General features: G+C 64.2%; 52 protein-coding genes and 1 pseudogene (1 of these 53 running past the window's edge). 19 read left to right on the top strand and 34 right to left on the bottom strand.

The features are described 5' to 3' along the window. Window positions 1–261, bottom strand: the start of a protein-coding gene (locus tag AC0L3K_RS14615) for a cytochrome c biogenesis CcdA family protein (RefSeq protein ID WP_219682742.1). Its footprint begins 471 nt before the window's first position; the window shows 261 of its 732 coding nt (coding positions 1–261); the start codon lies at window positions 259–261; its stop codon lies off the left edge, out of view. Window positions 262–467: 206 nt separating this feature from the next. After that, entirely contained in the window at window positions 468–734 is a 267-nt protein-coding gene (locus AC0L3K_RS14610; protein WP_007593979.1) for a hypothetical protein, read from the bottom strand. 490 nt (window positions 735–1,224) lie between these two features. Here AC0L3K_RS14610 and AC0L3K_RS14605 point away from each other — a divergent pair, with 490 nt between their 5' ends. The 5 genes from AC0L3K_RS14605 to AC0L3K_RS14585 all read left to right on the top strand — a co-directional run bounded on the left by AC0L3K_RS14605 (window position 1,225) and on the right by AC0L3K_RS14585 (window position 5,799). After that, a complete protein-coding gene (locus AC0L3K_RS14605) occupies window positions 1,225–2,271 on the top strand; it encodes a LysR family transcriptional regulator (RefSeq protein ID WP_007593980.1) in 1,047 nt (348 codons plus the stop codon). 29 nt (window positions 2,272–2,300) lie between these two features. Further along, window positions 2,301–2,672 (top strand): helix-turn-helix domain-containing protein, encoded by a 372-nt coding sequence (locus AC0L3K_RS14600; RefSeq protein WP_026233304.1) that lies wholly within the window; start codon window positions 2,301–2,303, stop codon window positions 2,670–2,672. A 374-nt stretch (window positions 2,673–3,046) separates the two neighbouring features. After that, complete coding sequence (locus tag AC0L3K_RS14595; RefSeq protein WP_219682744.1) at window positions 3,047–4,396, top strand: L,D-transpeptidase family protein; 1,350 nt, start codon at window positions 3,047–3,049, stop codon at window positions 4,394–4,396. Window positions 4,397–4,507: 111 nt separating this feature from the next. After that, window positions 4,508–5,329, top strand: coding sequence for an enoyl-CoA hydratase (locus tag AC0L3K_RS14590; protein WP_473366249.1), 822 nt, complete (start codon window positions 4,508–4,510; stop codon window positions 5,327–5,329). A gap of 188 nt (window positions 5,330–5,517) precedes the next feature. Further along, complete coding sequence (locus AC0L3K_RS14585; RefSeq protein ID WP_473366248.1) at window positions 5,518–5,799, top strand: hypothetical protein; 282 nt, start codon at window positions 5,518–5,520, stop codon at window positions 5,797–5,799. A 28-nt stretch (window positions 5,800–5,827) separates the two neighbouring features. Here the strand turns inward: AC0L3K_RS14585 and AC0L3K_RS14580 are convergent, their stop codons facing one another. From AC0L3K_RS14580 to AC0L3K_RS14570, 3 genes are all read right to left on the bottom strand, one after another. Continuing rightward, the gene (locus tag AC0L3K_RS14580; protein ID WP_007593989.1) at window positions 5,828–6,907 is read right to left on the bottom strand and encodes an isocitrate/isopropylmalate dehydrogenase family protein; all 1,080 of its coding nucleotides are present in this window, start codon (window positions 6,905–6,907) and stop codon (window positions 5,828–5,830) included. A 130-nt stretch (window positions 6,908–7,037) separates the two neighbouring features. Then, window positions 7,038–8,105, bottom strand: coding sequence for an alcohol dehydrogenase (locus AC0L3K_RS14575; RefSeq protein ID WP_473366247.1), 1,068 nt, complete (start codon window positions 8,103–8,105; stop codon window positions 7,038–7,040). Window positions 8,106–8,262: 157 nt separating this feature from the next. Continuing rightward, the gene (locus tag AC0L3K_RS14570; RefSeq protein WP_473366246.1) at window positions 8,263–9,459 is read right to left on the bottom strand and encodes a CaiB/BaiF CoA transferase family protein; all 1,197 of its coding nucleotides are present in this window, start codon (window positions 9,457–9,459) and stop codon (window positions 8,263–8,265) included. Between the two features lie 195 nt (window positions 9,460–9,654). Between AC0L3K_RS14570 and glgA the strand changes: the two genes are divergently transcribed. Next, window positions 9,655–11,070, top strand: a complete 1,416-nt coding sequence (gene glgA, locus AC0L3K_RS14565) for a glycogen synthase GlgA (protein ID WP_219682748.1) — start codon at window positions 9,655–9,657, stop codon at window positions 11,068–11,070. 143 nt (window positions 11,071–11,213) lie between these two features. Here glgA and AC0L3K_RS14560 read toward each other — a convergent pair whose 3' ends face one another. The 3 genes from AC0L3K_RS14560 to AC0L3K_RS14550 form a co-directional block, all read right to left on the bottom strand. Continuing rightward, window positions 11,214–12,164 (bottom strand): oxygenase MpaB family protein, encoded by a 951-nt coding sequence (locus AC0L3K_RS14560; protein WP_473366245.1) that lies wholly within the window; start codon window positions 12,162–12,164, stop codon window positions 11,214–11,216. A gap of 94 nt (window positions 12,165–12,258) precedes the next feature. Further along, complete coding sequence (locus AC0L3K_RS14555) at window positions 12,259–13,404, bottom strand: patatin-like phospholipase family protein (RefSeq protein ID WP_219682750.1); 1,146 nt, start codon at window positions 13,402–13,404, stop codon at window positions 12,259–12,261. A 69-nt stretch (window positions 13,405–13,473) separates the two neighbouring features. Next, a complete protein-coding gene (locus AC0L3K_RS14550) occupies window positions 13,474–14,289 on the bottom strand; it encodes a 3-hydroxybutyrate dehydrogenase (protein ID WP_354163356.1) in 816 nt (271 codons plus the stop codon). A gap of 177 nt (window positions 14,290–14,466) precedes the next feature. Here AC0L3K_RS14550 and AC0L3K_RS14545 point away from each other — a divergent pair, with 177 nt between their 5' ends. After that, window positions 14,467–15,354 (top strand): LysR family transcriptional regulator, encoded by an 888-nt coding sequence (locus AC0L3K_RS14545; RefSeq protein WP_007594001.1) that lies wholly within the window; start codon window positions 14,467–14,469, stop codon window positions 15,352–15,354. A 24-nt stretch (window positions 15,355–15,378) separates the two neighbouring features. Here AC0L3K_RS14545 and AC0L3K_RS14540 read toward each other — a convergent pair whose 3' ends face one another. Together AC0L3K_RS14540 and AC0L3K_RS14535 are read right to left on the bottom strand one after the other, a co-directional pair. Continuing rightward, window positions 15,379–16,095 carry a peroxiredoxin-like family protein gene (locus AC0L3K_RS14540; protein ID WP_354127769.1) on the bottom strand — a complete coding sequence of 239 codons (717 nt, stop codon included), beginning with the start codon at window positions 16,093–16,095 and terminating at the stop codon, window positions 15,379–15,381. An 80-nt stretch (window positions 16,096–16,175) separates the two neighbouring features. Next, window positions 16,176–16,460 (bottom strand): hypothetical protein, encoded by a 285-nt coding sequence (locus AC0L3K_RS14535; RefSeq protein ID WP_007594003.1) that lies wholly within the window; start codon window positions 16,458–16,460, stop codon window positions 16,176–16,178. 242 nt (window positions 16,461–16,702) lie between these two features. Between AC0L3K_RS14535 and AC0L3K_RS14530 the strand changes: the two genes are divergently transcribed. Together AC0L3K_RS14530 and AC0L3K_RS14525 are read left to right on the top strand one after the other, a co-directional pair. Beyond that, on the top strand, window positions 16,703–17,185 hold the full coding sequence (locus AC0L3K_RS14530) for a cupin domain-containing protein (protein ID WP_473255065.1): 483 nt from the start codon (window positions 16,703–16,705) through the stop codon (window positions 17,183–17,185). Window positions 17,186–17,285: 100 nt separating this feature from the next. Continuing rightward, window positions 17,286–18,488, top strand: coding sequence for an MFS transporter (locus AC0L3K_RS14525; protein ID WP_473255064.1), 1,203 nt, complete (start codon window positions 17,286–17,288; stop codon window positions 18,486–18,488). On the opposite strand, the gene ccoS is transcribed toward AC0L3K_RS14525, so the two are convergent. The 10 genes from ccoS to AC0L3K_RS14475 form a co-directional block, all read right to left on the bottom strand. Further along, on the bottom strand, window positions 18,485–18,652 hold the full coding sequence (gene ccoS, locus AC0L3K_RS14520) for a cbb3-type cytochrome oxidase assembly protein CcoS (protein ID WP_007594007.1): 168 nt from the start codon (window positions 18,650–18,652) through the stop codon (window positions 18,485–18,487). The genes AC0L3K_RS14525 and ccoS overlap by 4 nt on opposite strands. Next, window positions 18,652–20,844, bottom strand: coding sequence for a cation-translocating P-type ATPase (locus AC0L3K_RS14515; protein ID WP_473366244.1), 2,193 nt, complete (start codon window positions 20,842–20,844; stop codon window positions 18,652–18,654). Before AC0L3K_RS14515 ends, ccoS begins: the two co-directional genes overlap by 1 nt. Before the next feature lie 11 nt (window positions 20,845–20,855). Continuing rightward, window positions 20,856–21,341: a FixH family protein gene (locus AC0L3K_RS14510; RefSeq protein ID WP_219682755.1), complete on the bottom strand. Its 486-nt coding sequence runs from the start codon at window positions 21,339–21,341 to the stop codon at window positions 20,856–20,858. A 15-nt stretch (window positions 21,342–21,356) separates the two neighbouring features. Then, window positions 21,357–22,823, bottom strand: a complete 1,467-nt coding sequence (ccoG, locus tag AC0L3K_RS14505) for a cytochrome c oxidase accessory protein CcoG (protein WP_007594014.1) — start codon at window positions 22,821–22,823, stop codon at window positions 21,357–21,359. A 111-nt stretch (window positions 22,824–22,934) separates the two neighbouring features. Further along, window positions 22,935–23,810, bottom strand: coding sequence for a cytochrome-c oxidase, cbb3-type subunit III (ccoP, locus tag AC0L3K_RS14500; protein WP_473255061.1), 876 nt, complete (start codon window positions 23,808–23,810; stop codon window positions 22,935–22,937). Between the two features lie 6 nt (window positions 23,811–23,816). Beyond that, complete coding sequence (locus AC0L3K_RS14495) at window positions 23,817–23,981, bottom strand: CcoQ/FixQ family Cbb3-type cytochrome c oxidase assembly chaperone (RefSeq protein WP_007594016.1); 165 nt, start codon at window positions 23,979–23,981, stop codon at window positions 23,817–23,819. Window positions 23,982–23,993: 12 nt separating this feature from the next. After that, the gene (gene ccoO / locus AC0L3K_RS14490; RefSeq protein ID WP_007594017.1) at window positions 23,994–24,728 is read right to left on the bottom strand and encodes a cytochrome-c oxidase, cbb3-type subunit II; all 735 of its coding nucleotides are present in this window, start codon (window positions 24,726–24,728) and stop codon (window positions 23,994–23,996) included. 10 nt (window positions 24,729–24,738) lie between these two features. Next, window positions 24,739–26,388: a cytochrome-c oxidase, cbb3-type subunit I gene (gene ccoN / locus AC0L3K_RS14485; RefSeq protein ID WP_007594018.1), complete on the bottom strand. Its 1,650-nt coding sequence runs from the start codon at window positions 26,386–26,388 to the stop codon at window positions 24,739–24,741. Between the two features lie 344 nt (window positions 26,389–26,732). After that, complete coding sequence (locus AC0L3K_RS14480) at window positions 26,733–27,158, bottom strand: CBS domain-containing protein (RefSeq protein ID WP_007594019.1); 426 nt, start codon at window positions 27,156–27,158, stop codon at window positions 26,733–26,735. A 38-nt stretch (window positions 27,159–27,196) separates the two neighbouring features. After that, a complete protein-coding gene (locus tag AC0L3K_RS14475; protein WP_473255060.1) occupies window positions 27,197–28,030 on the bottom strand; it encodes a universal stress protein in 834 nt (277 codons plus the stop codon). Window positions 28,031–28,235: 205 nt separating this feature from the next. Between AC0L3K_RS14475 and fixL the strand changes: the two genes are divergently transcribed. The 4 genes from fixL to AC0L3K_RS14455 all read left to right on the top strand — a co-directional run bounded on the left by fixL (window position 28,236) and on the right by AC0L3K_RS14455 (window position 31,660). After that, a complete protein-coding gene (fixL, locus tag AC0L3K_RS14470; RefSeq protein ID WP_007594022.1) occupies window positions 28,236–29,753 on the top strand; it encodes a sensor protein FixL in 1,518 nt (505 codons plus the stop codon). A gap of 3 nt (window positions 29,754–29,756) precedes the next feature. Then, window positions 29,757–30,374, top strand: coding sequence for a response regulator FixJ (fixJ, locus tag AC0L3K_RS14465; RefSeq protein ID WP_007594024.1), 618 nt, complete (start codon window positions 29,757–29,759; stop codon window positions 30,372–30,374). Window positions 30,375–30,432: 58 nt separating this feature from the next. Further along, on the top strand, window positions 30,433–30,855 hold the full coding sequence (locus tag AC0L3K_RS14460) for a response regulator (RefSeq protein WP_035993149.1): 423 nt from the start codon (window positions 30,433–30,435) through the stop codon (window positions 30,853–30,855). 103 nt (window positions 30,856–30,958) lie between these two features. Beyond that, window positions 30,959–31,660, top strand: a complete 702-nt coding sequence (locus AC0L3K_RS14455) for a helix-turn-helix domain-containing protein (protein ID WP_473255059.1) — start codon at window positions 30,959–30,961, stop codon at window positions 31,658–31,660. Between the two features lie 39 nt (window positions 31,661–31,699). On the opposite strand, the gene AC0L3K_RS14450 is transcribed toward AC0L3K_RS14455, so the two are convergent. From AC0L3K_RS14450 to AC0L3K_RS14435, 4 genes are read right to left on the bottom strand one after another with little or no spacing between them, the layout of a single operon-like run. Continuing rightward, window positions 31,700–33,013, bottom strand: coding sequence for an MFS transporter (locus AC0L3K_RS14450; protein WP_219682760.1), 1,314 nt, complete (start codon window positions 33,011–33,013; stop codon window positions 31,700–31,702). A gap of 23 nt (window positions 33,014–33,036) precedes the next feature. Further along, window positions 33,037–33,558 (bottom strand): PRC-barrel domain-containing protein, encoded by a 522-nt coding sequence (locus tag AC0L3K_RS14445; protein ID WP_219682761.1) that lies wholly within the window; start codon window positions 33,556–33,558, stop codon window positions 33,037–33,039. Window positions 33,559–33,580: 22 nt separating this feature from the next. Continuing rightward, on the bottom strand, window positions 33,581–35,785 hold the full coding sequence (locus tag AC0L3K_RS14440; RefSeq protein WP_473255058.1) for an amylo-alpha-1,6-glucosidase: 2,205 nt from the start codon (window positions 35,783–35,785) through the stop codon (window positions 33,581–33,583). 56 nt (window positions 35,786–35,841) lie between these two features. Next, a complete protein-coding gene (locus AC0L3K_RS14435) occupies window positions 35,842–37,605 on the bottom strand; it encodes an ABC transporter ATP-binding protein (protein ID WP_473255057.1) in 1,764 nt (587 codons plus the stop codon). Here AC0L3K_RS14435 and AC0L3K_RS14430 point away from each other — a divergent pair. Together AC0L3K_RS14430 and AC0L3K_RS14425 are read left to right on the top strand one after the other, a co-directional pair. After that, entirely contained in the window at window positions 37,528–37,773 is a 246-nt protein-coding gene (locus AC0L3K_RS14430) for a hypothetical protein (protein WP_354127791.1), read from the top strand. The two genes, AC0L3K_RS14435 and AC0L3K_RS14430, sit on opposite strands and share 78 nt — an antisense overlap. Window positions 37,774–37,883: 110 nt before the next feature. After that, window positions 37,884–38,954: a glycosyltransferase family 4 protein gene (locus AC0L3K_RS14425; RefSeq protein ID WP_007594036.1), complete on the top strand. Its 1,071-nt coding sequence runs from the start codon at window positions 37,884–37,886 to the stop codon at window positions 38,952–38,954. Between the two features lie 133 nt (window positions 38,955–39,087). Here AC0L3K_RS14425 and AC0L3K_RS14420 read toward each other — a convergent pair whose 3' ends face one another. The 6 genes and pseudogenes from AC0L3K_RS14420 to AC0L3K_RS14395 all read right to left on the bottom strand — a co-directional run bounded on the left by AC0L3K_RS14420 (window position 39,088) and on the right by AC0L3K_RS14395 (window position 46,497). Further along, the gene (locus AC0L3K_RS14420) at window positions 39,088–41,022 is read right to left on the bottom strand and encodes an alkyl/aryl-sulfatase (protein ID WP_473255056.1); all 1,935 of its coding nucleotides are present in this window, start codon (window positions 41,020–41,022) and stop codon (window positions 39,088–39,090) included. Between the two features lie 66 nt (window positions 41,023–41,088). After that, window positions 41,089–42,255: a diguanylate cyclase domain-containing protein gene (locus tag AC0L3K_RS14415; protein WP_473255055.1), complete on the bottom strand. Its 1,167-nt coding sequence runs from the start codon at window positions 42,253–42,255 to the stop codon at window positions 41,089–41,091. Window positions 42,256–42,374: 119 nt separating this feature from the next. Continuing rightward, on the bottom strand, window positions 42,375–43,667 hold the full coding sequence (locus AC0L3K_RS14410; protein WP_311985860.1) for a TRAP transporter large permease: 1,293 nt from the start codon (window positions 43,665–43,667) through the stop codon (window positions 42,375–42,377). A 210-nt stretch (window positions 43,668–43,877) separates the two neighbouring features. Continuing rightward, window positions 43,878–44,351 (bottom strand): annotated as a pseudogene (locus tag AC0L3K_RS14405) (TRAP transporter small permease); the annotation flags it as partial. 151 nt (window positions 44,352–44,502) lie between these two features. Next, a complete protein-coding gene (locus AC0L3K_RS14400; RefSeq protein WP_473255054.1) occupies window positions 44,503–45,516 on the bottom strand; it encodes a DctP family TRAP transporter solute-binding subunit in 1,014 nt (337 codons plus the stop codon). 210 nt (window positions 45,517–45,726) lie between these two features. Beyond that, entirely contained in the window at window positions 45,727–46,497 is a 771-nt protein-coding gene (locus AC0L3K_RS14395) for a methyltransferase domain-containing protein (RefSeq protein WP_007594041.1), read from the bottom strand. A gap of 168 nt (window positions 46,498–46,665) precedes the next feature. Here AC0L3K_RS14395 and AC0L3K_RS14390 point away from each other — a divergent pair, with 168 nt between their 5' ends. Continuing rightward, window positions 46,666–47,409, top strand: a complete 744-nt coding sequence (locus AC0L3K_RS14390) for an SDR family NAD(P)-dependent oxidoreductase (RefSeq protein ID WP_473366243.1) — start codon at window positions 46,666–46,668, stop codon at window positions 47,407–47,409. Between the two features lie 40 nt (window positions 47,410–47,449). Here the strand turns inward: AC0L3K_RS14390 and AC0L3K_RS14385 are convergent, their stop codons facing one another. From AC0L3K_RS14385 to AC0L3K_RS14375, 3 genes are all read right to left on the bottom strand, one after another. Further along, window positions 47,450–48,421 (bottom strand): ABC transporter substrate-binding protein, encoded by a 972-nt coding sequence (locus AC0L3K_RS14385; protein ID WP_219682770.1) that lies wholly within the window; start codon window positions 48,419–48,421, stop codon window positions 47,450–47,452. A gap of 192 nt (window positions 48,422–48,613) precedes the next feature. After that, on the bottom strand, window positions 48,614–48,892 hold the full coding sequence (locus tag AC0L3K_RS14380) for a hypothetical protein (RefSeq protein ID WP_473366242.1): 279 nt from the start codon (window positions 48,890–48,892) through the stop codon (window positions 48,614–48,616). Window positions 48,893–49,259: 367 nt separating this feature from the next. Next, window positions 49,260–50,321: an isocitrate/isopropylmalate dehydrogenase family protein gene (locus tag AC0L3K_RS14375; RefSeq protein ID WP_473255051.1), complete on the bottom strand. Its 1,062-nt coding sequence runs from the start codon at window positions 50,319–50,321 to the stop codon at window positions 49,260–49,262. A gap of 169 nt (window positions 50,322–50,490) precedes the next feature. Between AC0L3K_RS14375 and AC0L3K_RS14370 the strand changes: the two genes are divergently transcribed. After that, on the top strand, window positions 50,491–51,879 hold the full coding sequence (locus AC0L3K_RS14370; RefSeq protein WP_473366241.1) for an MFS transporter: 1,389 nt from the start codon (window positions 50,491–50,493) through the stop codon (window positions 51,877–51,879). Window positions 51,880–51,883: 4 nt separating this feature from the next. On the opposite strand, the gene AC0L3K_RS14365 is transcribed toward AC0L3K_RS14370, so the two are convergent. Continuing rightward, entirely contained in the window at window positions 51,884–53,503 is a 1,620-nt protein-coding gene (locus AC0L3K_RS14365) for a B12-binding domain-containing radical SAM protein (RefSeq protein WP_219682773.1), read from the bottom strand. A 259-nt stretch (window positions 53,504–53,762) separates the two neighbouring features. On the opposite strand from AC0L3K_RS14365, the gene AC0L3K_RS14360 reads away from it, so the two are divergent. Further along, complete coding sequence (locus AC0L3K_RS14360; protein WP_007594050.1) at window positions 53,763–54,212, top strand: (2Fe-2S)-binding protein; 450 nt, start codon at window positions 53,763–53,765, stop codon at window positions 54,210–54,212. Between the two features lie 11 nt (window positions 54,213–54,223). Next, window positions 54,224–56,410: a xanthine dehydrogenase family protein molybdopterin-binding subunit gene (locus tag AC0L3K_RS14355; RefSeq protein ID WP_473255050.1), complete on the top strand. Its 2,187-nt coding sequence runs from the start codon at window positions 54,224–54,226 to the stop codon at window positions 56,408–56,410. The last annotated feature ends 145 nt before the right edge of the window (window positions 56,411–56,555 follow it).

The raw sequence follows: 56,555 nt of genomic DNA, 5'->3' as shown, positions 1-56,555 counted from the left end.
CGACCAGGCGCGGATCAGTCCGCCGATCAGAGAGGCGCTGGCGCCGAGCGCCACGAACACCGTGGAGAAGCCGAGCACGAACAGGAGCGCCGACATCATGATGGCGCGCTTGGAGGTCGAAGCGGGCTCGTTGCTTTCGACATGCTCGATCGTCGCGCCCGTCAGATAGATCAGGTAGGGCGGAACCAGCGGCAGGACGCAAGGGGAGAGGAAGCTGACGAGGCCGGCAATCAGCGCCGCCGGGATCGAAACATTTTGCATGATGCAGTCGGAGCCATCTCAGGCCCCGGTGCGGCGCGCGGGGAATGCGCGCGGCCCGGAGCCGAACCGGCTCTGGTGTAGCCGATGCCAGCGAATGCGCAACAGAGGCGCACAAAACCAGGGCTCCTCCCGATGCCGTCTGTGATCACAGATGCGGCATCGGGACACGCACAAATCTCGCCAAAAAGCGAAACTCGGCGGCGCGGCTACTTCACCACGCGGAGCAGCGGACGCCGGGGCTGGTCCTGCGTCTGCTTGGAGGGGGGCTGCGGTTCGTTCGTGGCCGTCCGCAGCATTTCGTCGCACAGTGCCTTGAGATCGGCACTGTCAATTCCTTTGAGTTTCATCCGCACGTCCAGGATGACAATGGACAGCAGCTCGGCCGACTCGCGGCTGTTGCTCTCGTTGAGCACCCTGCGGCACTCTTCGAGCGTTTCCAGCACCGACTGCAACTGTTCGTCTGAATGCGACACGGCGTTCTTTCCGCTAATTCGGCCTGTGAGACGTGGTTGTGACGACCCTTTTGGCCCCCATGGAGCGTTGAGGATAACACGAGGCCGCTGCGCCCCCGAACAGGATTTCAGTGTGTTTCTGCCTTGAAACCGCGGTTCCCGCGCGTATCGCGTCGCCCCGCCGACCGTCGTCGAAACGCTCAGTCGTAAAACGCCTGGCGTGCTGCAATTGATCCATCGCGGAACGCGGCGCCGGCTCTCGCCCATGGACGTTCATCGCGGACAGCGCCGACGATCCCGCAGCCATGTCACGGCTCACAACGGAACTCACGCCACACCCCTCATACGGGCGATGGTTTGCCCGATTCCCAGCCCTTGTTCCCAGCCCTGGCAGCACCGGAATACCACCTGCGGCGTAGTAAGGATGACGTTCAAAACTCGTCGTTCCCCAACCCGCAGTGGTTGTGGTTTGCGCCAGATTCTGCCAGTTTAGCGACCCGAAGGGACTTGTATGCACTCCTTGGCGGAAAGGGGCGTTCCACTGCAGGAACGCCCAAAGACAAACATCAGCGGCCTGTCGGACTGGGATGCGGCGCGCATTTTCCTGGAAGTCGTCCGATGCGGAAGTTTCCGTTCGGCGGCCGAGCGCCTGTCGCTGTCGATCAATGCCGTCCGCCGCCGGATCGATGATTTCGAACGCCAGACCGGCACCACCCTGTTCACCCGCGACGTCCACGGCACTCATCTGACCGACGAAGGCGCGCTGGTGGTCTCCGCCGTCGAGCAAATGGAGGCGGCCGCATTCGACGTGCTGCGCACCAGCGATTCGACGGCGAACGCCCTGTCCGGCGAGGTCCGCGTCGCCGTCACCGAGGGACTGGGCACATTCTGGCTCGCCCCGCGACTGGTCGAATTCCAGCAGGCCTTTCCGAAGATCCTGGTCGACCTGCACTGCGCGATGCGCTCGGCCGACGTCTCTCGCCATGAGGCCGATGTCGCCATTCACCTGTCGCGGCCCTCCGCGCTCGACGTCAAGCTGGTGCGCCTCGGCCGCATGCATCTGATGTTCTGGGCCTCCGAGAAATACATTTCAAAACATGGCGCGCCGCGTTCGGCGATGGAGTTGATCAAGCACCGCCTGGTGCTGCAGTTCGCCGACCAGCTCGACGCCAAGCAAACTTTCGAGAGCTTCTTCCCCGGCGTTCCGGAGCGTGACCTTCTGGTCATGAAGACCAACGTCTCGAGCGCCAATTACTGGGCAGTCGCGAATGGTGCCGGAATTGGCGTATTCCCGAGCTACGCCGTTGCGCTTGGCGGGAAGTTGATTCCACTGGAGGTCGAGCTGAACAGATCGCTGGATATCTGGTTGTCCTACCACCCTGGTAGCGGCCGGATTCCGCGAGTGCGGCACATGATTGACTGGCTGATCGAAGCCTTCAATCCGGCGCGTTTCCCGTGGTTTAAGGAAGAGTTCGTGCACCCGCATGAATTCAAGGACGAGTATATGGGCGAACCCCTGACCCACCTCTTCGGGGGGTTTTCAACCGAAGACCGATGAGAAAAAAGATGAAGACAGCGGCGAAGAGAATGAAGCAGCGCAGTGCCGGCAAGCCGGACATTGAGTTGGGCAAGCGAATCCGTCTGCGGCGCGTCGAGATGAAGGTCTCGCAGGCGGAGCTCGGCGAGAAGCTCGGCGTCAGTTTCCAGCAGGTCCAGAAGTACGAGAAGGGCGTCAATCGCGTCGGCGCGGCCCGGCTCCAGCAGATCGCCACCGCCCTCGATGTGCCGGTGACCTTCTTCTATGACGGCGACAACAAGGCGCGCGAAGTCGAGAGCCTGCTCTTCCTGGACTCGGCCTTCAGCCTCCGCCTGCTGCGCGCCTACAGCAAGATCAAGGACCAGACGGTGCAGCGTCAGCTCGTCTCTCTGATGGAATCGATCGCGGCGAACGAAGCCTGAGCCGATCGGCGTTCGCGCCTTTCCGCCCGATGTTCAATCCGCCGCGTCACGGGGACGCGGCTGGATTGGACGAGACCCGGACGAGATCTATCCGGCCCGCGCGCTCGCGCAGACTTCTCGGGGCGGCATCACCGCCCCTTTTTGTTGACCATTTTTCCCGCCGTCGCCCGCGGTTTTCGCGAACCGATTCCGGCCCTGTCGCGACCCAATCCAGAGACCGCCGTCCGACGTGCGGGGCTCGTGATGCGCCGTGCTTAAGGGAGCCGCAACCGGGAGGCGCTAGCCTCTCGCCGATTTCTCGAATCAGCACGACCACCGGAATTTCCGACGCGATCGCCCGTCCGGGCCTCGCTCTCATGGGGAATATGGGACACATGTCGAAACGCCATGCGATGATCATTGCCGTCGGCATGCTTGCGAGCGCCTCCGCGCTTGCGCAGACCGAGACCATTGGGCAGGCCGGGCCTAAGCCGGCGACTACGGCTGGCACCGTGCCGGCCGCCGCCAATCCGGCCCACGCAGCCGCCCCGAAAACCGCCGCGCCGGCATCCGCTTCGACGGCAGAAAGCCGCTCGGCCGCGGCGCTCGCGCTGACGCATGAGCCGACCTATGACGAAGGATCCGCCCAGCGCATCAAGGATGCGGCACTGAGCTATTCCGATCTGGCCGTGCGCGGCGGCTGGCCGGCCATCCCGGCAGACGCCAAATTCGCGCCCGGCGCCCAGGGCGCCAATGACGATCTCCTGCGCAAGCGGCTGATCGTCTCCGGCGATCTTGCCGCCGACAGGGCGAGCGGCGCCTTCGACCAGGATCTCGCCGACGCCGTGAAACGCTTCCAGGCCCGCCACGGCCTTGCACCAACCGGAACGATGACACCACGCACGATCGCGGCGATGAACGTGCCGGTGCAGACGCGCATCCGGCAGCTGGAGGCTTCGCTGCAGCGGCTCGAGAACATGAATTTCGGCTTCGGCCAGCGCTATGTCGTGGTCAACATCCCCGCCGCCTTCGCCGAAGCCATCGAGAACGACGTCGTGGTGAGGCGCTATCGCGTGATCGTCGGCAAGACCGAAAAGCCCTCGCCGACGCTGACGGCCCAGATCAGCAGCGTCGTCCTCAATCCGACCTGGACGGTGCCTTCCTCGATCGCCAAGACCGAGATCTCCGCGCATATGCGCAAGGATCCTACCTATCTGTCGCGCATGCACATGGAGGTGCTCGACGCCCACGACAATCCGATCGATCCGAATTCGGTTGACTGGTCGGGCACGCATACGCCGAATTTCACCGTGCGCCAGCACAACGGCACGTTCAACGCGCTCGGCGCGGTCAAGATCGACATGCCGAATTCCTATTCGGTCTACATGCACGACACCAACCAGCGCAATCTGTTCAGCGATGATTACCGCTTCGATTCCCATGGCTGCTCGCGCGTCGACAATGTGCGCGATCTCGCCGCGTGGCTGTTGAAGGACCAGCCGAAATGGAGCCGCGCCGCAATCGACGCGGAAATCGCCAGCGGCCAGCATCTCGACGTCGCCATGGTGAAGAAAGTGCCGGTGGCCTGGATCTATCTCACGGCGTGGATGACCAAGGACCAGACCGTCCAGTTCCGCAACGACGTCTATAGCCAGGACGAGCAGCTGCTGGAGGCGACCGCCGAAGAGGCGGCCTTCTTCAGCAATGCCGGCAGCCATCCGCTGACCGCGCATATGACGAGATAGATCGCGCCATGCAATCGCGGCACAGGCGGCTGCAAGGCCACCTCCGTTGCCGCGGTTGACCCTGGCCTCGCCCCGGCCGAACATTGCGCTTCGCCAACGAAAGCGAGCGCGATGTCCGACATGTCTAGCACGACCGAAATTCCTTACGCCGACGGCAAGATCCTCAAGCACATAGCCGGTGGCGTCGGCGTGATCACCTTCAACAATCCCGACAAGCGCAATGCGATGTCGCTGGAGATGTGGGAGAGATTTGGCGAGGCGCTGACAGCCTTACGCGATGACGCTGCCGTGCGCGTCGTGATCCTGCGCGGCGGCGGCGGCAAGGCGTTCGTGTCGGGCGCCGACATCAGCCAGTTCGAGAAGGCACGCCATAACGCCGCCGCTTCCGAGGAATATGGCAAACGCAGCGCCGCCCAGCGCGCGCTGCTCGCCGATTATCCCAAGCCGACCATTGCCTGCATCCAGGGCTTTTGTCTCGGCGGCGGCATGCAAGTGGCGATGCTCGCGGACATCCGCATTGCCTCCCATGGCAGCCAGTTCGGCATTCCCGCGGCGAAGCTCGGCATCGCCTATGGCTATGACGGCTTGAAGCACCTGGTGTCGCTGGTTGGCCCGTCCTGGGCCCGGCTCCTGATGTATACGGGCATGCGCATCGATGCGTCGGAAGCGCTGCGCATCGGGTTGGTCGAGCGCGTGGTTCCGGAGGATCAGCTCTGGGGCGAGACCATGGCCATCGCCGAGACGATCTCGCAAAATGCGCCGCTCGCGATCAAGGCTGCCAAGCTCACCATCGCGCAAGTGTTGAAGGACGAAAGCGGGCGCGACATGGACGCGATCAAGGCGGCCGGCACGGCCTGCATGGACAGCGCGGATTTTCGCGAGGGCCGGCAGGCCTTCATGGAGAAGCGCAAGCCGCAGTTCCAGGGACGGTGATTCCGTCGTCAGCGAGCAAAATGAAAACAATCCAGAGTGCCTCTGCCTCTTCGTCGCTTGGCTCTTCGCGATGACGGCCGCCAACGTGAACATGCATTCACGAAGATTAAATTCCCACGCCGCTGCAACACCATAGCAACCAGCTGATTTGCTGGAAGTTCTCTCGCCATCAAACGAGGGAGATTGCGATGAAACTGAGATTTGCTGTTGTTGGTCTGGCTGCCCTGGGCGGCGCAACGCTCGCATCAGGACAGGCGCTCGCAGCGATGCCGAACGGCATTCCGCAGGCCGACCGTATCGCGAGCGGCCCGGCAGCCGACGTCGATCAGGTGCGCTGGGTCTGCAACCCCTGGGGTCGCTGCTTCTGGCGTCCGAACTATTATGGCGCCTACGGCTTTTACGGCGGCCCGCGACGCTTCTACGGCGGCCGTCCGTGGGGCTGGGGCCATCGCCACTGGCGTCGCTGGTGAACTACAAGGGGCCGCGAGGCCTCTCTTCCTACAAAGCCGCGAGCACCGCCTTCGTGATGTCGGCGGTGCCGTTGCTGCCGCCGAATTCCATCGGCTTCAGGCCGCCGGCATAGACCTTGTCCACGGCGCGCTCAATTTGTTCGCCGGCCTCAGCCGCGCCCTCAACGCCGTGCTTGTCGGCGAGCCAGTCCAGCATCATCGCGGCCGACAGGATCATCCCGGTGGGATTGGCCTTGCCCTGCCCCATGATGTCGGGCGCGGTGCCGTGGCACGGCTGGAACACGGCGTATTTGTCGCCGATGTCTGCCGACGGCGCCATGCCGAGGCCGCCGATCAGGCTCGCGGTGATGTCGGAGACGATGTCGCCGAACATGTTCTCCATCACCATCACGTCGAAATCCCAGGGACGCTTCACCAGCATCGCCGAGCAGGCATCGACATAGAGCCGGTCGGTCTTCACCTCCGGATGACGCTTGGCGATGTCGTCGAAGATGCCGCGGAAGAACGCAAAGGCCTTGAACACGTTCGCCTTGTCGACGCAGGCGAGCGCGCCGGGCTTGCCGCGCGCCTTGCGCCGTTCGGCGAGGCGAAACGAGAACTCGAACAGGCGCTCGGACGTCTTGCGCGTGATCACCATGGTCTCGCGCGCCTCCTCATGGGTGACGACGCCCTTGCCCATCGAGGCGAACAGGCCTTCGGTGGACTCCCTGATCACGACGAGATCGATGCCGCGCTGGTCGGCGCCGACGATCGGGCTCGGTACGCCCGGAATGAGCCGCGCCGGGCGCACACCGGCATAGAGATCGAAGATGAAGCGCAGCTCGATCTGCGGCGCGATCTCGGTGTTGTCAGGGTAGCGCACCGACGGCAGACCGCAGGCGCCGAGCAGGATCGCGTCCGCCTCCTCGCACAGCTTGATGGTGGTATCGGGCATCGACTTGCCGGTGGCGAGATAATGATTGGCGCCGGCCGGCGCCTCGGTGAAGCGGAAGCTCAGGCCGGATTTCGTCTCGATCTTGCGCAGGACTTCGATGGCCGGCGCCATGACTTCGGGACCGATGCCGTCACCGGCGAGCACGGCAATGTGGAAGGCGTTATTTGCGGACATGGGGCTTCCGAATGAAGGAGAGAGAGACTCGTCATTGCGAGGAGCTCTTGCGACGAAGCAATCCAGACGGTTCAGCGGAGGGATTCTGGATTGCTTCGCTGCGCTCGCAATGACGGAGGATAGACCGAGGCTACGGCGTCAGCACCGTGCGGCCAACCACCGCGCCCTGCTGAAGCTGCACCAGCGCGTCGTTGGCCTTGGCGAGCGGCTGCCGCGTCACGGGGATCGGCGCTATGTTCTTCGCTCGCACGAGGTCGAGCAACTCCTGCGTCTCGCGCAAATTGCCGACATAGCTGCCCTGGATCGTCACCGCCTTGATCGGAATCAGCGGCAGCGCCCAGGTCGCGCCGCCGCCGAACAGGCCGACGAGCACGAGCTTGCCGCCCTTCGTCAGGCAGTCGAAGCCGAGTTGGGTGGTGGCGGCGTTGCCGACGAGATCGAGCACGGCGCGGATGGGACCACCGGCTTTCTTGGCAAGCTGCTCCAGCGCGTCGGGCGTCTTGGGATCGACGGTCGCGAGCGCGCCGGCTTGCTCCGCGCCTTCGCGCTTCTTCGCGTCGATGTCGACCATGATCGCGCCCTTGCCGCCCATCGCCTTCAGCAGCGACAGCGCCATCAAGCCAAGTCCGCCGGCACCGAACATCACGATCGGCGTGTCGAAGTGCTGCTCGAGCTTCTTCAGCGCGCTATAGGTCGTGACGCCCGAGCAGGCGTAGGGTGCGGCCGACGCGGGATCGAGGCCTCTCAGATTGAGCAAATAGCGCGGATGCGGCACCAGCATGTGGTCGGAATAGCCGCCGTCGCAATAGACGCCGAGCGAGCGCGGCGTCAGGCACATGTTCTCGTCACCGGCGAGACAGGTCGCGCATTTGCCGCAACCGATCCAGGGATAGACCAGCCCGACATCGCCGATCTTCACGTCGCCCTGGTCCGACGACTTCACGTTCGGGCCGAAGGCGAGGACCTCGCCGACCGTCTCGTGCCCCATGGTCAGCGGCAAATTGATGCCGCGGTCCTTCAGCGAGAGCGGCTTGCGGCCGTGGCCGAGATCGTAGCCGCCTTCCCAGATGTGAAGGTCGCTATGGCAGACGCCGGCGGCCTTTACCTTGATCAGCACCTGCGTGCCGGACGGCTGCGGCGTCGCCTCGTCGAACTCCTGCAGCGGCGCCTTGAAGTCGGCGACCTTGAAACTTTTCATCGGTGTCCTCCCGGATACTTTTCTTGTCGCCGCCACCATGGCATGGGCGGCAGGACGAGACAAACTCGACCTGTCTAGTGTGGGCTGGTGGATCATGGCAAGCCGGCCACGCGGAAAGCCGCATTGCTCGCTGCACGAAGCTGTCCGTCAGACTTCGTCAGCCTTGCGCGGCTGTTTTGCCTGACGGAATTGGTCCACCGTCGGTGAGCCCGATCTCCGCGCGCAGCCCGTCGGTGTGCTCGCCAAGAACGGCCATCGTCTTGCCCGGTGTCGTATCGGCACCGGTCATCCGGAACGGCAGATTGAGCACCTGGAACGAACCGCCTTCATCCTCCACAGACGAGAGCGCCTCACGGTGCGCGAGCTGCGGATCGGCCAGTGCTTCGGACACAGTGCGGTAGGCCGAGGCCGGCACGCCGGCCGCACCTAGCGCGACAAGACAGACATCGGTCGAGAGCTGCCGCGACCAGGCCTCGACACCGTCCATCAAGTCGGCCCAATGATCGCGGCGCGCCGCGTAGGCGGCGAAGCGCGGATCGGAAATCCAGTCGGGGCGGTCGATCACGCCCATCAGTCCCTGAAACGTCTTCTCGCTCGCGACCGTGATCATGACATAGCCATTGGCCGTCTCGGTCGGCCCGAACATCGGGCGCGGCGGCGGCTTCACCGCGAATTGCGAACTCTGCAACTCCGTCAGCGTCAGCGTCAGCATCGATTCCAGCATGGAAACGTCGATGTGCTGGCCGAGCCCAGTCAAGGTGCGCTGGTAGAGCGCCGACGCGATCGCGCCAAACCCGTAGGTGCCGGTGACGACGTCGGCATGGTAGATGCCGCAATAATCCGGGCGGCTGCGGCCGGGCTGGTAGGCGAGATGCGCCATGTCGTAACCGGAGGCTGCATGGATCACCGGCGCATAGGCCGGCAGCTCGGCCGACGGGCCGCTCTGGCCGTAGCCGGAGATCGAGCAGTAGATCAGCTTCGGATTGACGGTGCGTATTCTGTCATAGTCGAGCCGCAGCCGATGCATCACGCCGGGGCGAAAGTTCTCGACCAGGATGTCAGCAGTCGCGGCCAGCCGGCGGACCGCCTCCTTGCCGTCCTCGGACTTGAGGTCGAGCACGACGCTCTTCTTGCCGACGTTGAGCTGGCCGAACACGGTGCTGCAGCCCTTGCGCAGCGGCGGCCGGGTCCGCATCGTCTCGCCGCCGTCGGTCTCGATCTTGATGACCTCGGCGCCCATGTCGGCGAGCATCCGCGCACAATGGGGACCGGCGATGGTGGTCGAAAAATCCAGGACACGGAGGCCGGCGAAGGCCTTTGTCGTGGTCCCCTCATGCTTATCTGATAGCTGCATGCCTGCTTGCGTCCTTGAGTCACTTAGGAACTTATCGAAGTTCTCTGTTGTTGGTGCGCCGACCCTAGAGGGCGGCGGCTGAGTAGGAAAGTCTTTACCGAACAGACACGTCTCGCGGGCGGCTTTGGGAATTCCGGGGCAACTGGACCCGTTCTTGCATAGCAGCAATCGGGCTCCGGCAGAGGGCAGCAGTTCTTGAGGGTCTTGTTCGTTACGACAGAAATGGACGACTTTGTCCGCGTCGGCGGACTTGGAGCCGTTTCCGCTGCACTCCCCCGAGCCCTCCGTCCTTTCGCCGACATCCGGGTCATGTTGCCTGGCTATCGCGACATCATCGAACAACTCACGCATATTCAGATCGTTGGCCGCTGTCCGGCGTTCGCGGAGATGCCGGCCTGCTCGCTCGGCCGCGCCGCGACCAAGGACGGTCTGCCGGTCTATGTGTTGTTGTGTTCGCAACTCTACGACCGGCCCGGCAACCCCTATGGCGACGAGTCCGGGCGCGACTGGCCCGACAACGACATCCGTTTCGCTCGCTTTGCCTCGGCCGCCGCTGAGCTCGCGATGGGCACGCTGGACAAGGATTGGGCAGCAGACCTGATCCATGCCAATGACTGGCAGGCTTCGCTCGTGCCGGCCTACCTCGCTTGGCGCGGCTCCAAGCTGCCGTCGATCCTGACCATTCATAACCTCGCCTATCAGGGCCTCTTCCCGAAGGACTCGCTGCGGCGGATCGGCGCACCGGAGAGCTCCTTCCATATCGACGGCGTCGAGTTCTACGACCAGCTCTCCTTCCTCAAGGCCGGGCTGGTCTACGCCTCGCATCTCACGACAGTCAGCGGCACCTATGCGCGGGAGATCACCACGGATGAATTCGGCTGCGGTCTCGAAGGCCTGCTTCGAGTCCGCTCCGACGCGGCCGAGCTCACCGGCATCCTCAACGGCATCGACGAGAGCTGGGACCCGCGTTCCTGCGCCCAGCTTGCCCAGCAGTTCGGCGCCGGCGACTGGATAGGCAAGAAGGCCAATGCGGACTATGTGCGCAAGCAGTTCGGGCTTGCGGTGTCGCGCGGCCCGATGTTCGGCATCGTCGCCCGGCTGGTGCACCAGAAGGGCATCGATCTCGTGCTGGCGGCGGCCGACGAGATCGTCGATGCCGGCGGGCAGATCGTGGTCACCGGCTCCGGGGAGCCGGCGCTCGAGCAGGCGCTGATCGACGCGCATCGCCGGCGCCCTGACGCGATCGGGGTCGTGATCGGCTTCAACGAGGCCCAGGCGCGCCGCATCTTCGCCGGCAGCGATTTCACATTGATGCCGTCACGCTTCGAGCCCTGCGGGCTCAGCCAGATGTACGCCCAGCGCTTCGGCTCGCTGCCGATCGGCCACCAGACCGGCGGCCTCGCCGAGACCATTACCGACGGCGAAACCGGCTTCCTGTTCTCAAAACCCTCGCACGAGTCCTTCCTCGGCGGCGTCCGCCGGGCGTTCTCCGCCTTCGTGGCACAGGACCAGCTCGACACCATGCGTCGCAGCGCGATGGGACGGTCGTTCTCCTGGAGCATCCCGGCCGGCAGCTACAACGCGCTGTACCGGAAGCTGGCGGCGGTGTGAGCGCGCGGCGACGGCGTGTCCTTCGCGCTCCGTCCTTGCGAGCGTAGCGAAGCAATCCAGACTGTTTCCGTGGCAGCAGCCTGGATTGCTTCGTCGCAAGGCCTCCTCGCAATGACGGTGGTTTGTGGCAACGGCGGAGGACTTCACCCCTTCCGGCGCTGATCCATCTGCGACCGTCCGATCCAGGCACGGTTAAGGCACCGCGTCATCCAGTCCGGCTGCAGCTCGCCGCGCAGCCTCGCCTGCGCTTCCTGGTAGGGACCGACATAGCGCAAGCGATCCGGCAACTTCGGGTAGACGCGTCGGATCCATTGCAGCGCGTTGTCGGCTGACCTCTTCTCGCGCTCATCAAGCTCGAACCCAAATCCCACACCCAGGCGTTCCGGCAGCAGGCTTGCCGTGAGCGCGCGATACCAGCGCGGCGGACGCAACCACGGGCGCGCGCCACCAAAGATTTGCGCGGCGATCTCGCGCGCCGCCGGACTGACAGTCAGCGTATCCGAGTGCGTCATTGCCGCGGTGTAGGCCGCAAAGCCTGACCAGTCCGCGGGCAGATCGTGTGCCGTCAACCCGAACAGGGCACCGAACAACCGACTCTCGGCCCAGTAGCGTTCGCGTTCCTCCGCCGAAAGCGGCGGCAAAACCAGATCATGCGACATCAGCGCGGTCTCGACCAGCGTGGCATGAACCCAGCGCAGCGACGGGATGTCGTTGGCACAGTAGCGCGAGCCTGCCGCGAACGGACCGACGGTCTCCGGCATCTCGCCGACGATCATGCTGTGGCGCCGGTGCAGTTGCCGCGACGACAACAGCGCGCGGTCGAGCGAGCCGAACACCATGGCAAAGACGATGTCGAAGGTGCGATGAAATCGTCCGATCGGATCGGCCAAGGTCCGCGAGTGCTCGGCGATGGCGGCGGCGACCCAGGGATGCGCCAGCTGCAGCAACAGCGCACGACCGGCGCCGAGAAAGATCACGGCCTCGCGGTCGATCTGCCAGGTCATCGTGTCAGGGCCGAACACACCAGCAACCGGTCCCGCCATATCAGCACGAACCTGATCGAGGGCAGATTCCAGATCTCTCTCAGCGACCAATTGCAAGGCCTCGCGACGAAGACAGCGGGCGACAATAACCCGGACGGCCTTCCCGTGAAATCGTCACTGCGAGAAACAATGACGGACCAAGCCCTCACTCCGCCGCAATCGGCATGACGTCCACATGTTCGTGCAGCACCACGCCCGCAAGCGGGTCGAACTCGCCAACCCAGGGCCTTCGCTCCAGCACGGACTTTGTGTGCGAATAGCCGGCATCCCAGCGCCGCATGATGCCGGACGGACTGAAGTCGATATCCTTGGTGTGGTTCTCGCGATCGAGCTGCGGCGCAAGCAGGCGCACGACATGCATGCGTGTCGGGCAACCATAGCTCGCCAATTCACGAACCGCCGGATCGCTGCGCTCGCTCTCGGGCAGTCGCGCGGCGAGCTGGTTGATGACATGGCGCAGGCGATGGGCTTGCTGCTGGCGCGTGATCTGGCTCGCGATCCGGCTGGAATACTGCACGTCCTTGTGCCGGTTCAAGACCTCCGCCATCGTGGTTGGCTCGGCGCCGACAGGATTCCACAAATGCACGGCGAAGATCAGCGAATTTTTACGCGGATTATCATCAAAGACCGCCTCGGTCGGCGTGTTCGACAAAATACCGCCGTCCCAATAGAGCTCGCCATCGATCCGCACGGCCGGAAACGCCGGCGGCAGCGCGCCTGACGCCATGACATGCTTCACCGTCAGCTCACCGTCGCGGCTGTCGAAATAGCGCATCTGGCTGCTGCGGACGTGAGCGGCGCCGACCGTCAACCGTGGCGCACAGCGATTGATCCGGCCGAAATCGACGAGCTCGAGCAGCGTCCGCTCCAGCGGGGCCGTCGAATAGAAGCCGGCGTGATCGGCTCCCAGGGGATAGGAATCGCCCGCATGCGCCAATGGATTCGGACGGAAGAAGCCGGGAATGCCGTGGGTCACGGTCGACCAATAGGCGAGCTTTTCGTTGAAGTCGGGAAACGCGGTGCGCAGATTCCAGACCGGATTCTGCTCCATTCGTTTCCAGAACTCCTTCAGGCGCTGCAGCCGCTGGTCGGGCGCGTTGCCCGCAATGAGGCAGGCATTGATGGCGCCGATCGAGGTGCCGATGATCCAGTCCGGCTCGATGCCGGCCTCGTGCAGCGCCTGGTACACCCCGGCCTGATAGGACCCGAGCGCACCGCCGCCCTGAAGCACCAGCACCACCTGGCCGGGCAGATCCTTCGACACGCTGGTATCGCGCTTTACGCCGTTCATATCCTGCTCCCTGAGAGCCCGTATCCTTGCCATGTTCGTTCCTCGCGATGTTTTGTTACGCGCTCGCCTTCAATGCGCGGTCCAGCCTCCGTCGACGGGCAACGCAATCCCGGTGATCGTGGCCGCCGCGTCGGTCGACAGGAATACGCTGAGCGCACCGAGCTCCTCGACGGTCGAGAAGCGCTTGTTCGGCTGTTGCGCCAGCAGCACGTCGCGGATCACCTGGTCGCGCGAGATCCCGTGCGCCTTGGCCTGTCCGTCGATCTGCGCCTCGACCAGCGGCGTATAGACATACCCGGGACAGATCGCGTTGCAGGTGATGCCCTCTTCTGCCGTCTCCAGCGCAGTCACCTTGGTGAGCCCGACGATGCCGTGCTTGGCCGCGACATAGGCCGCCTTGAACGGTGAGCCGACCAGGCCGTGCGCGGAGGCGATGTTGATGATCCGCCCGAACCCGTTCTGTCGCATTGCGGGCAGCGCGAGCCGCGTGGTGTGGAAGGCCGACGACAGATTGATCGCGAGGATCTGGTCCCATTTCTCGACCGGAAACTGCTCCAGCGGCGCAACGTGCTGGATGCCGGCATTGTTGATCAGGATATCCAGCCGGCCGGCCTGCGCGACCGTCGCCGCGATCATCTCGGCGATCGAATTCGGCCTGGTCATGTCGGCCGGCGAAAAACTTGCCTTGACGCCGAACTCGGCCGCGATCTGCTCGCGCGTCCGATCGAGCTCGGCCGCCACACCAAGGCCGTTCAGCACGATGTCGGCGCCGGCCGCGGCAAGTGCCCGCGCGATACCGAGGCCAATGCCACTGGTTGAGCCCGTGACCAGGGCAACCTTGCCGGCGAGCGCCCGGGCGGCGGACGTCTGCGGCTTGACGGACATATTCACTAGCAAATCCTCCGACATGACGACTGGTGTTAAGCCGACTGTGAAGCATCGCCCGGTTAGACGGAAATGCCCGTTGGCTTCCGAAACCATGCCCGTGCGCTATTGCGGCCGGGATGTCATTCTCCGCCCCGATCGGCTAGCCTCCGCCCAGTCTTCCTGGAGAGCCGATCCATGGAAATGCACCAGGTCCGCTATTTCCTCGCGGTGGCGCAGCTCTTGAACTTCACGCGTGCCGCCGAGGACTGCAACGTGACGCAGCCTTCGCTGACGCGCGCGATCAAGCAGCTCGAGGCCGAACTCGGCGGCGATCTGTTTCGCCGCGAACGGCCTGCGGCACAATTGACCGAGCTCGGCCAGCGCATGCATCCGCTGCTGAAGCAGTGTTTTGATGCGGCCACCGGCGCACGCTCGCTGGCCTCCTCTTTCCGCAGCGGCGAGATCGGCGCGCTTCGCGTCGCGCTGACGCATTCGATCGATCTTTCGCTCCTCATCCCGCATCTCAACCAGATCAAACGGCAGTTCAACCGGCTCGAATTCCGCTTCCTGCGCGGCTCGAGTCGTGAAGTGGCCGACTTGCTGAAGAAGGGCGAGGCCGAGCTCGGGATTGCCGCCGACATCGACGAGGCCTGGGAGCGGCTCGATGTCTGGCCGCTGTTCACCGAGAGCTTCGAGCTCGTGGTCAGCGACGGACACCGGCTCGCAGGCCGCAGCAGCATCGAACTGGACGATTTGCGCGCGGAGCAGCTGCTGAGCCGGACGTTTTGCGAGCATTCCGCCCGTATCTCGGCGAGCCTGCGCGAGCACGGCATCGCGGTCGAACAGGGTCACGAAATCTCGAACGAGCGCGACCTGATCGAGCTGGTCGAGGCCGACATCGGCATCGCCATGGTGCCGCACACCTCGCCCGTTCCGGAGACGCTGACGCGCGCTGCGGTCGCCGGGCTGGACGCCCGTCGCACCGTCAGCCTCTACGGGGTGGCCGGCCGGCAGCGTACGGCGGTGGCCAACGCCGTGATGCGCATGCTGCGCGGTGCGGATTGGCGGGAGATTGCGGGTTAGCGGCGACGCTCGCTGCCGACCCTTTTAGGCTTCCCTGCTCGCGCCTTCCAACGCCTCAAGCAGATCATCGATCTCCATCCGCTTGCGGAAGTCCGGATCGACGAAGCGGGCTTTCACGAGACCGTCGCGACCAACGACAAACACGGCCGGGATCGGCAGCATCCAGCCATCATTGCCGTGGAATTTCGCCATGTCCTGGTAGGACAACAGGCTCTGGATCTCGGCACCTAGCCAGATCGCGAGATTGAGCGACAGCGCATAGCCGTTGTCGAGGTCGGTCAGGATCGGAAATGGCGCATCAGCTTCCGCTTTGAGCTGCTGGGTATATTCCTGCGTCTCCGGCATGACCGCGACGATTCGCGCACCCATGGACTCGATGCGATCAAGCGCCTGGACCACCGCGCGAACATTCAGCCGGCAATAGGGGCACCAATGGCCGCGGAAGAACATCACGGCGACCGGGCCGCTCTCCAGCAGCGAGGACAGCGCGACGAGACGCCCGCTTTCGTCCGGCAACATGAACGGCGGCATCGCCTCGCCCGGACGCGGCGCGGTGTCGCCGCCGCCGTTTCCATTCAACCTGGTCACCAGATGATCGACTGCCTCGCCATAGGCCGGGAACACGTCGCGGCTGGCGTCGGCATAGGCGCGGAGCTGCTCGTTCAGCGTGCCATCCATGTCACGGCAGCGCTGGAAGGCGAGTTTGAGCCGCTCGGCATCGGCCGGCGAGAGAGAGGTCATCTTGCGCTCCAGCGTTCAGGGGACGAATATTAGGTGCCCGATCCGGCCGCCCGCAAGGGGCGGCCGTCATGCGCACGCGATCAGTTCACGTAGAAATTGCCGGTCGGGTCCAGCCGCCCCGAGGTGGAATACAGCGATCCGTTGTCCATGAAGAAGACGGTGTTGTCAGGGACCTTCTTGGCGCTCTTCATCATGGCCTCGTGGTTCTTCTCCGCCGGGGCCATGGCCATCGCCGACATCTTGCCGGGACCGCCATACATGTAGGCCATGCCGGCCTTGAAGTCCCATGTGGCCTCCGAGAAGGCCGATGTGGCGATGACCGCGAACGCAGCCGTGGCAATCAAGGTCTTGGACAATGTCGTCATGAGATGCTCCTCCGGATTGACGTGAACGCCCGCCAATCGGGCGCCCTGCCATCGAACGCCAATCGCTGGGAAAGCGGAAATGCCGATCCCCAATCGGTTCGATAGCGAGCGCGTATCGGGCCCGATAGCGCCGGTCTATCGCAGCGAGAGCGAAAGAGCATTTCAGAACGAGCACTCTTTCGACGAAAGTCCGGACATAGCCGGCGACCATTGCGGTTGCGGCCAACACAGGAGACGTCCCGATGTTCAAGCATCACACCTTGTCGCGCGCGGTCTGGCCCGGCCTTGCCATCCTCGGCGTATTGACACTCTCTGCGCAGCCAGTCTCCGCCGGCGAATGCCCGGCCGACAAGATCAAGCCGAACGCGCAGCAGATGGTCGACTACAAGCCGGTCGGCGTCACCGACGTCACGCTCGGCGCCATCGACCTCGGCAAGCAGCCGGCACACATCGAGGGTCGCGAGCTGCGCTTCCGCAAGCTGACCATCGAGCCCGGCGGCATCGTGCCCTGGCACAGCCATGACGACCGCCCTGCCCTGATCTTCGTGCAGCAAGGCGAGATCGTCGAACACGCGTCCAACTGCGTCGATCCGATCGTGCACAAGGCCGGCGACATCCGCCCCGAGGTGTCCGGCACCTCGCACTGGTGGAAGAACCTCGGCAAGGAAACGGTCATCGTCTATGTCGGCGACGTCCGCAAGGACCCGCACGACCACAACATGTAACGGGTGCGCGACCCCAGCGCACGCGTGGCGGAATGTGGCGCCCGGGATCCCCATGCTGCCCCGCATGCGGGCGCCACATTCATCACAAGGAAGGCCTGCCATGACCGATCTTTCCGCGCCGATCAAACCGACCGCGATGACGATGGACGCGCATTCACCAGGTCTCGCGCTTCGCTCCCTCGTGATCGGCCTCACTGCCTTCCTCACCGTCGTCGACCTGTTCGCGACACAGGCAATCCTGCCTTCGCTGACACGTCACTACGGTGTCACACCAGCGGCGATGAGCTTGGCGGTCAACGCCAGCACGTTCGGCATGGCCGTCGCAGGCCTCGTCGTCGGCTTTCTCAGCCCGCACATCGACAGGCGGATCGGCATCCTGCTCAGCCTGACCCTGCTCGCGATTCCGACGAGCCTGCTGGCGACTGCGCCCAATCTTGCCGTCTTCACCGGCCTGCGGGTCGCGCAGGGCCTCTGCATGGCATCCGCCTTCGCATTGACATTGGCTCATCTCGGCGAGCAATGCAGCGCAATGGATTCCGGCGGCGCCTTTGCCGCCTACATCACGGGAAACGTCGCCAGCAATTTCGTTGGCCGGCTGGTCTCGGCCGCGATCGCCGATAGCCTTGGCCTGGCATGGAATTTCTATTTCTTCGCAGTCCTCAATCTCGCTGGCGCGGCACTGGTCTATTTCACCATTGCGCGCGTACAGCCGACGCGTGCAACGACGTCGACAGCATCGGCGTTTGCCGCGACGATCGCGCAGTGGCAGGACCCAGGGCTCCGTGCAGCCTACGGCATCGGCTTCTGCATCCTGTTCGCATTCATCGGCACCTTCACATTCGTCAATTTCGTTCTGGTTCGCTCACCGCTGTCGCTGGGCATGATGGACCTCGGCTTCGTTTACTTCGTCTTCCTGCCTTCGGTGGTCACGACGTTGCTGGCCGGCAAAGTGGCGTCGCGCCTCGGAACGCGTCCGACGATCTGGGGCTCGCTCGCGACCGCCGGGATCGGCTTGCCGCTGATGCTGGCCCCACACCTGGGCGCGGTCCTCGCCGGGATGGTTCTGGTCGGAATCGGCACCTTTTCCGCGCAAGCGGCTGCGACAGGATTCGTCGGACAGGCTGCGGCTGAAAACCGCGGCATCGCCAGCGGCACCTATCTCGCCTGCTATTTCTGCGGCGGGCTCATCGGCACCGCCGTCCTCGGCCGGCTGTTCGACGCGTATGGCTGGCATGCCTGCGTGGCCGGGGTGGGCCTGGCGCTCGCGGTCGCGGCCCTGCTGACGCTCGCCTTGAAGCGCTAGCGCTTGGCCGGCGCTTCCTGCGGCGGCTCGTCGTCGGCGATGGCGCGCCAGGCGGCGCCGTCGAGATCGTCGTACTGGCCGCTCCGGAGCGACCAGAGGAAGGCGGCGAGACCGGCGAGACCGAGCATCAGCGCCAGCGGCACCAGGATGACCAGGATTTCCATCACGCGATCTCCCGCGAGGCGCCGCGCGCGCGCAGCGAATTCACCATCACCAGGATCGACGATCCGCTCATGGCGGCAGCCGCGATCAGGGGCGTCACGACGCCGCTGATCGCCACCGGCACCGCGAGGACATTGTAGCCGATCGCAAGCCAGAGATTTTGCCGCATCAAGTGCAGCGCCTTGCGCGAAGCGTCGATGGCGGCGACGACCGGGGCCAGCGGCCGGCCGAGGAAGACGAGATCGGCGGTCGCCTGGCTCAAATGCGCGGCCGAGATCGGCGACATCGAGACGTGCGCTGCCGCCAGCGAGGGCGCATCGTTCATGCCGTCGCCGACCATCAGGACCTTCATGCCCCTCTGCTTCAAGACCTCGATCCGCGCGATCTTGTCGGCTGGGGTCACCCCGGCGCGCCATTCCGAGATGCCCAGCGCGTGGGCCGCCGCGATCACCGCCGGTTCACGGTCGCCGGAGAGAATCTCGATGCCGATATTGCGCGCCTTCAGCGCTGCGATCACAGCCTGCGCATCGGGACGGAGGCCCTGGCGCACAGAGAGGATGAATTTATCGCCGCCCTTGCTGAAAGCCACGACGGAGGCTTCGGGATCGAGATTTGTCACGACGGACACCAGCGTCTCGGCGCCGCAGAAGGACGGACGGCCAAGGCGAATCTCGATGCCATCGACCACAGCGCGCACGCCCTGGCCGGCTTCCTCTACCGCGCTGACGATCGGCGATCTGGCGTCGGAGGCCTGCGCGACGGCGGCGGCGACCGGATGATGGCTCGACAGCGCGAGCCGTCCGGCAAGCTCGAAGACATCAGCGGGGATATCGGCGGCGTTCATCACGTCGAGATCGGGCAGCGTCAACGTCCCGGTCTTGTCGAAGATGACGTGATCGGCTTCTGCGAGACGCTCGATGGCATCGCCCGAATTGAGCAGTACGCCCGATCTGAACATTGCGCCCGAGGCGATCGTCTGCACCGTCGGAATGGCGAGCCCGAGCGCGCAGGGACAGGTGATGATCAGCACCGCGACGCCGGTCACGATCGCATCATGCCAGCCGGCGCCCGCGATGACCCAGCCGAGGATGGTGACGAGCGCGGTGGCATGCACCACGGGCGCATAGAGTCGCGAGGCGCGGTCTGCGAGCCGCATGTAGCGCGAGCGCGCCTGCAGCGCGTTGTCGAGCAGCCGCGTGATCTCGGCGAGCAGCGTCGCCTCGGAGGCCGCCGAGACCCGCACCCGCAAGCTGCCCGAGATGTTCATCGATCCCGCATAGACCGGCGTGCCCTGGCCTGCCGTGACGTAGAGCGTCTCGCCGGTGATCAGGCTCTGGTCGATTTCGGAACGGCCCTCGATCACGGTGCCGTCGACCGCGCAGCGCTCGCCGGGTCGCAGCAGCACGATGTCGCCGGGATAGATCGCGGCCACCGGCACTTGAGATATCTCGCCAGGCCCGACGAACTTGGCCGCGGTCTCCGCCTTGAGCGCGGCGAGATTGCCCGCGACCGCGCGGGTCCGCCGCCGCACGTTCTGGTCGAGGAAGCGGCCGACCAGGAGGAAAGTGAGCAGCATGATCGCCGCGTCGAAATAGGCATGCTCGGCGTGATGGATGGTTTCGACCACGGACATGCCGAGCGCCAGCGTCACGCCGATCGAGATCGGGACGTCCATATTGGTGGTCTTGGCCGACAGCGCGCGCCAGGCCGAGCGGAAGAACGGCTGGCCGGCATAGGCCGCCGCCGGCAGTGCGATCAGCGCCGATAGCCAGTGGAAGAAATCGCGCTGCTCCGGCAGCATGTCCGAGACGTTGCCGGACCACACCGGGATCGATAGCATCATCACGTTCATGGTGGCGAACGCGGCGACGCCGAGGCAACGCAGCAGGAAGCGCGATTCGGCGACCTCGGTCGCCTCCGCGCTCTCGGTCTCGTAAGGATAGGCCTTGTAGCCGAGCTCTTCGAGGCGATCGATGAAGCGTGCCGGATCGAGCGTGCCCGCCTTCCATTCCAGCGCAACGCGCCGGTCGGTGAGGTTCACGCGCGCCAGCGTGACGTCGGGAATCGCGGACAGCCCGCGCTCGATCTTGGCCATGCATCCGGCGCAGTGAACGCCCTCGACCGCGAGATCGATGTGCTGGACGCCCTCGCCCGCAGTCCGGACGTAATGCGAAAAGTCGCGCGAGACGTGCATGGCAAAATCCTTCAGTTCAGGATCACGCGGTTGCGCGACATGAACACGCGCGCTCCCCGCGTCTCGCCCTCGATCACCAGGTCCCACTGGCCCGGTGCGACCGATGCGGCATTGCCGCGATAGAGCCCGATGCCGGCCTCCGAGAGCTCGATTGCGAGATCGGCGCGCTTGTCGGTCGGCCGCTCCAGGCGGCCGCCGAATTTCAGTCCGGCGATCGGCTGGCCGCTCGCGTCGCGCGCCTCGACCTGAAGCACGGCGCCACCATCGGCGCGGCGCTCGACATGGGCATTGACCTTCCATTTGCGCGCGGCCTGGTCCTGCGCCGCCGAAATTTCGCGATCATAGGTCAGGCCCGCGGCATAGGGACTGTCGACGTCCGTGCCTGGCAGCGTCGCGATCGCGAGCTTCATCATGGTCACGTTGACGCCGATCACGACGCCGAAGAAGGCGACCAGCATCAGAAACACCTTGGTTCCGGTCAGCGGCTTGGTTGCCATGGCGAACTCCTGATCCTAGGGCGCGACGAAATTGTCGGTGGCGCTGGCGACTTCGCCGAGACCGATATCGGTGACGTGAAAGCGAACCGGGATCGACTTTTCCGGATTGCCCTCGACCGGCGCGGTCACGAGCACCCGCAGCTCGCTGGTGGAGTCGCGCGGAACCACGATCATCGGCCGGTCCTGCGTCACGGAATCGATCCCGATGACATGGATCGTCGCATTAACCGGACCGCTCGCGTCGATCGCAATGACGCGGTCGTAGCCGCTCTTGTTGAGCAACCGCACCGTGTAGGCGTTGCGGACCGAGCCGTCGCTGAGCCTGACCGCGACCGGGTTGCGGTCGTGCAGCACGTTGACGTCGAGGAGGCTGCGGGTCGCCAGCGTATAGATCATGATGCCACCGACCGCCGCGATGATCGCGCTGTAGGCGACGGTGCGAGCCCGGACAATGCGGTAGACCGGCGCCTTGCCTTCCTGGCGGCGCTGGATGTTGACGTCGTTGTCGTAGCCGATCAGCCGCTTCGGCCGGCCGATCTTGGTCATCACGTTGTCGCAGGCGTCGATGCAGAGCCCGCACTGGATGCATTCGAGCTGCGGTCCATTACGGATGTCGATGCCGGTAGGACACACGGCGACGCATTGATAACAGTCGACGCAGTCGCCGACTTGCTCGCCGAGCGCGCGCAGCTCGGCCGCCTTCTTGACCGACGTACGCTTCTCGCCGCGATCGTAACGATAGGTCACGTTGAGCGCCCATTCGTCGGTGAGCGCGGCCTGGATCCGCGGCCACGGGCACATATAGGTGCAGACCTGCTCGCGCATGAAGCCGGCGAGCACGTAGGTCGTCGCGGTCAGGATGCCGATCCAGATATAGGCGATCATCGGCGCCTGGAAGGTGACGAGTTCCCTGACCAGCGTCGGTGCGTCGTTGAAATAGAGCACCCATGCGCCGCCGGTCCACCACCCGATCAAGAGCCAAATCGAATGCTTGAGCACGATCTCGGAGATGCGCTCCAGCTTCATCGGGTCGGACGATTTGTCCTTCTTCATCCGCTCGCGCCGGTCGCCCTCGATCAGACGCTCGACCGCATAGAACAGGTCCGTCCACACGGTCTGCGGACAGAGATAGCCGCACCAGATGCGGCCGCCGACCGAGTTCATCAGGAATAGCGCCACCGCGGCGACGATCAGCAGGCCGGTGAAGTAGTAGACCTCCTGCGGCCACAGCTCGATGAAGAAGAAATAGAAGCGGCTGTTGGGAAGATCGATCAGCACCGCTTGGCTCGGAGCACCGAGGCCGCGGTTCCAGCGCACGAACGGCAGGAAGTAGTAGACGCCGAGGCAGAACGCCATCAGGCCCCATTTGATCCGGCGGAAGGTGCCGGAGATGCTCTGGGGATAGACTTTCTTCTGGGCCACATAGAGCGGCCCGTTGTCATCGTCTAATGGGAGCTCTTTTGGGTTCACGGTCCTGTTCATCGCCTGCAGCTTTTCGGGAGGTGCGATAAAACCTAGACCCGACGCCGCCGCGTCAGTTGATCCAGCGCAAGCGGGAGCGTTTTTTGTTCGCCCCCGCTTGTTCCCAATTGGCTATTTTCCGCCGCCCAGCGAGTGGACGTAAACTGCCATCGCCTTGATGGTGGCGGGATCGAGCCGCCCTTCCCAGGCCGGCATCACGCCCGCGCGGCCCTGGCTGATGGTCTCGATCAGCGTCGCCTCGTCCGAACCATAGAGCCAGATCTTGTCGGTCAAATTGGGGGCGCCCATCTCCGGGTTGCCCTTGCCGCCGTCGCCATGGCAGGCGACGCAATTCTCCGCGAAGATCTTCTCGCCCTTGGCCGCGTCATAGCCCTTGCGGGTCGGAAGGCCCGACAGTGCCCGGACATAGTTGGCGGCCGTGACGATCTCCTCCGGCTTCAGCACGCCGTCCTTGCCGAATGCGAGCATCTGGCCTTCATGCGTCTTGGCGTGGCCGGAACGTGCGCCGAACTGGATGGTCTGCATGATCTGGTCGAGCGTGCCGCCCCACAGCCAGTCGTCGTCGTTCAGGTTCGGATAGCCCTTGGCACCCGCGCCGCCTGAGCCGTGACACGGCGCGCAATTGTCGCCGAACACGGTCTTGCCCTTGGCGCGGGCGAGCGCTAGCAGCGCCGGGTCCTTCTCGATCTCGACGAGCGAGGCCGCGCCCAAGGCAACCATCTTGGCTCCGCGGATCTTCTCGAGGTTGGCGAGCTCGACCGCGACGTCGGCGCGCGTCGAGTAGCCGAACAGGCCCGTGGTATTGCTCGAGATCAGCGGCCAGGCCGGATACACGATCCAGTAGCCGACCGCCCAGACGATGGTGAGGTAGAAGGTGATTACCCACCAGCGCGGCAGCGGCGTGTTGAGCTCCTTGATGCCGTCCCACTCATGTCCGGTCGTGGACCTGCCGGAGACGGGATCGATGTCGCTATGATGATCGGTCATGATCTCTTACTCCTCCCGCAACGGCAGGTGTGCCGCTTCGTCGAAAGCTGCCTTGTTACGGGGCCAGAATGCGTAGGCGATGATCGCGACAAAGATCGCGACGAACACCGGCGTCCAGATCGTGGTCACGAGACCGGACGCGAGATTGTCGAGGGTCAGGATGGCTTTCATCGTTGTGCCTTCTCAGCGAAGATTGGCTTTCTCGTTGTAGATCTTGAAGTCGACCAGCGTGCCGAGCATCTGGAGATAGGCGATCAGCGCGTCCATCTCGGTCGGCGTGCCGGCCTTGCCGTCGAAGTTGCGCACCACGGCCTTTGCGTAGCGCTTGGTGAAAGCGTCGGAGCCGGCATTGTCAGGATCGGCCTGGGCCTTCATGTCGGCGCCCGCATTGGCGATCTGGTCGTCGGTGTAGGGCGTGCCGACGGTCCGCAGCGTGCGCATGTGGTCGGCGATCGTGTCCGGATCGACCTCGGTCTGGCTCAGGAACGGATAGCCGGGCATCACCGACTGCGGCACGATTGCGCGCGGGTTGGTCAGGTGGGTGACGTGCCAGTCGTCGGAATATTTGGCGCCGACGCGGGCAAGATCGGGACCGGTGCGCTTCGAGCCCCACTGGAACGGATGGTCGTACATGCTCTCGGCGGCCAGCGAGAAATGGCCGTAGCGCTCGACCTCGTCGCGCAAGGGCCGGATCATCTGCGAATGGCAGAGATAGCAGCCTTCGCGGATGTAGACGTTGCGCCCGGCGAGCTCCAGCGGCGTATACGGCCTGATCCCGTCGACCGCCTCGATCGTGCTCTTGAGGTAGAACAGCGGGGTGATCTCGACGAGACCGCCGATCGCGATCACCAGCAGGATGCCGACGATCAGGATGATCGAGTTCTTTTCGAAGATTTGGTGGCGTGTCCAGAACGACATGGAAAACTCCTCATTCCGCCGGCTGAAGAGCGACGGGCATCTGGACTTCCTGTTCGCCGACGCGAACGGTCATCCAGAGATTGTAGGCCATGATCAACGCGCCGATCAGGAACAGCCCGCCGCCGGCAGCGCGGATGATGTAGAAGGGATGCATCGCTTCGACGGTCTCGATGAAGGAATATTCGAGGAAGCCGAGCGAGGTGTAGGCGCGCCACATCAGGCCCTGGAGGATGCCGGACACCCACATCGCCGAGATGTAGAGGACGATGCCAAGCGTCGCGATCCAGAAGTGCCAGTTGACGAGCTTAAGGCTGTAGAGGCCCTTGCGATTCCAGATCCAGGGCACCAGGCAGTAGAGCGCGCCGAAGGAGACGAAACCGACCCAGCCGAGCGCGCCGGAATGCACGTGGCCGATGGTCCAGTCGGTGTAGTGGCTGAGCGAGTTGACCACCTTGATCGACATCATCGGGCCTTCGAAGGTCGACATGCCGTAGAAGGCGACGGAGACCACGAGCATGCGCAGCACGGGATCGGTGCGCAGCTTGTCCCAGGCGCCCGACAGCGTCATCAGGCCGTTGATCATGCCGCCCCAGGACGGCATCCACAGCATGATGGAGAAGGTCATGCCGAGCGTCTGGGTCCAGTCCGGCAACGCCGTGTAATGCAGATGGTGCGGGCCGGCCCAGATGTAGAGGAAGATCAGCGCCCAGAAGTGGATGATCGAGAGGCGGTACGAATAGATCGGCCGCTCGGCCCGCTTGGGGATGAAGTAGTACATGATGGCGAGGAAGCCGGCGGTCAGGAAGAAGCCGACCGCGTTGTGGCCGTACCACCACTGGAACATGGCGTCCTGGATGCCGCCCCAGGCGATGTAGGATTTCGAGCCGAACACCGAAACTGGCAGAGCCGGGTTGTTACCGAGATGCAAGACCGCAATCGTCACGATGAAAGCGAGATAGAACCAGTTCGCGACGAAGATGTGCGGTTCCTTGCGCTTGATGATCGTGGCAAGGAAGACCAGCAGATAGGTGACCCAGACGATGGTCAGCCACAGATCGGCGTACCATTCCGGCTCGGCATATTCCTTCGACTGGGTGACGCCGAGCAGATAGCCGGTGCCGGCGATCAGGATGAAGAAATTGTAGCCGACGACGACGAACCATGGCGCGAGATCGCCTGCAAGCCGAACGCGGCAGCTCTTCTGGACGACGTAGAAGGAGGTCGCGATCAGGACGTTGCCGCCGAAGGCAAAGATCACTGCGGACGTGTGCAGCGGACGCAGGCGGCCGAAGCTGGTCCAGGGCAGATCGAAGTTCAGCGCCGGCCACGCCAGTTGCGAGGCGATGATGAGGCCGACGAGAAAGCCGGCAATGCCCCAGAACATCGCCATGACGGAGGAGAACTTGATGGGGCCCATGTTGTAATTGGGCCGGCCGCTGATCTCTGCAGGCGGCAACGCCGCCGGTCGATCGAGATAACGGTTGATGATGCAGAAGACCGCCGCGAGGCTCGCCGCCGCGCTCAGCGCGGCATGGAAGGCGAAGGGCGCATCGAGCGCCTTGGCCGAGGCAATCACGCAGAGGAAGGCGGTGACCGCGAACACGACAGCCAGGCCGCTTTCACCTGACGTCATGGACTTGGAGATGGAGGGCTGGCTCATGCGGATTCTCTCTGAAAGAACACAGGGCCAGAAACCACATTCGCCCTCGCGGGGAATTGATTGAAATCAAGCTATGTGGATTTCTGTTAATGTGAGGCGGTTGTTAAAGTGCCCTATCCCCTTGTGGGAGAGGGCAGCGAGGACCATGCCGCGCACTCACTTGGGTGAGGGGTTGGTCCCGCACGAAGACTCTTTCGGTGGAGAAAACCCCTCATCCGGCGCCATAGCCGAAGCTTCGCTTCGGCGTTCTTAAGAACGGCGGCCGAAGGCCGCCTATGCCACCTTCTCCCACAAGGGGAGAAGGGAAGAAAAAGACTCTCCCGTAATTATGGAGCCGACAATTCTCACTCCCGCGCCGTCGCCTTGAGTGCCGTGATGACGTCCTCGCGCGCGACGATACCGACCAGCTTCTGCGCGCCGTCGAGCACGATGATGCTCCTGATGCGGTGCTCGACCATGATCTGGAGCACGCGCGTCAGCCGCGTGTCGGGGCTGACATAGATAAAGTCGGGCGTCATGACGTCGCCGATTTTGCGGCTCATCAGGTCGTGGTAGCGCGGCAGCATCTGGCTCGGCGTGAAGGCGAAGCACTTCAGGATGTCGAACTTGGTGACGATGCCGACGACCTGCCCGTCGTCCTCGACGGGATAGGAATTGAAATCATCGCGTTCGAACATCTCGCTGAGCGCGAGCAGGTCGAGGTCGCGCCTCACCGTCCTGACGTCGTGCGTCATGTAGCCGTCGACGGTCTGTTCAAGGAATCTGTACACGGCGCGTCCTCTTTGATTCGTCTTGCATCGCTCCCGCGTCAGTGCGACAGCAGCACGCAGCGGGCAGATTGAGTGACCAGATATTGGGTGACGCCGCCGAGGATCAGTTCGCGGAAGCGCGAATGACCGTAGGCACCGGCGACAATCAGACTGGCGCCGACATCGCCGGCAATTTTCTCCAGTTGCCCGGCGACGGTTTCGTTCCGGGCCGCTTCGGAAACGCGCGCGATCGCGGTCACGCCGTGGCGGGCAAGCCACGCCGTCACGTCGGTTACGCCAGCGACCGCGGCAGGGCGGTCGTCGTCGCCTTCGGGAATTGCGAGGACGGTGACCTCCCTGGCCTTGCGTAGTATCGGCAGCGCATCGGCGAGCGCCCGCCGCGCTTCCGGCGTATCCTTCCACGCGACCAGGACGCTGCGCAGATCGAGCCAGTTGACCCCGTCAGGCACGACCAGGATCGGCCGGCCGGCCTGCATCACCAGATCCTTGGGGCTCGCGAGCGCGAAGGCGTCGGAGAAGGCCGGGCTCTGGCCGCCGGTGACGACGATGTCGGCGCAACGCGCCTGAGTGAACGTAAAGCGCGCCGGGAAATCCATGGCGCTGCGCCATTCCACATGTCCGCCGCGATTCCGGATCGCGGCGCGGAATTGCGCCTCGAGCTCGCCCAGGCGTCGCTTGACCGAGGCTTCCCCCTCATCGATCAGTGCCTGCGCTGCAGTGCCATCGCTGAAATAGAGCGGCGGGGCGAATTGCGCCGAAGCAACGCCGATGATCGACGCCTCAAATCGTTCGGCAAGCTCGCCCGCGACCTGAAGCCGCGCCTCGTTGGGCTGATCGAGCGCCAGGCTGACCATCACGGTCGCGTATGTCATCGAGATTCTCCGAAGCAATGGGCTTTGATCCGATCGTAAGCCGGCCGCTGCCTGGCAGGATGAGATAGATCAAAACCTTGGATCACCGCGCCGGCCTGAAATCTGCCAATGGTATAAGACATCGGAACTTGCCTCTGGCCCCTCCTTGGGTACATTGCCGACGGTAACGCTGTGCGGTTCCCCGCATCAGAATGGGAGTGATCGTTTGGCGCCGACCCGTGTGATTCATCCGCAAGATGACGGCCGGGGCGAACATTTCCGCGTTCGAATCGAAGGATTTGGCGTCGGGACCTGGGATCTCGATCTCACGACACTGGAATTGGAGTGGTCGGAGACGGCCAGAAGCCTATTCGGAATCGAATCTGGCCAATCGGTGAGTTACGCGCTGTTCCTGTCCCGGCTGGAGCCGAACGACCGCGAGCGGATCGAGATCGCGATCCGGCGCGTCTCCGAACGGGGCGGCAGCTTCGACGTGTCGTTCAGGGTCGCGGGGGCGTCGGGCAGAGCGCAGTGGATTCGCGCCCGCGCGGGGCTGATTCGAGACGACGCCGGCGCCGCTCGACATCTCAGCGGCATCTTTCTTGACGTCGATGAGGAGAAGCAGGTCGAGGAAACCCTGCGCACCCGCGAGAGTCACCTCCGCTCGATCCTCCAGACGATTCCCGATGCCATGATCGTCATCGACGGCCATGGCATCATCCAGCTCTTCAGCACGGCGGCGGAGCGCCTGTTCGGCTGGGTCGAGTCGGAGGCGATCGGGCAGAACGTCCGCATCCTGATGCCGGAGCCCGACAGCTCACGTCACGACGGCTACATCGCGCGCTACCGGACCACCAGCGACCCACACATCATCGGCATCGGTCGCATCGTGACCGGCAAGCGCCGCGACGGCACGACCTTTCCGATGCACCTGTCGATCGGCGAGATGCAGTCGGGCGGCGAGCCCTATTTTACCGGCTTCGTCCGCGATCTGACCGAGCATCAGAAAACCCAGACGCGGCTCCAGGAATTGCAATCCGAGCTCGTCCATGTCTCGCGATTGAGCGCGATGGGCGAAATGGCGTCCGCGCTCGCCCACGAGCTGAACCAGCCGCTGGCAGCGATCAGCAACTACATGAAGGGGTCGCGGCGGTTGCTCGCCGGAAGCCAGGATCCGAATGCGCCGAAGATCGAGAGCGCGCTGGACCGCGCCGCCGAACAGGCGCTGCGCGCCGGCCAGATCATCCGGCGCTTGCGCGACTTCGTCTCCCGCGGCGAATCGGAGAAACGGGTCGAGAGTCTGTCCAGACTGATCGAAGAGGCCGGCGCCCTCGGGCTGGCAGGCGCGCGCGAGCAGGATGTGCAGCTCCGTTTCGGCCTCAATCCAAATGCCGATCTCGTGCTCGCCGACCGGGTGCAAATCCAGCAGGTGCTGGTCAACCTGTTCCGCAACGCGCTGGAAGCGATGGCGCAGTCGCCACGGCGCGAGCTCGTCGTCACCAACACCCGCGCCGCCGACGACATGATCGAGATCGAGGTCTCCGACACCGGCTCCGGCTTCCAGGACGACGTCATGCCAAACCTGTTTCAGACTTTTTTCACAACCAAGGACACCGGTATGGGCGTGGGACTGTCCATCAGCCGCTCGATCATCGAGGCTCACGGCGGCCGGATGTGGGCCGAGAGCAACGCATCGGGTGGGGCGACATTCCGCTTCACGTTGCCGGCAGCCGACGAGAACTGATCCATGACGACCAAGGGAATCATCTACGTCATTGACGACGACGAGGCGATGCGGGATTCGCTGAATTTCCTGCTGGATTCAGCTGGCTTCGGCGTCACACTGTTCGACAACGCGCAGAGTTTTCTCGACGCCCTGCCCGGCCTCGCCTTCGGCTGCGTCGTCTCCGACGTGCGGATGCCCGGTATCGACGGGATCGAGCTTCTCAAGCGGCTGAAGGCGCAGCGCAGCCGGTTTCCAATCCTGATCATGACCGGCCATGGCGACGTGCCGCTCGCGGTCGAGGCGATGAAACTCGGTGCCATGGATTTCCTGGAAAAGCCGTTCGAAGATGACCGCCTCGTCGCCATGATCGAATCCGCGATCCGCGAGGGCGAGCCGGCGGCCAGGAACGAGGCCGTGGCCCAGGACCTCGCCGCTCGCGTCGCTTCCCTAAGCCCCAGGGAGCGCCAGGTCATGGAGGGGCTGATCGCGGGCCTCTCCAACAAGCTGATCGCCCGCGAGTACGACATCAGCCCGCGCACCATCGAGGTCTACCGGGCCAACGTGATGACCAAGATGCAGGCCAACAGCCTGTCGGAGCTGGTCCGGCTGGCGATGCGCGCCGGAATGCTCAACGATTGAAGTCACCAGGATTGAGGCAAGTCAAAACCGGTCGCTCGCCCTGTGCTACCAGATCGGAATGATTGCGATCAGCTCCCATCCTGAGCGGCTCCCGATGTCGTCACCCGCGAAACCAACCGTCTATGTGGTGGACGACGACGCTGCCGTGCTGGGCTCCCTGCGCTTCCTGTTGGAAACCGACGGCTTTGCCGTGCGGACCTTCAGGAACGCCACGGCGCTGCTCAATGCGGCGAGCCCGTCCGGTGCAGACTGTTACGTGATCGACTACAAGATGCCCGATATCAACGGTATCGAGCTGGCCGGGCGGCTGCGCCTTTCCGAAGGCGGTACCCCGGTGATCCTGATCACCGGCTATCCCGACCCGAATATCTCGGCCCGGGCGGCGGCCGCAGGCGTGAACGAGGTAATTCTGAAGCCGCTTCTGGACGAAAACCTGGTCAAACGCATTCGCCACGCCATCCAGAACCGGGTCCATAGCTGACCTACGGGATTCTACGTAAGGCACCCCCCTTAAGATATCTCGCGAAATTTTCGAGGCACCCGATACCGCGTACCAAAGCGTCATCACAACGGAGATGGCGCAGATGCTGACCCAGACGATCAACACCCAGGCGATCAAGACCCAGATCAACGGCAGCAAGATCGCCCCGGGCCATCCCGTCTCCGACCAGTTCGGTGCGATTGCCGGCCATGTCGGTCTCGTTGCCACCGAGTTCTCCTACCGCAAGGAAGAGGAGATCTATGGCGAGGACGAGCCGGCCGAGTATGTCTATCAGGTCGTCACCGGCGCCGTGCGCAGCTACAAGCTTCTCTCCGATGGCCGCCGCCAGATCGGCTCCTTCCACCTTCCCGGCGACGTATTCGGCCTCGAATCCGGCACCACCCACCGCCTTGCTGCTGAAGCTATCATCGACACCACGGTGCGCCTCGTGAAGCGCGCGAGCCTCGAGAAGGCCGCAGCCACCGACGTCCAGGTCGCCCGCAAGCTCTGGGCCATGACCGCCGGTGAGCTTCGCCACGCCGAAGACCACATGCTGCTGCTGGGCCGCAAGACCGCGATGGAGCGCGTCGCAACCTTCCTGCTCGAAATGGACCGCCGCCTCGCGGTTGCCGGCATGATGGCGCTGCCGATGTGCCGCCGCGACATCGGCGACTATCTCGGTCTCACGCTCGAGACCGTCTCGCGCGCGCTGTCACTGCTTCACGCCCAAGGCATTCTCGGCTTCTCCGGCGCCCGCCAGATCGTGTTGCGCAACCGCGCACGCCTGCACAATCTCGACGCCTGATCTCCTCTCTCCCACCCGCTCATGGCCGGCTGAATTGGTTCAGCCGGCCATTTCTTTTGCTGCGATCATGCCCTTGCGCCGCGTCTCCGGCATCACAAGCAGAATAAGCAGAAGTCCCGTCGCCGCGACGCCGGACAATCCGGTGAACGCCATGGCATTGCCGAATTTATCGCTGACATAGCCGCCAAGCGCGGTGCTCATCGACGCGCCGATGCCCATCGCCGTGCCGACGATGCCCTGCGCGAGGTTGAAATGGCCGCTGCCGAAGGCGACGTCGGCCACGATCAACGGGATCATCACCGCGAACACCGCCGCGGTGAGGCCGTCGAACACCTGCACCAGCACCAGCAGATACGGATCGCGCACGGTCGCGAACAAGAGACCGCGAATCGTCAGCGCCGCGAATCCGATCAGCAGCAGCGGCCTGCGGCCCCATGCTTGCGCCTTGCGCCCTACGCTCGGCGACAGCAGCGCCACGATCGCCTGCGGCACGACGATGCAAAACGCGACGAGCACCGTCGCCCACTCGCTCGATCGCGCCGTCACCGCGCTTGCCATCAGCGGCATCATCGAGGCGTTCGCGAGCTGCAACAAGAGCACGCTGAGCGCGAAGACAATGAGCGGCCGCTGCCGGATCAAGTGCCAGATATTGGTGTCGCCGCGATCCTCCGCCTCGCGCGGCATCTCGCCGTGACAGCGTGCGATGTCGACCTCGTGCTCGCGGATGCGAGAGAGGGCGATCAAGGTGGGGATTGCGAGCAGGAAGGTGACCAGGAACACCGAGCGGCTCGACAGCAGATAGCCGGCCGTTCCCATCACCGCGGCCGCAACACCGTTGCCAAGCGAGGCAAAGCGCGCGTTGCGGCCAAGACGCTCGCCGATCGCGAGCGGGCCGACCAGACCGAGACTGATTGCCGCGATCGCCGGTCCGAGCACGCAGCTCGCGGCGGCGTGCAAGGTGGCCGCAGCCACCACCACGGGGAAGATCGGCATCGCCGCATAGGCGAGCGCGCAGCAGCCGATGGTGGCGATGGCGAGGCCTGCGACCAGTCGCTCGGATTTCGCGGCATCGATGATGGCGCCGCCCGGCATCTGGCCGATCAAGGCAACGATGCCGCCGATCGACAGCACGAGGCCGATCTCGACCTGGGTCCATTTCTGGGTCGTCAGATAAACCGCGATGAACGGCCCGAATCCGGTCTGCACGTCGGCGAGGAAGAAGATGAACCAGTCGAGGCCGCGCAGACTCTGGCGCGACGGCGCCGGAATGCCGGCAGGCGACGGCGTGGAAACGTTGTCCTGCTCAACGCGGCCCTCGCGATCCGCATGATTCGGCTTCCTCGACAACAGCACCGGCGGCCATCCCTCCCCGCGCCTCACTGAACAGCTTGCAGCGGCTGCAGGCTGCCGGACGCGCCGAGCACCACCATCGGCGTGTCCTCCTTGTATTCCGGCGCGGCTGCGACCTGTGCCTTGGTCAATTCCAGCGTGATGCTGTCCTTCTTGTTGACGATCTTGCCGAACCGCATCGCGTTCCAGTCCACCACGATCTTGCGGCTGCCGACGCCGAGGAAGCCGCCGAAATCGATCACGGCGGCGCGCACGTGCCCGCTCCGATCGACGATGACGTCGACGATGCGGCCCATGTCCTCGTTCGCCGCGCTGAGCACGTCACGGCCAAGCACACCGTGCGCATCGCTCGCGCCGATGATCGTGACCGACGGTGGTGGCGCGGCATTCTTGGGCGTGACGGGGACCGATGACGCCGGCGGCTGCGCCGTCGGCGGTGCATTCGCTTCAGTCGCGGGTGCGGGCGACTCCTCCGCGGCACGTGACACGGCGAGCGTCATCCCGCAGACGATCACGACGCCCAGGGCCAACCATCCGGCGGTACGCATGCACCCTCCTCCCGGCGCGCCGCTAGCGCGCCAGCACGATCGAGACCTGGATCTGGCCACGCGTGCGCAACACTTCCAGCGCCACGTCATCGCCATGGCGGCTGACGCGCAGGTCCACGCTGGACTCGCCCAGACGCAGATCGCGCAAAATCACCTCGTGCAGAAACGCCGGCAGATGCGGATTGCGCAGCCGGATCTCGCCGCGGTCCACGTCGAACTCGATGCCCAGCGCCGCCTCCAATAGCGTGAACGCCGTTGCGCTGGCCCAGGCCTGCGGCGCGCAGGCGACCGGATAGAGCGTCGGGCCGCGCCGCTTTTCGCGCCGGAAACCGCAGAACAATTCGGGCAAGCGGCGCAGGTCCATGTAAGTCGCGGCGTCGAACAATCCCTTGAAGACATGCGCGACCGAATGCTTGAGCCCGTAGCGCGCGAGCCCGAGCGCGATCAGCGCATTGTCGTGCGGCCAGATCGACCCGTCATGATAGGACATCGGGTTGTATCGCACCTCGCCGACAGCGACGGTGCGGATGCCCCAGCCCGAGAAGAAATGCGGCCGCATCAAATCGGCGGCGACGAGGCGCGCGCGGTCCTCGCGGATCATGCCGCTGAACAGGATCTGGCCGGCGTTCGAGGTCCGCACCTTGCAGGGCCGCTTCTTGCCGTCGAGCGCAAGCGCATAGGTGCCGAGCTCCTCGCACCAGAACGCGGTCTCGAAACGCTCGGCCAGCGCCTTGGCTTCGGCCTCGAGCTTCCTGGCGAGATCAGGCTTGCCGAGCCGGAGCGCGCAGCGCGCGGCGAGCCGCTTGGCGGCAAAGACGTAACCTTGCACTTCGGCCAGCGCGAGATTGCCTTCCGCAAGCTGGCCATCGGCATGGAAGATCGCGTCGTAGGAATCCTTCCAGCCCTGGTTGGCGAGGCCCTTTTCCGTGGCGCGCTGATATTCGACGAAGCCGTCCTTGTCGGGGTCACCGGGGCCGTCGATCCAGGCCAACCCCGCTTCGATGGCCGGCCACAGCTCGGTCAATGTCTTCTCGTCGCCGGTGCGTTCGAAATAGCTTCCTGCCAGCAGGACGAACAAGGCCGTGGAATCGACGCTGCCGTAATATTGCGCGAACGGTACCTCCCGCAGCGCCGCCATCTCGCCGCCGCGCATCTCGTGCAGGATCTTGCCCGGCGCGGCATCGGCGAGCGGATCGACCGCCTTGGCCTGGAAATGGGCGAGCCGCCGCAGCACGCCCTTGGCGATCCGCGGATCGACCCACAGCATCTGCAACGCGGTGATCAGCCCGTCACGGCCGAACGTCGTCGAGTACCAGGGAATCCCCGCATAGGGATAGCGGCCTTGCGGCGTCTCCGTCATCAGCATGTTGAGGTCGGCCATGGCCTGGCACAGCACCTCGTTGAAGATGTTGTTGGAGGTCTCGATGCTGGCGGCGCCCATCGTCGATCGGCGCATCTCGCGGCGGTGGGCGAGCAGGCTTCTGAAAAAGCGCGCCGGCTTCTCCGCGACCGGCCGGTTGCAGGATACGGCCACGAACAGGGATTTCGACTCATGCGGGTCGAGTTCGAGCTGCCAGGTCGCGGCGTTCACCGACAACTTGGTCGGGCGCGGATCGAAATGCAGGCCCGTGGTGCGCTCGGCGTCATCAAGACCGCGGTAGTCGAACAGCACGTCGGTCGGTGCCAACAGCCGGCTCGAGCCGATGCCGCGGCGCGGGCGCCGCTCGCCGCGGACTTCGAACAGATCGGCGAAGTCGTTATCGAACAGCAGCGTCAGCGCGAAGCCGGCCGGGCGGTCGCCGTGGTTCTGCACGCCGATGCGCTGATAGGCGGTGCCGCGCCACAGGAAGATCGTGCGCACGATGTGCAGCAGGTCCTTTTGCAGCACGAGGCTGCCCTGCCGGTAGATGTCCGGATTGGTGAGATCGACGGTCAGGGCTGAATTGTCGTCGCGCAGGTTCGAGCCCAGCAGCAGCGGCTGGAGATCGTCGAGCACGAGCTCGAGCCTCGCAAGGTAGCGCGTGTCGTGGTGGAACAGGCCATCGGGCCCGCCAGCCGAAGCGCCGATGTCGCCATGGCTGTCGAGCACGATAAAGGTGTCGTCGTGCTTGAGCGAACGCCGCGGCCGCGCCGACGGTCCCGTCATCGGAATATAGAAAGGCTGCTCCGCGACCTGGTCCACGGTCCGCGTCACGGAGACGAATTGGGTAACGGCTTCAGCCGACATCAGCAGCTCCCCTGCGCTTGTTTCGACACGCAACCGACTCGAACGCGACTGTTGGTTTACGCGGCGGCTTGGGCGAGCCGGCTCATTTCCTGCGTGACCAGCTCACGATAGGGACCGTGGCCCTGCATCAGACGCTCGGGCGACCCGTCCTCGATGATCTTACCACCCCTCAACACGACCACGCGATCGAAATTGCGCAGGGTCGCGAGGCGGTGGGCGATCGCGATGACGGTGCGGCCGCGCATCAGCCGCGACAACGCCTCACGGATCGCCTCCTCGGATTCGCTGTCGAGCGCGGCGGTCGCCTCGTCCAGCAGCAGGATCGGCGCGTCCTTCAGGAAGGCGCGCGCGATCGCGATGCGCTGGCGCTGACCGCCGGACATCTTGACACCGCGGTCGCCGACCATGGTGTCGAGACCGCCAGACAGGCTTTCGACGAAATCGCAGCGCGCCGCAATCGCGGCACGCAGCACCTCGTCGTCGGTCGCGTTCGGGCGGCCATAGCGGATGTTCTCGCGAATCGAGCGGTGGAACAGCGAGATGTCCTGCGGCACGACGGAGATCGCCTCGCGCAGACTCTGCTGCGTCACCTTGGAAATGTCCTGGCCGTCGATGGTGATGCTGCCCTCGTCGGTATCGTAGAAGCGCTGGAGCAGCGTGAACAGCGTCGACTTGCCGCCGCCGGACTGGCCGACCAGGCCGACGCGCTGGCCGGGTTGCAGGCGCAGGCTGAAGCGCTCGAAGATCTTTTCGCCGCCGGGATAGCCGAAGGTGACATTGTTGAACGCGATCGCGGCGCCGCTCTTCACCAGCGGCTCGGCCTCGGGGTGGTCGCGTAATTCATGCGGCACCAGCAGCGTGGCGATCGCCTCGGTCAGCCGCGCAACGTGCTGGGTGACGTCGACCAGCGCCACCGCGAGATCGCGCGTCGCGTTCAGAATGGAGAGACCGAGGGTGCAGACCAGCACGACGTCGCCCGTGGTCGCCCGGCCATCCTGCCAGAGCATGATCGCCCAGGCCATCAGGGCAATCGTGAGCACGACAGTGACGCCGGCATGGATAAGCCGCAGCTTCTCCAGATAGCGCAGGCTGCGGCCGCGCGCGGTGAGCTCCCGGTTCACAGTCGCGTCGAACCGCTCATGCTCGTGCCCGATGCCGCAGAAGGCGCGCACCAGCGGCATGTTGCTGATGACGTCGATCATCTCGCCGTCGACGACAGCGGCCTTGTCGGCGAAGTCGTCATGCAGCGGCTTTCCCGCGGCAGCGAGACGGAACATCGCAAGCACCATCCCGCCGGCAATCACCATCAGGCCGAGTGCCATGTAAGGGCTGACGGTTCCAATCAGCGCGATGGCCGCAACCGTCGCGATGCACGGCGGCAACACATTCCAGACGAACATGTTTTCGACCGTGAACACCGCATTCGACGTCGCCGTGATGCGGCTCGTCAGCATGCCGGGCATGCGGTCGGAGAAGTAGCTCGGCGCGTGGCCGGTCAGATGACGAAATATGTCGCGACGTAAATCACCCGTGACACGGACGAAGGTGAAGCTGGCCGTCCAGCTCGCGATCCGCCAAAGGAAATTGTCGGCGGCGATCAGCGCCATGAGGAAAATGAATGCCAGCCATACGTTCCCACCATGCGAAGCGCCGGCCGACAGACTGTCGACGAGGGATTTGACGCCGTACTGCGTGCCTACGGAGCAGGCAACGGCCGCCACCACAGCCGTCAGGATCACAAGATGCGACGCGAGCCGACGCCGAAGATAGCGCAAAACAAAGGCAAACGGCCGGTGCGCATACCCAGAAAGATGATCCATGTGACTATTGACCCCGTCGTGATGATTCAAACTTTTGTTGTTAGCCGACTGAACATCGACCACTTCGCCTCGGTTCCCGGGCACACTCATCACGACATGCGGATGCGGGCGTTCTGCGAAGATGTGATGGCAGCATCGCGACGGGCATCCGACGTGTCGAATAAGTAACGTTCGGAAGGAGGAACTTCGCAAGTGCGGGAACGTTCCCTTGACTGGCGTGCCGGTGCTGAACAGGCGGGGGCTTTCTACAATCATGATCGCACAGAGGAGATGGTGAGATGCGCATCGCGCAGGTAGCTCCGTTGACGGAGGCTGTTCCACCCAAGCTGTATGGCGGCACCGAGCGGGTGGTGCATTGGTTGACGGAAGAGCTGGTGGCCCTTGGGCACGATGTGACGCTGTTCGCGAGCGGCGACTCGCAAACCTCGGCAAAGCTGGATGCGCTGTGGCCGCGGGCGCTCCGCCTCGACGGTTCCGTGCGCGATCCCAATGCGCTGCACATGGTGATGCTGGAGCGGGTGCGGCAGAAATGTGACGACGAGGAGTTCGACTTCCTCCACTTCCATCTCGATTATTATCCGTGGTCGCTGTTCTACCGGCAGCCGACGCCGTTCCTGACCACGCTGCACGGCCGGCTCGACCTGCCGGAGCATCAGCCGGTCTTCAACACCTTCTCGAAGGTCCCCGTCATCTCGATCTCGAACGCGCAGCGCCGGCCGGTGCCGCAGGCCAATTGGGTGAGGACGATCCACCACGGCCTGCCCGAGAACCTGCTGACGCCGAAGCCGGCGAAACAGGAATACCTCGCCGTGCTCGGCCGCATCGCGCCGGAAAAGGGCGTCGACCGCGCCATCAAGATCGCGACGCATTGCGGCATTCCGCTCAAGATCGCCGCCAAGGTCGATCGTGCTGACCAGGATTACTATGACGAGCTGATCCGGCCGATGATCGAGAACAATCCGCTGGTGGAATTCATCGGCGAGATCAGCGATCACGAGAAGTCGGACTTTTTGAGCGGCGCGCTCGGCCTCTTGTTGCCGATCGACTGGCCGGAGCCGTTCGGCCTGGTGATGATCGAAGCCATGGCCTGCGGAACGCCGGTCATCGCCTTCAACCGCGGCTCGGTGCCGGAGATCATCGACGAGGGCCTCACCGGCTTCGTCGTCGAGGACGTCCTCAGCGCAGCCGGCGTCGTCGGTCGCCTGTCGCAACTCGACCGCTCCGTCATCCGCAAGCAATTCGAGACGCGCTTCACGGCGCGGCGGATGGCGCTGGATTATCTCGCGGCTTATCGGAGCCTTGGCGAGGAACAGGCGCCGCGGATCAAGCTGGTGAGCAGCGCGGAGTAGCCGCTGTCATGCCCCGCGCTGGCGGGGCATCCAGTACGCCGCGGCAGCAGTTTGCTCACGCAACTCCCGCCGCGGAGTACTGGATCGTCCGGTCAAGCCGGACGATGACAGTGGGAACGCGGTGACGGCTGCCCTACCTCACCACCGCCCGCTTCGGCTCGACGATCTCGAACATGCGCGGGAATTCGTCCATCAGGCCCATCAGCTCGGCCAGGCGCATCGGGTTGCCGGCGAATTTGACCTTGCCGGCGGTCACGGCCTCCGGGAAGCTGGTCAGTTTTGCGATCACCTCATCGAGCGTCGACCGCGCGAGCGTGAAGCTGGCATCGGCATTGTCCGCCTGCATGCCCTCCGTGTAGGTGAGCGCGCAGTTCTCCAGATTGAGCACGAAGGTCTCGCCGGTGTCGGAGAAGCTCCAGTTCAGCACGATGTGCTTTCCTTCCGCCTTGGGTCCGTTGAGGCGGATGCCGAGCACGTCCCAGAGCTGTGAGGTACGCAGCGCCGCCAGCGTCTCGCGCGGCATCGGCGGGCGTGCCGGCACCTTCGGCATGCCCTGGCGCAATTCCTGCGCGCCGAACAGATAGGCATTGCGCCAGGTCGCGCTTTCAGCGGCATAGCCGAGCTGCTCCAACGTATCCGCCAGCAACGCACGCGCAGCCTGATTGTCCGGCTCGGCAAAGACGAGATGGCCGAGCGCCTGCGCCACGAAGCGGAATTCGCCCTTGTCGAAATCGACACGCGCCCGCGCGAGGATGGCGTCGGCGCCGCCCATGTACTCGACATATTTCTTGCCCGACTCCACCGGGGGCAGCGGATCGAGATTGACCGGATTGGCGTCGTACCAGCCCAGGTATTTTTGATAGATCGCCTTCACATTATGCCGGATGTGGCCGTAATAGCCGCGGCCGTGCCAGGCGCCCTCGAGGCTGTTGGGCAGCTGGATCGTTTCGGCGATCTCGGCCGCGGTGAGGCCGTGGTTCATCAGGCGGATGGTCTGGTCATGCGCGAACTTATAGAGGTCGCGCTGCTGGCGGATCATCGTGCCGATGCGTTCGTGTCCCCACACCGGCCAGTGATGCTGGCCGCACATCGCCTCCGCCTTGCCATCCCAGAGCTGCAAGGCCTCGCCCAGATATTTCGACCAGGCCAGCGCGTCGCGCACGTCGGCGCCGCGGAACGGCAGCAGATTGTGGAAATTGTGGGTGCAGTTCTCGGCCAGGTTCAACAGCTTGTAGCGCGGGATGAAGAAATGCATCTCCGCCGGCGCTTCGCTGTTCGGCGCCATCTGGAATTCGAATTCGACACCGTCGATCACGCGACGGTCGCCGGTCGCCATGATCAGATTGGTCGGCCGCAGCAGCGCCACCGAACCTGCCGCCATCGACTTGCCGAGGCCGCAATCGACCTGCCCGCGCACGCCCTTGGCGAGGAGCGGCCCGAACTGGTATTGCGCCCGGCGCAGCATCGCAGGTCCTGCGATGATGTTCTCGGAGACGGCATGCTCCATGAACAAGTTCGGCGCGATGATCGGCACGCGGCCGGTCGCGAGTGCATCCTCCTCGAGCACGCCGCGCGCGCCGCCCCAATGGTCGGTGTGGGTGTGGGTGAAGATCACGGCCGCGACCGGTCGCTGGCCGCGATGCTTGTAGTAGAGATCGAGCGCGGCGCGCGCGCCCTCGATCGAGGTCAGGGTGTCGACGACGATGACGCCGCTGTCGCCTTCGATCAGCGTCATGTTGGCGATGTCGAGCCCGCGCACCTGGTAGATTCCGGGCACGACCTCGAACAGGCCGTGTTGCATGTTGAGCCGCGACTGCCGCCACAGGCTCGGATTGACCGTGGCTGGCGCCTCTTCAGTCGACAGGAAGCCGTAAGGCTCGAGGCTCCAGACCGTCCGCCCTTGCGGATTGGTGATCTCCGCGTTCTCGATCGTGCCGAGGAAGCCGCGCGCGGCGTCGTCGAAATCCCGCGTGTCGGAGAACGGCAGCGCGTTCAGCATCGCTGTTTGCTGCGCGATGACGGATGGCGTTGCGCCCTTCGGCGTGTCGCTGGCTTCGATGCTGCTCATAATGCCCTCCCGGCTCGTCTCTTGGGAGGCATCTAACCGCATCTCGATTGCGGTTCCAACAAGTCCTTACGCAGCCAAACCTCCGGCCACCGGCTTACCGGAGGCGCGCATGTCCGCCGTCCGCAGCTCCCGCGCCAGCACGTAGCCGCCGCCGTCCTGCTTGGCGCGGTACATCGCCCGGTCGGAGCGCGACAACAGCCCCTCCACCGTGCGCCCATCCTGCGGCGCGACAGCAACGCCGACGCTGACGCCGAGCCCGATCACCTGCCCGTCGACATCATAGGGCGCGCTGAGCGATTGCACGATCCGCCGTGCCATCGCTTCCGCATCGGTCGCCGCGCGCTGCACCAGGATGAACTCGTCGCCGCCCATCCGGACCACGAGATCATGAGCTGCGGCAAGCGCCTTGAGCCGCCCGGCCACCTGCTTGAGCAGCGCGTCGCCGACTGGATGGCCGAACCGGTCATTGGCCTCCTTGAAGCGGTCGAGATCGAGCGCGTGGACGGCGATCATGCTGGAATTTCCGTCCGCCAGCATTCGCGGCAGATCCTCCGCCAGCACCGAGCGGTTAAAGACGCCGGTCATCGAGTCCGAGCGCGCGAGCCGCTCGAACTGTCGCTTGAGCGTGATCTGGCTGATCGAGGCATTGAAGCTCAGCCGCACCATCTCGAAGCTGGCGGCCACATACATCAGGATGAGGAGCCCGAGCCCGACATGGCGCAGATCGGGCTGCATGAACGTCACGATCGCGGCGGGCGCGGCGATCGCGACCAGATCGAGCAGTGCTGCGACCGGGCGCAGTGCCAGCCGCGCCACCACGCCGGCACCGAAGCCGAAACCGATGCCGACCGCCATCACGCAGCAGAGCGCGTCGCCGAGCACGATGCTGCGCGCGGCAAACACGCCCAGTACCAAGGCGGTGATGACGGTGCCGGCAATGTACCGCCGTTCCCAGCGCGCGGCCTCGGCCCGATCCAGCCGCGACGGCTGCGTGAGGCGACGGCGGAACGCAGCGATTTCGGACAGACGGATCATGGCCACGACGACACCGGCGACCGTAAGGGCTGCAGTGACCGCGTCACCGGTCTCGTAGGTTGTGATCGCGCCGACCATCACCTGGCAGACGGCGGCGAGAATAGTAGGGATCGTCGTGCCGTGCAGGCCCGTGATCACTTCCATGTAGACGGCATCGGAAATCGACGCCCGTCCGGATTCCATTCTATTGAACAACATGCCAGCCTCATCCGCTCGCATGGTCCTACCGCACATCTGTAAAAATGTGTGCATCGCACAGCGGTGGCATTTGAACGAGCGGATTTACCGCGCGTTAGCCATGCATCGCCTGAGCTCGGCTACATGCCGAGCAGCCTCGGCAGCCACAGCGACAGACCGGGCCAGTATGTCACGACCACCAGGAATCCCAGCATTGTCAGCAGCCATGGCCACACCGCAACCGTGAGCTCGGTGATGCCCATCTTGGCGATGCCTGAGGCGACGTAGAGATTGAGGCCGACCGGCGGATGGCACAGCCCGACTTCCATGTTGACCGTCATCAGGATGCCGAAATGGATCGGATCGATGCCGAGCTTGATCGCAACCGGAAACAGGATCGGCGCCATGATCAGGATGATCGAGGACGGCTCCATCACGTTGCCGGCCAATAGCAGCAGGAGATTGACGACGAGCAGGAAGCCGATCCAGCCGAGGCCCTGGTCGATCATCCATTGCGCAAGCGCTTGCGGCACGTTCTCGTAAGTCATCAGGAACGAGAACAAGACGGCGTTGGTGATGATGTAGAGCAGCATCGCCGAAAGATTCGCCGATGACAGCAGCACCCGCGGCACGTCTCGCAGCTTCAAATCCTTGTAGATGAACACTGCGACGATGAAGGCGTACACCGCGCTGACGGCGGCAGCTTCGGTCGGTGTGAACAGGCCGCTGTAGATGCCGCCGATCACGATCACGATCAGCAGGATACCCCAGATCGACTTGCGGAGCGCATCGAAGCGCTCGTAGAGGGTTGCTTTCGGCATCCTCGGATAGTCGTTACGCCAGGCTCGATAGAACGTCGTGGCGCCGAGCAGCATGGCGAGCACCATTCCCGGCACAATGCCGGCGATGAACAGCTTGCCGACGGAGGTGTTGGTGGAGACGGCGAAAAGAACCATCGGAATCGATGGGGGAATGAGAATTCCCAATGAGCCCGAGGTCGTGATCACGCCCGCCCCGAACCTCTTCGGGAATCCCTGCGCGACCATCGCGGGCAGGATCACCGATCCGATCGCCACCACGGTGGCCGGCGACGAGCCGGAAATCGCGGCGAACAGCGCGCAGGCGACCACGCCCGAGAGCGCAAGGCCGCCATACCAATGGCCGACCAGCGACGTCGCGAACGTGATCATCCGGCGCGCCACGCCGCCATGGGTCAGGAAGTTGCCGGCAAGGATGAAGAACGGGATCGCCATGATCTCGAAGCTCTCGATGCCGGTGAACAGCTTCAGCGCCACCGATTCCGTTCGCACGTCGGTCAGCGTGAACATGAAGCTGAGCACGGTCAGACCGAGCGCGATCGAGATCGGCATGCCCGTGAGCATCAACGACAGCAGAAGGCCGAAAACCACGGCGACACGGAGGCCCTGCGGCAGCGTGATCACGTGCGCCGAATGGGCGAAGCACACGGCGACGATCAGGACCGGCAACAACATCAGGACCCAGCCGAGCGGGCTGCGTTCGTCGCGGACGACCTGACTGCGCGTGACCGGGGCCGGATGGACCGGGTCTATTTCGACGCCCTCGACGCCGGCCATGTCGTGATGCGGCAGCTCGCCGGTGTGATAGAACGACCAGGCGACCTGCAGGAAGCGGAAGCACATCAGCCCGGAGCCGAGCGGGATGGTGAGATACACCAGCCACATCGGCGCTTCGAGGTCGTTGGATTGCTGGCCGGTCTGCCACATCTGGCCGACGAACGCGGCCCCGAAATAGCACACGATGGCCGTGAAAAGGGCGCCGCACATCAGGCCGAACGTGATGACGCGGCGGCGCGATCCGCCGGGAAGGACATTGACCAGGACGTCGACGCCGACATGGATGCCGGTGCGCACCCCGTAGGCCGCACCGAACTTCGCCATCCAGATGAACATGTAGATGCAGAGTTCCTGCGCCCAGGACAAATCGAGAGCGGCAAGCCAGACGAACGCGGCTCGCGCGGGGACGGCCAGCAAGGCCAGGTTGCGCGCCTCCGCCCATTTGGCGATGTCGATCGACAGCCCGGCGCCATATCGGTGCAGCACGGCAACGAAGATGAGCAATGTCGCGGCCGCGATCATCGTCGCGATCAGCCATTCCTCGAGATGATCGAGCACACGATTCAATGCACGCAGCAACTTGGTCCCCTCAGCTTGGCTCATCATTCAAGAGCAACGGCCGGGAGTGCGATCACCCCCGACCGTTCATGGTTGTTCTTATAGCGCGCCGGCGTCAGTTCATCTTGACGTCGAGTTCCTTGGCGAGGAGATCGAGCACCTCCTGCCCGACCCGCCCCTTCGCCCATTTGTAGGTCGGCTGCATCGCTTCCTGCCACGCCTTGCGATCGGCGTCAGTCAGATAATGCAGCGTGGTCTTGCCCGTCTTCTTGATCTCGGCCAGCGCATCCTCGTTTTCCTGGCGCGCGATCGAGTTGGTGTAGTCGGTCGCCTCGTTCATCGCCTTCTCGAGCTGGGCGCGGATATCGGGCGGCAGGCCGGACCAGAATTTCGAATTGACGATCACAGCATATTGCAGGTGCGCGTGATAGGACACGGTGATGTCCTTCTGCACCTCGTAGAATTTCTGCGTCAGGTAATTGGAGGCGGTGTTCTCGCAGCCGTCGACCACGCCTGTCTGCAAAGCCTGGTAGACTTCGGAAAACGCCATGATCTGGGGGATCGAGCCCATGATCCGGAGATATTGGTCGGCGACCTTCGATCCGGAGATGCGGAATTTGAGACCCTGGAAATCGGTCGGCTTCATCAGGGCACGGTTGGCGGAGAGCATGTGGAAGCCGTTGTCCCAATACGCGAGCCCGGTAATGCCCTTGGTCTCGAGCTTATCGAACAGCCACTTGCCGATCGTGCCCTTCATCGCGTTGGAATAGGTTTGATCGTCCTTGAACAACCATGGCAGGTCGAGCGCCTCGAACTCCTTGATACCGAGCGGGGCGAACTTCGCGGTCGAGGGCGCGAGCATGTGCACCGAGCCGAGCTGCAGCGCCTCGATCTCCTCCTTGTCCTTGTACAGCGTGGAGTTCGGGTAGATTTCGACCTTGACCTTGCCGTCGGTGTACTTCTCCGCGAGTTCCTTAAACTTCAGGGCGCCCTTGCCCTTAGGAGTGTCGTTGGCAACGACGTGGCTGAATTTGATGACGATCGGGCTCTGGGCCTGGGCCAAGACCGGAGACAAGACGGGACTCACGAGAACAGCTGCGGCGGCGACCGCAAGAAGCAGCTTGCGCATGAACGAACCTCCCAACAACCTCTAAAACCGGGTCTTTTTTGTTTTCCGATTTCAGTACTGACAGCAATCCGCCACCCGAACAACTAGACCTAAGCCCAATTTGCCGCAGCCACGCTACCTTCAAACTATCTTGGCGGCTGCTGAATGCGCAACCCGGCACCTGCTGCTGTTCCCGGAAGCGAGCGCTTATGTCGCATTGCGGCAGTGCGATCAGCCGTTGCGCTGGGCGACCATGAACAGACGTCGGAACGGAAACAGCGTCTGTCCCGCGGCGTTCTTCGGATAGGCTTTCGCGACCCGCATCCCATAGGCGGCTTCGAACGCTGCCTTCTCGTCGCCCTGCAGGATGTCGAGATAGCGCGTCAGCCAAGTCCCCTTGGTCCACTCTTTCACGGGATTCTCGCCTTCCAGCACCTGCAGATATTCGGTCTCCCAGATGTCGATATTGGCCGACATCGGAGCAAGAAGACCGTGATAATAGGCCGGCGCTTCGACCGGCGGCGGCGTGACGAGATGCTCGACCTTGGACCGCCAGGGACCGTTCAGCGCCGTCTCGCCAATCAGCACATGCGAGGGCGCCAGAAAGTTGCGCGGCATCTGCACAGCGAGCATTCCGCCGGGCGTCACTTTCTCCATGATCGACGGAAACAGGGCCGCATGATTGGGCAGCCAGTGCAGCGCGGCATTGGAATAGACCACGTCATATTGCTTCGTCGGGCGCCAATGGCCGAGATCCTCGTGCGACCATTCCACGTCCGGCGCCGCCTTGCGGCCGGCGGCAACCATCTCGGCTGATCCCTCGACACCGGTCACCGTCGCGTCCGGCCAACGCTCCTTGATCAGCCTGGTGACGTTGCCGGCGCCGGCACCGAGATCGGCAACCGCACGCGGGCCAGAATCCGGAATCCGCATCAAGAGGTCGACGGCGGGCCGGAGGCGGTGCCCGGAGAATTTCAGATATTGCTGCGGATCCCAGACCATCGCTCGGCGCCTTTTCTTTTTCGTGTTTCCTTCAACGCGGCTCTTGGTTACCACTGCTCGTCCCGGTCGGGCAAATCAGGCTGACGGGACAGGGCAGGAAACGAACAGAAAAACGAACAGCCAAACGAACAGCGACAAGCAGAAAAGCAAACAAGAGGGCGTGTCACCATGGATCTCGGGCTCAAATCGAAAACCGCCGTCGTCACCGGAGCGAGCGTCGGCATCGGCCGCGCCATCGCCAAGGGCTTGGCTGCCGAAGGCGTGCGCGTCGTCGGCGTGGCACGGCGAACCGATCTGCTCGCCGAGTTGGTGACGGAAGTCGGTTCCGGTCTGATCACGCCATTCGAGCAGGACGTGATGGCCAAGGACGCGGCGGAGAGGATTTCGGCCTTCGCCGTGAGCGAGCTCGGCCATGTCGACATCCTCATCAACAATGCCGGCGGCAGCCGCCCCCTCCCCGTCGATGCGCCCGACAGCCAATGGGACGAAGCGATCGCGCTGAATTTCACCAACTACCGCCGCATCGCGCATGCGCTGCTGCCGCAGATGATCGAACGCAAATGGGGCCGCATCGTCAACATCACCGGCAAGTCCGAGCCGGAAGGGCTCAACGCCGCGTTCGCCGCCAAAGCCGCCGTGCACGCCTGGGCCAAGGGCCTGTCGCGCGAGATCGGCGAGCACGGCATCACCATCAACTGCATCCCGCCCGGCCGCATCATGAGCGAACAGATCCGCCGCAACTACGCGCCCGATTATCGCGAGCGGTTCGCGGAGGAGGAGATTCCTGTCGGCTATTGGGGCGAGCCGGAAGACCTTGCGGCGTTGGCGGTGTTTCTGGCGTCCCCTGTAGCGCGGTACATCACGGGCACGGTGATCCCGGTGGATGGGGGGCTGAGGAGATATCAGTTCTAGAGCGAATTGGCTCGCCCGCTTGCCGAAGAGGCCGCCGCTGTTATTCGATCACGTCGTCCGCGCGCACCAGCAACGACGGAGGTATCTCCACGCCGAGTGCCTTTGCGGTCTTGTGGTTGATGACGGTCTTGAACTGCGTCGGCTGCTCGATGGGAATCTCGGCGGGGTTGGCACCCTTCAATATCTTGTCGACGAAAACAGCGGCGTGGCGGAACATTGCGGTGAAGTCCACACCGTATCCCATCAGGGCCGCCCCCCGGGCGGCGACAATGGGTGCGGCAACCGATGGCACCCGGCACTTGTCCACAATCGCGGCCACCATGGACGTGTTGGTGACAAACGCGTTTGCGTCCGTGATCACGAGGCCGTCCATCGGGTTAGAGCCGACGAGTGACAGCGCGCTTTCGAGATCGCCGGGAACGTCGACCTCGATAGGTAGTAGCTCCATCTTCAATGCCTGCGCCGCGTTCCTCATGGTGCTCATTGTAGCGTTGTTCAGTGGATTTCCTCGCTGCATGAGCACCCCCACGCGTCTGGTCGAGGGAGCCAAGCCTGCGAGAATCTCCAGGCGCTTTGCAGCCAGTTCTGTGAGGAAAAAGGTTTGCCCCGTGATGTTGCCGCCAGGATGAGCCATGCTGGCTGCAAGGCCTATGGTCACCAGATCGGGGCCCACGATCATTACGGTCGGAATTTTTGCCGTCGCGTTATGAGCGGCAAGAATCCCGGGGAATGTGGCTGTGACGAGAACGTCAATATCAAGAGCGACAAGTTCATTCGCAAGCGCCGGCAGCCTGGCGTCGTCGCCACCGGCGTCGCGATATTCGACATGAATGTTCGCGCCGTTAACCCAACCGAGATCGCTGAGCCCCTTGAGGAATGAGTCTACTTCCAAATTCCGCGGTGGGGGGAGGAGAAGGCCAATTCGGGGCATTCGCTTCACTTGCTGTGCTCGCGCTGCCAGAGGCAACGCAGACGCCACACCAACCAGAGTCAGGAATTCTCGTCGTTTCATTACCAATCCGATCTCATACACCCCGGCTGAGAACAGCCATTGTTCTACGTTGGTCCAAGCTGCACTGATGACCGGGTCAGGTCAAAGGCGGCAGTCTGCACCGGAGGCGATGACTTCTGCTCTAGCCAGACTCCGGACCTGCCGATGCCGTATGCCAAGCGACGATAAGGGCCATAAGCGGAAGTGATCACATTAAACGGGGAAGCGCCATTTCAATGCGCGCCGCACGAACAAGAGCGCTGCTACCACGATCACCAGGACGACAAGATAGGCGGCAACAGCCCACCGCTCGTGTGGCAGGTAACCCGGAGCCAACATAAGCACCACTAGAACGCAAAGGAGCGCCGTTTGTGCGTAGAACAGCGGCGAGCGCAGCATTCCCGTCGGTTTCAGTTCCGCAAGCCGGTCGCCAGCACGCGTCGCGCGACGGTAAACAAACACTAAGACTGCGAAGGCAACAATCCAGGCCATACAACCCAGCTAGCAGTTCAGAATTTATGATACCTCAACGTGCGGTGGAAAAGGCAACATATCCAGCCTAACGTCTGCAACGGGTCCAAAAGGTGAATGCCGGAGCTGCCCGCGTAGATCTGCTTCAGCACAGGAGCGGGCATCGCTCCTTCACGGGAAGCACACATGGTCTTTTGCGGACCGGTGCAATCCTGGCATCCTGCCAGTGTTTTGCCCGACAGGTCAACGTCATGGCCGCGGTGAATGTCGTCGCTGCGCGGTTCGGAAATCCCTTATTAATCAAGGGGCCGTCTACTGTGCATGGGGTTGTTTTCGCGTTTTTTGTTTTGAGCCTTTAAAAAAAACACGCAGGACCCGCAGGACCACCTCACTCCGCCTGCAAGATCTCTGCGATCGCGGCCCCCGCCGCGATGGTGCCGAGCTTGCCGCCGACATCGCGCGTTGCCCTGCCTTCGCCGATCGCTTTTGCCACCGCCACCTCGATCGCACGAGCGGCTTCCTCGTACCGTACCGCGCCGCTGTTCTCGCCGTGCCAGGCCAGCAGCAGGGCCGTCGACAGGACCAGCGAGACCGGATTTGCGACGTCCTGGCCTGCAATGTCAGGCGCCGAACCGTGCGCGGCCTGCGCCATGGCGTGGCTGTGACCGACATTGAGCGAGCCGCCGAGGCCGAGGCTGCCGGAAAGCTCTGCGGTGAGATCGGACAGGATGTCGCCGAACATGTTGGTGGCGACGATGACGTCGAAGCGGTCGGAGTTGCGTACAACATGCGCCATCATGGCGTCGACGAGGATGTCGTCGACGGCGAGGCCGGGATAGGCATTCGCCGCCTCGCGGCAGATGTCGAGGAACATGCCGTCGCCGAGCTTGAGCACATTGGCCTTGTGCACGATGGTGAGATGCTTGCGCCGCTTCATCGCCAGCCGGCACGCCGCATGCGCGATGCGTTCGCAGCAATGGCGCGTGATCCGGCGCAGCGAGATCACGACATCCGATGTGACCAGCATCTCGCCATTGCCCTGCTCCATGTTGCGGTCGGCGTAAAACCCTTCCGTGTTCTCGCGCACCACGACAAGGTCGAAATCACCGACCCGGCCGGACAGCCCCGCATAGGTGCGTGCGGGCCGGACATTGGCGTAGAGGTCGAGGTTCTTGCGGAAATACCGCGACGGGTTGATCTCGCCATGGGCCTCGTCCTTGAAGTCGAAAGTCGCGGTCGGCCCGAGGATCAGCCCGTCGGCGGCACGGACGATGTCGAGCAGCTCGGGGCGCACCGTCGTACCGAATTGTTTGAGGCTCGCATGGCCAACTGCGTGCTCCTCCAGCCGCAGATTGAGCTGGAAGCGCTCGGAGGCGGCACGCAACACGCCTGATGTCGCGGTCGTGATCTCGGGCCCGATGCCGTCACCGGGCAAAACGACGATGTGCATGGCGCTCCCCTGACATTGCAGCAGCTCATGCGATCATACGCCGGCGCCAGGAATCATCGCCCAGCCTTCGCGCATACACTGCATGCAAGCATATGCCTGTGGAAGGCGGCCGCGCCGTAGTACATGCCAAGTCCCCTGGAGCCGGCCGCCGGAGCAACGCGCTAACGCAATGACAATCACGTTACCCGCCGCCGCGCGCAAGCCCGACCACACCATTTCCGACGGCCTTCCGCCCGCACAGCGGCGCTGGGCCATTGCCGCGATCTTCACCGCGCTGGCCATGGCCTCGCTCGACACCGCGATCGCGAACATCGCGCTGCCCGCCATTGCCGGCGACCTGCATGTCAGCCCTGAGCAATCGGTCTGGGTGGTCAACGTCTACCAGATCGCGCTGGTGGCGACGCTGCTGCCGTTGGGAGCACTCGGCGAGATCGTCGGGCACCAGCGCATCTATCTCGGCGGCCTGATCCTGTTCACCATCGCCTCGCTGTTCTGCGCGGTGGCCTGGTCGCTGGAGAGCCTGCTGGTTGCGCGCACGCTGCAAGGGTTAGGTGCGAGCGGCATCATGAGCGTCAACACGGCGCTGGTGCGCTTCGTCTATCCCGGCCGGATGCTCGGCCGCGGCTTCGGCCACAACGCGCTGGTGGTCGCGACCGCCTTCACCTTCGGTCCCTCGATCGCCTCCGCCATCCTCGCGCTCGGCCCGTGGCCATGGCTGTTCGCCGTCAACATCCCGTTCGGCCTCGTCGCGATCGGCATCGGCTTTGCGATGCTGCCGAAAACGCCGCGCGCCGATCACGGCTTTGACTTCCTCGGCGCGATCCTGGCGTCGGCCTGTCTCGGGTTGTTCATCACGGGCATCGGCAGTGCTGCGCACAATCTGTCATCAGTGGTCGTGGGCATCGAGCTGCTCACGGCCCTGGTGCTCGGCTTCATCCTGACGCGCCGCCATGCCGACCATCCCGCGCCGATGCTGCCGATCGATCTGTTCAGTCGGCCGATGTTCGCGCTGTCGGCGGCGACCGCGGTATGCTCGTTCGCGGTGCAGGGCCTCGCCTTTGTCTCGCTGCCGTTCTATTTCGAGGACGTGCTGGGGCGTTCGCAGGTCGAGACCGGCTTCTTCATGACGCCGTGGCCGCTGGTGGTCGGCATCATGGCGCCGATCGCGGGGCGCCTCTCCGACCGGCACGCGGTCGGACTGCTCGGCGGCATTGGGCTCGTGATGCTCGGCCTCGGCATGGCGCTGCTGGCGATGCTGCCGGCCAATCCTGCGATCCCCGACATCATCTGGCGGATGGTGATCTGCGGCATGGGGTTCGGCTTCTTCCAGGCGCCGAACATGAAGGCGGTGATGTCGAGCGCGCCGCCACATCGCAGCGGCAGCGCCTCCGGCATCGTCGCCACCGCGCGCCTGACCGGGCAGACGACGGGGGCCGCGCTCGCCGCAGCCTGCTTCTCGCTGGCCGGTCACGACGGCGCAGTCGTGGCATTGGCACTTGGCGCCGGCTTCGCCGCGCTCGGCAGCGTGATGAGCTTTTTGCGGCTGGCGGTGAAGTAGACCGTCAGGCCAGATGCCGGGCCGCCGTTACCTCGACAGTCGCCACCGGAACGACCGTTTCCTCGTCGAGCGCAGCGAGGCGCTCATCGATGGCAGCGATGACCTTGCGCGAGAACGGCCCGAGATGCGCATAGGCCGCGATCATCTGCACGGCGATCCGCGCCGATGAGGTGTCGCGCTTGGCGCAGTTCATGAAGGTCTGCCACAGCGGCCCGCGCGCCTCGGGAAGGGCTGTGACCACCTTGTGCACCGTTTCCATCGCCCCGAGCCCGGCGCGGATATCGCCCTCGGCGAGCTCTTGGCGCTGCCTGGACCGGTCGAGCAGCGTCATCAGGCGATCAACGCGCCTTGCATAGGCCTCTGGGCTGTAGATGTGCTCCAGCACGCGCTTGTAGTCCGTCAGGATGTCGCGCAACGGGCGCACCGGATCGAAGTTGATCCCGGCGGTACACTGATCGGCGCCGATGGTCGGCGCCAAATCGTGGCCGGGGTGCAGCCGGCCTTCGCGCTCGAGGCGGCGCGTCAGCTGCGTGTTCGGCAAGGCATAGAGCAGGCCGACCATGCTGACCGGGATCGCCGCCTCTTCGATGAAGTCGATCATGGCATCCGCCATCGAGAGCTTCTCATTGTCGAAGCCGACGATGAAACCCGCGGTGACGAGCATGCCTGCGGCGTAGATCTTGTGGATGCTCTCGGCGATGTTGCGCCGCGTGTTCTGCTTCTTCCGCATCGCGACCAGCGTCGCCGGATCCGGACTTTCGATGCCGACGAAGATGGCGAAGAAATTCGCCTGACCCATCAGCTCCAACAGCTCGGGATCGTCGGCCAGATTGACCGAGGCCTCAGTCGACAATTCGAAGGGATAGCCGTGAGCACGCTGCCATTCGGCGAGCTGGGGCAGGAACAGCCGCAGCGACTTCTTGTTGCCGATGAAATTGTCGTCGACGAAGTCGAGATGGCCGCGGTAGCCCATGGCGTAGAGCCTGTCGAGCTCGTTCAGCATTTGCTCATTCGTCTTGGTTCGCGGCACCCGGCCATAGAGCTCGATGATATCGCAGAACTCGCAGGTGAACGGGCAGCCGCGGGAATACTGCACACCGAGATAAAGGTAGTCCTCGAACTTCAGCAGGTCGAAGCGCGGCACCGGCGTCTTGGTGACGTCGGCCTGGAATTTTGGCGCGATGAAGACGCCGGAGCGGGCGCCACTGTCCCAGGCCGCGACGAATTCGTGGAGAACGCTCTCGGCCTCTCCGAGCACCTGGAAGTCGGCCCTCTCATAGATATGGGGGCTTGAGGTGGGATCGGGACCGCCGACGACCACCGGCTTGCCCGCGGCACGGCAAATTTCGATCAGGCGCAGCGTGTCGGCCTGCTGCGGCATCATTCCGCCCGTGAAGACGACGTCGGCCCAGGAAAGATCCTCGTCGCTGAAGGCTTCCGTGTTGCAATCGATCAGCCGGACCGTCCAGTGCTCGGGCAACATCGCGGCAACGGTGATCAGCCCCAAAGGGGCCGCAGGGCGCTTCACGCCCAACACTTTGCAAGATTCGCCAAAGCTCCAGAAGGACTCTGCCGAGAACAGCGGATAGAGCATCAGGACTTTGCAAGGCTGCGGTACGTTCATGGAACCTCTTTTTGGCTGATTCCACTGTAGCAGAGCATTGTCGACTTGCACCCCGGCAAAAGAGACAAACTGTCGCTCCGGTTCCAAGGGCGTCTGCGCACGGAAGCCGGTAGACGTCGCCCCAAGCCGTGCCGCGGGCCGCCCAGGGAGCAAATCTCTGGCGGCTACCCCCCGGACTGTTGATTTGAACGTTTCCAATTTGCCGGACACATTGCGCCCCTGAGTCCAATCGGTGGATTGGGCCAATCAGGGGACTGCGATGGCAAACCTAACAATCAACGGAAAAACCTTCACGCTCGACGTCGAGCCGGATACACCCCTGCTCTGGGCGATCCGCGAGAATGCCGGCCTGACCGGCACGAAATATGGCTGCGGCATTGCACAATGCGGCGCCTGCACCGTTCACATCGACGGCGTCGCCACCCGCTCCTGCGGCGTTTCGGTCGGCGAGGCCGCAGGCAAGAAGATCACGACCATCGAAGGGCTCGCCTCCGGCAACGCACTGCACAAGGTGCAGGAAGCCTGGATTGCCCAGGACGTGCCGCAATGCGGCTATTGCCAGAGCGGCATGATCATGGCGGTGGCGGCGCTGCTGAGCGAGAAGCCGAAGCCGACCGACGCCGACATCGACGAGGCCATCACCAATATCTGCCGCTGCGGCACCTTCCAGCAGGTGCGCGAAGCGATCCACACGATCGCAAGCGCGTAAGGAGCCGCCACATGAACAAGCATGTCTCTCCCAGCATGAACCGCCGTGCCTTCGTCATCGGCACCGCCGCGGTCGGCGCAGGTCTCGCAATCGGCCTCGATATCCCCTTCGGCGGCCCCGCCGTGGTCCGCGCGGCCGACGGCTCCCCCGAGATCGGCGCCTGGGTCGTGGTCAGGCCCGACGACACCGTCGTCATCCGCATCGCCCGCTCCGAAATGGGCCAGGGCTCGCTCACCGGCCTTGCCCAGCTCGTCGCCGAGGAACTTGAATGCGACTGGTCGAAGGTCTCGACCGAATATCCGACACCGGGCCAGAGCGTCGCCCGCAAGCGCGTCTGGGGCGATTTCTCGACCGGCGGCAGCCGCGGCATTCGCTCCTCGCAAGACTATGTCCGCAAGGGCGGCGCCACCGCACGCGTGATGCTGATCCAGGCCGCCGCCGAGGCGTGGAACGTGCCGGCGTCCGAATGCACGGCCGCCAACAGCGTCATCACCCACACGCCGTCCGGCAAGACCACGACCTACGGCAAGGTCGCCGAGGCCGCGGCCAAGCTGACGCCGCCGGCCGAGGTCAAGCTGAAGGACCCCAAGGACTGGAAGCTGATCGGCAAGGGCGTGAAGCGGCTGGACACCGCCGAGAAGACCACCGGCACCATGATCTACGGCATCGACGTCAAGCTGCCGGGCATGCTGAACGCCGCGATCAAGGATTGCCCGGTGTTCGGCGGCAAGCTGACGAGCTATGACGAAGCCAAGATCACCGACATGAAAGGCGTCAAGAAGGTCGTCAAGGTCGGCGACACCGCGGTCGCGGTTGTTGCCGATACCTGGTGGCAGGCCAAGACCGCGTTGGAGGCGCTGCCGATCGTCTGGGACGAGGGCGACAACGCCAAGGTCTCGAGCGAGTCGATTGCAAAGTGGTTGGCCGAGGGTCTCGCCAACGACCAGCCGGCCTATGTCGGCAACAAGAACGGCGACGCCAAGGCGGCGATTGCCGGTGCCGCCAAGAAGATCGAGGCCGTCTACAGCTATCCCTACCAGAACCATGCCACCATGGAGCCGATGAACGCCACGGCGCTCTACACGGCCGACAAGTGCGAGGTCTGGTGCGGCACGCAGAATGGCGAGGCGGCCTTCGCCGCCACGTTGGAAGCGTCGGGCCTGCCGGCGGAGAAGTGCGACGTGCACAAGGTGATGCCCGGCGGCGGCTTCGGCCGGCGCGGCCAGACCGACTATGTCCGTCAGGCCGTCTTGATCGCCAAGCAGATGCCGGGCACGCCGATCAAGCTGTTGTGGTCGCGCGAAGAGGACATGGCGCACGGCAGATATCACCCGATCACCCAGTGCAAGATGACCGGCGCGTTCGATGCCGACAACAATCTGGTTGCGCTGCACTACCGACTGTCCGGGCAATCGATCCTGTTCTCGCTCCGCCCCGAAGCGTTGCAGAACGGCATGGATCCGGCCGCATTCCAGGGCGTCGCCCAGTCCGGCGAAGCCGCGTTCGGTTACTCGGTGCCAAACCTCCTGGTCGAGCATGCGATGCGCAACCCGCACGTTCCGCCGGGCTTCTGGCGCGGCGTCAACGTCAATCACAACGCGATCTACATGGAATGCTTCATGGACGAACTGGCCCAGGCCGCAGGCCAGGACCCGCTCGAGTTTCGCCGCAAGCTGATGGGCAATCACCCCAAGCATCTGGCGGTGCTCAATGCCGTGGCCGAGAAGATCGGCTGGAGCACCCCGGCGCCGCAGGGCATCTATCGCGGCATCGCGCAGGTCATGGGCTATGGCAGCTATGTCGCCGGCGCCGCCGAAATCTCGGTGACCGACGGCAACAAGATCAAGGTGCATCGTATCGTCGCTTCCACCGATCCCGGCTACGTCGTCAATCCGGCCCAGGTGGAGCGGCAGATCGCGGGCTCCTTCGTCTATGGCCTCTCCGCGCTGTTCTACGGCGGCTGCACCGTCAAGGACGGCAAGATCGAGCAGACCAACTTCGACACCTACAATTCGATGCGCATCAACGAGATGCCGAAGGTCGAATCGGTGATGGTGCCGAGCGGCGGGTTCTGGGGCGGAGTCGGCGAGCCGACCATCGGCGTCGCAGCGCCAGCGGTGCTCAATGCGTACTTCGCGGCGACGGGCAAACGCATCCGTTCGGTGCCGTTGCGCGACCAGAACATCACCTTCGCCTGAGACACGCCGCGGGGGGGGGGGGGGCGGCCCCCGCGCCCCCGGGGGGGGCGCCCCCCGCCAACGCCCCGGGGGCCCCCCGCGGGGGGCCCCCGCCCCCCCCCCCCCCCCCCCCCCCCGCGCGCGCCCGCCGGCACCAGCCGGCGCG

The organism is Bradyrhizobium sp. MI1.10 (genome assembly GCF_055811035.1).
This window is presented reverse-complemented; position numbering and strand designations above follow the sequence as displayed.

Excerpts from the sequence above, each read along its gene's own strand:
- AC0L3K_RS14605 (WP_007593980.1), top strand. The coding sequence starts at position 1,225 with ATGCACTCCTTGGCGGAAAGGGGCGTTCCACTGCAGGAACGCCCAAAG.
- AC0L3K_RS14600 (WP_026233304.1), top strand. The coding sequence starts at position 2,301 with ATGAAGCAGCGCAGTGCCGGCAAGCCGGACATTGAGTTGGGCAAGCGA.
- AC0L3K_RS14595 (WP_219682744.1), top strand. The coding sequence starts at position 3,047 with ATGTCGAAACGCCATGCGATGATCATTGCCGTCGGCATGCTTGCGAGC.
- AC0L3K_RS14590 (WP_473366249.1), top strand. The coding sequence starts at position 4,508 with ATGTCCGACATGTCTAGCACGACCGAAATTCCTTACGCCGACGGCAAG.
- AC0L3K_RS14585 (WP_473366248.1), top strand. The coding sequence starts at position 5,518 with ATGAAACTGAGATTTGCTGTTGTTGGTCTGGCTGCCCTGGGCGGCGCA.
- AC0L3K_RS14580 (WP_007593989.1), bottom strand. The coding sequence starts at position 6,907 with ATGTCCGCAAATAACGCCTTCCACATTGCCGTGCTCGCCGGTGACGGC.
- AC0L3K_RS14575 (WP_473366247.1), bottom strand. The coding sequence starts at position 8,105 with ATGAAAAGTTTCAAGGTCGCCGACTTCAAGGCGCCGCTGCAGGAGTTC.
- AC0L3K_RS14570 (WP_473366246.1), bottom strand. The coding sequence starts at position 9,459 with ATGCAGCTATCAGATAAGCATGAGGGGACCACGACAAAGGCCTTCGCC.
- AC0L3K_RS14555 (WP_219682750.1), bottom strand. The coding sequence starts at position 13,404 with ATGAACGGCGTAAAGCGCGATACCAGCGTGTCGAAGGATCTGCCCGGC.
- AC0L3K_RS14550 (WP_354163356.1), bottom strand. The coding sequence starts at position 14,289 with ATGTCCGTCAAGCCGCAGACGTCCGCCGCCCGGGCGCTCGCCGGCAAG.
- AC0L3K_RS14545 (WP_007594001.1), top strand. The coding sequence starts at position 14,467 with ATGGAAATGCACCAGGTCCGCTATTTCCTCGCGGTGGCGCAGCTCTTG.
- AC0L3K_RS14540 (WP_354127769.1), bottom strand. The coding sequence starts at position 16,095 with ATGACCTCTCTCTCGCCGGCCGATGCCGAGCGGCTCAAACTCGCCTTC.
- AC0L3K_RS14535 (WP_007594003.1), bottom strand. The coding sequence starts at position 16,460 with ATGACGACATTGTCCAAGACCTTGATTGCCACGGCTGCGTTCGCGGTC.
- AC0L3K_RS14530 (WP_473255065.1), top strand. The coding sequence starts at position 16,703 with ATGTTCAAGCATCACACCTTGTCGCGCGCGGTCTGGCCCGGCCTTGCC.
- AC0L3K_RS14525 (WP_473255064.1), top strand. The coding sequence starts at position 17,286 with ATGACCGATCTTTCCGCGCCGATCAAACCGACCGCGATGACGATGGAC.
- ccoS (WP_007594007.1), bottom strand. The coding sequence starts at position 18,652 with ATGGAAATCCTGGTCATCCTGGTGCCGCTGGCGCTGATGCTCGGTCTC.
- AC0L3K_RS14515 (WP_473366244.1), bottom strand. The coding sequence starts at position 20,844 with ATGCACGTCTCGCGCGACTTTTCGCATTACGTCCGGACTGCGGGCGAG.
- AC0L3K_RS14510 (WP_219682755.1), bottom strand. The coding sequence starts at position 21,341 with ATGGCAACCAAGCCGCTGACCGGAACCAAGGTGTTTCTGATGCTGGTC.
- ccoG (WP_007594014.1), bottom strand. The coding sequence starts at position 22,823 with ATGAACAGGACCGTGAACCCAAAAGAGCTCCCATTAGACGATGACAAC.
- ccoP (WP_473255061.1), bottom strand. The coding sequence starts at position 23,810 with ATGACCGATCATCATAGCGACATCGATCCCGTCTCCGGCAGGTCCACG.
- AC0L3K_RS14495 (WP_007594016.1), bottom strand. The coding sequence starts at position 23,981 with ATGAAAGCCATCCTGACCCTCGACAATCTCGCGTCCGGTCTCGTGACC.
- ccoO (WP_007594017.1), bottom strand. The coding sequence starts at position 24,728 with ATGTCGTTCTGGACACGCCACCAAATCTTCGAAAAGAACTCGATCATC.
- ccoN (WP_007594018.1), bottom strand. The coding sequence starts at position 26,388 with ATGAGCCAGCCCTCCATCTCCAAGTCCATGACGTCAGGTGAAAGCGGC.
- AC0L3K_RS14475 (WP_473255060.1), bottom strand. The coding sequence starts at position 28,030 with ATGACATACGCGACCGTGATGGTCAGCCTGGCGCTCGATCAGCCCAAC.
- fixJ (WP_007594024.1), top strand. The coding sequence starts at position 29,757 with ATGACGACCAAGGGAATCATCTACGTCATTGACGACGACGAGGCGATG.
- AC0L3K_RS14460 (WP_035993149.1), top strand. The coding sequence starts at position 30,433 with ATGATTGCGATCAGCTCCCATCCTGAGCGGCTCCCGATGTCGTCACCC.
- AC0L3K_RS14455 (WP_473255059.1), top strand. The coding sequence starts at position 30,959 with ATGCTGACCCAGACGATCAACACCCAGGCGATCAAGACCCAGATCAAC.
- AC0L3K_RS14445 (WP_219682761.1), bottom strand. The coding sequence starts at position 33,558 with ATGCGTACCGCCGGATGGTTGGCCCTGGGCGTCGTGATCGTCTGCGGG.
- AC0L3K_RS14440 (WP_473255058.1), bottom strand. The coding sequence starts at position 35,785 with ATGTCGGCTGAAGCCGTTACCCAATTCGTCTCCGTGACGCGGACCGTG.
- AC0L3K_RS14430 (WP_354127791.1), top strand. The coding sequence starts at position 37,528 with ATGCGACGCGAGCCGACGCCGAAGATAGCGCAAAACAAAGGCAAACGG.
- AC0L3K_RS14435 (WP_473255057.1), bottom strand. The coding sequence starts at position 37,605 with ATGGATCATCTTTCTGGGTATGCGCACCGGCCGTTTGCCTTTGTTTTG.
- AC0L3K_RS14425 (WP_007594036.1), top strand. The coding sequence starts at position 37,884 with ATGCGCATCGCGCAGGTAGCTCCGTTGACGGAGGCTGTTCCACCCAAG.
- AC0L3K_RS14420 (WP_473255056.1), bottom strand. The coding sequence starts at position 41,022 with ATGAGCAGCATCGAAGCCAGCGACACGCCGAAGGGCGCAACGCCATCC.
- AC0L3K_RS14415 (WP_473255055.1), bottom strand. The coding sequence starts at position 42,255 with ATGTTGTTCAATAGAATGGAATCCGGACGGGCGTCGATTTCCGATGCC.
- AC0L3K_RS14400 (WP_473255054.1), bottom strand. The coding sequence starts at position 45,516 with ATGCGCAAGCTGCTTCTTGCGGTCGCCGCCGCAGCTGTTCTCGTGAGT.
- AC0L3K_RS14395 (WP_007594041.1), bottom strand. The coding sequence starts at position 46,497 with ATGGTCTGGGATCCGCAGCAATATCTGAAATTCTCCGGGCACCGCCTC.
- AC0L3K_RS14390 (WP_473366243.1), top strand. The coding sequence starts at position 46,666 with ATGGATCTCGGGCTCAAATCGAAAACCGCCGTCGTCACCGGAGCGAGC.
- AC0L3K_RS14385 (WP_219682770.1), bottom strand. The coding sequence starts at position 48,421 with ATGAAACGACGAGAATTCCTGACTCTGGTTGGTGTGGCGTCTGCGTTG.
- AC0L3K_RS14380 (WP_473366242.1), bottom strand. The coding sequence starts at position 48,892 with ATGGCCTGGATTGTTGCCTTCGCAGTCTTAGTGTTTGTTTACCGTCGC.
- AC0L3K_RS14375 (WP_473255051.1), bottom strand. The coding sequence starts at position 50,321 with ATGCACATCGTCGTTTTGCCCGGTGACGGCATCGGGCCCGAGATCACG.
- AC0L3K_RS14370 (WP_473366241.1), top strand. The coding sequence starts at position 50,491 with ATGACAATCACGTTACCCGCCGCCGCGCGCAAGCCCGACCACACCATT.
- AC0L3K_RS14365 (WP_219682773.1), bottom strand. The coding sequence starts at position 53,503 with ATGAACGTACCGCAGCCTTGCAAAGTCCTGATGCTCTATCCGCTGTTC.
- AC0L3K_RS14360 (WP_007594050.1), top strand. The coding sequence starts at position 53,763 with ATGGCAAACCTAACAATCAACGGAAAAACCTTCACGCTCGACGTCGAG.
- AC0L3K_RS14355 (WP_473255050.1), top strand. The coding sequence starts at position 54,224 with ATGAACAAGCATGTCTCTCCCAGCATGAACCGCCGTGCCTTCGTCATC.